The 57,671-nt window shown below is 42.3% G+C and carries 47 protein-coding genes and 1 tRNA gene (1 of these 48 running past the window's edge); 34 read left to right on the plus strand and 14 right to left on the minus strand.

Annotated elements, in window-relative coordinates; genetic code table 11:
- The 6 genes from DCK90_RS06030 to DCK90_RS06055 all read left to right on the plus strand — a co-directional run.
- Nucleotides 1-1,071 (plus strand): T9SS type B sorting domain-containing protein (locus DCK90_RS06030; RefSeq protein WP_159075775.1); only part of this gene is annotated, 1,071 nt, incomplete at its 5' end.
- Nucleotides 1,072-1,084: 13 nt separating this feature from the next.
- A complete protein-coding gene (locus tag DCK90_RS06035; RefSeq protein WP_108245293.1) occupies nucleotides 1,085-2,029 on the plus strand; it encodes a PorP/SprF family type IX secretion system membrane protein in 945 nt (314 codons plus the stop codon).
- 21 nt (nucleotides 2,030-2,050) lie between these two features.
- Nucleotides 2,051-3,049 (plus strand): dienelactone hydrolase family protein, encoded by a 999-nt coding sequence (locus DCK90_RS06040; protein WP_159075776.1) that lies wholly within the window; start codon nucleotides 2,051-2,053, stop codon nucleotides 3,047-3,049.
- Nucleotides 3,050-3,231: 182 nt separating this feature from the next.
- Nucleotides 3,232-3,606 carry a hypothetical protein gene (locus tag DCK90_RS06045; protein WP_108245295.1) on the plus strand — a complete coding sequence of 125 codons (375 nt, stop codon included), beginning with the start codon at nucleotides 3,232-3,234 and terminating at the stop codon, nucleotides 3,604-3,606.
- 207 nt (nucleotides 3,607-3,813) lie between these two features.
- Nucleotides 3,814-4,479: a hypothetical protein gene (locus DCK90_RS06050; RefSeq protein ID WP_108245296.1), complete on the plus strand. Its 666-nt coding sequence runs from the start codon at nucleotides 3,814-3,816 to the stop codon at nucleotides 4,477-4,479.
- An 800-nt stretch (nucleotides 4,480-5,279) separates the two neighbouring features.
- On the plus strand, nucleotides 5,280-6,032 hold the full coding sequence (locus tag DCK90_RS06055) for a LytR/AlgR family response regulator transcription factor (protein WP_108245297.1): 753 nt from the start codon (nucleotides 5,280-5,282) through the stop codon (nucleotides 6,030-6,032).
- A 5-nt stretch (nucleotides 6,033-6,037) separates the two neighbouring features.
- On the opposite strand, the gene DCK90_RS06060 is transcribed toward DCK90_RS06055, so the two are convergent.
- The 3 genes from DCK90_RS06060 to DCK90_RS06070 all read right to left on the minus strand — a co-directional run bounded on the left by DCK90_RS06060 (nucleotide 6,038) and on the right by DCK90_RS06070 (nucleotide 11,787).
- A complete protein-coding gene (locus DCK90_RS06060; protein ID WP_108245298.1) occupies nucleotides 6,038-6,619 on the minus strand; it encodes a precorrin-2 dehydrogenase/sirohydrochlorin ferrochelatase family protein in 582 nt (193 codons plus the stop codon).
- 77 nt (nucleotides 6,620-6,696) lie between these two features.
- On the minus strand, nucleotides 6,697-7,638 hold the full coding sequence (locus DCK90_RS06065) for a PorP/SprF family type IX secretion system membrane protein (protein WP_108245299.1): 942 nt from the start codon (nucleotides 7,636-7,638) through the stop codon (nucleotides 6,697-6,699).
- Nucleotides 7,639-7,641: 3 nt separating this feature from the next.
- Nucleotides 7,642-11,787 carry a T9SS type B sorting domain-containing protein gene (locus DCK90_RS06070; RefSeq protein WP_108245300.1) on the minus strand — a complete coding sequence of 1,382 codons (4,146 nt, stop codon included), beginning with the start codon at nucleotides 11,785-11,787 and terminating at the stop codon, nucleotides 7,642-7,644.
- A gap of 311 nt (nucleotides 11,788-12,098) precedes the next feature.
- Between DCK90_RS06070 and DCK90_RS06075 the strand changes: the two genes are divergently transcribed.
- From DCK90_RS06075 to DCK90_RS06090, 4 genes are all read left to right on the plus strand, one after another.
- On the plus strand, nucleotides 12,099-12,407 hold the full coding sequence (locus tag DCK90_RS06075; RefSeq protein ID WP_108245301.1) for a hypothetical protein: 309 nt from the start codon (nucleotides 12,099-12,101) through the stop codon (nucleotides 12,405-12,407).
- 218 nt (nucleotides 12,408-12,625) lie between these two features.
- Nucleotides 12,626-14,998, plus strand: coding sequence for a TonB-dependent receptor (locus DCK90_RS06080; protein ID WP_108245302.1), 2,373 nt, complete (start codon nucleotides 12,626-12,628; stop codon nucleotides 14,996-14,998).
- A gap of 34 nt (nucleotides 14,999-15,032) precedes the next feature.
- Entirely contained in the window at nucleotides 15,033-15,812 is a 780-nt protein-coding gene (locus DCK90_RS06085; RefSeq protein WP_108245303.1) for a DUF4625 domain-containing protein, read from the plus strand.
- Nucleotides 15,813-15,869: 57 nt separating this feature from the next.
- A complete protein-coding gene (locus tag DCK90_RS06090; protein WP_108245918.1) occupies nucleotides 15,870-16,346 on the plus strand; it encodes a DUF4625 domain-containing protein in 477 nt (158 codons plus the stop codon).
- Between the two features lie 78 nt (nucleotides 16,347-16,424).
- On the opposite strand, the gene DCK90_RS06095 is transcribed toward DCK90_RS06090, so the two are convergent.
- Together DCK90_RS06095 and DCK90_RS06100 are read right to left on the minus strand one after the other, a co-directional pair.
- A complete protein-coding gene (locus DCK90_RS06095; protein ID WP_108245304.1) occupies nucleotides 16,425-18,212 on the minus strand; it encodes a ribonucleoside-diphosphate reductase subunit alpha in 1,788 nt (595 codons plus the stop codon).
- 3 nt (nucleotides 18,213-18,215) lie between these two features.
- Entirely contained in the window at nucleotides 18,216-19,490 is a 1,275-nt protein-coding gene (locus DCK90_RS06100; RefSeq protein ID WP_108245305.1) for a ribonucleotide-diphosphate reductase subunit beta, read from the minus strand.
- Nucleotides 19,491-20,024: 534 nt separating this feature from the next.
- On the opposite strand from DCK90_RS06100, the gene DCK90_RS06105 reads away from it, so the two are divergent.
- A complete protein-coding gene (locus DCK90_RS06105; RefSeq protein WP_159075777.1) occupies nucleotides 20,025-21,770 on the plus strand; it encodes a hypothetical protein in 1,746 nt (581 codons plus the stop codon).
- Nucleotides 21,771-21,823: 53 nt separating this feature from the next.
- On the opposite strand, the gene DCK90_RS06110 is transcribed toward DCK90_RS06105, so the two are convergent.
- The 3 genes from DCK90_RS06110 to DCK90_RS06120 all read right to left on the minus strand — a co-directional run bounded on the left by DCK90_RS06110 (nucleotide 21,824) and on the right by DCK90_RS06120 (nucleotide 24,595).
- Nucleotides 21,824-24,001 (minus strand): TonB-dependent receptor, encoded by a 2,178-nt coding sequence (locus DCK90_RS06110; RefSeq protein ID WP_199912657.1) that lies wholly within the window; start codon nucleotides 23,999-24,001, stop codon nucleotides 21,824-21,826.
- Between the two features lie 67 nt (nucleotides 24,002-24,068).
- A complete protein-coding gene (locus DCK90_RS06115; RefSeq protein ID WP_108245307.1) occupies nucleotides 24,069-24,398 on the minus strand; it encodes a hypothetical protein in 330 nt (109 codons plus the stop codon).
- 115 nt (nucleotides 24,399-24,513) lie between these two features.
- Nucleotides 24,514-24,595, minus strand: a tRNA-Leu gene (locus tag DCK90_RS06120).
- 160 nt (nucleotides 24,596-24,755) lie between these two features.
- On the opposite strand from DCK90_RS06120, the gene DCK90_RS06125 reads away from it, so the two are divergent.
- The 3 genes from DCK90_RS06125 to pth all read left to right on the plus strand — a co-directional run bounded on the left by DCK90_RS06125 (nucleotide 24,756) and on the right by pth (nucleotide 27,078).
- Nucleotides 24,756-25,697 carry a ribose-phosphate pyrophosphokinase gene (locus DCK90_RS06125; RefSeq protein WP_108245308.1) on the plus strand — a complete coding sequence of 314 codons (942 nt, stop codon included), beginning with the start codon at nucleotides 24,756-24,758 and terminating at the stop codon, nucleotides 25,695-25,697.
- Between the two features lie 19 nt (nucleotides 25,698-25,716).
- Entirely contained in the window at nucleotides 25,717-26,358 is a 642-nt protein-coding gene (locus DCK90_RS06130) for a 50S ribosomal protein L25/general stress protein Ctc (protein WP_108245309.1), read from the plus strand.
- Nucleotides 26,359-26,448: 90 nt separating this feature from the next.
- Nucleotides 26,449-27,078: an aminoacyl-tRNA hydrolase gene (gene pth / locus DCK90_RS06135; protein WP_108245920.1), complete on the plus strand. Its 630-nt coding sequence runs from the start codon at nucleotides 26,449-26,451 to the stop codon at nucleotides 27,076-27,078.
- 2 nt (nucleotides 27,079-27,080) lie between these two features.
- On the opposite strand, the gene DCK90_RS06140 is transcribed toward pth, so the two are convergent.
- Both DCK90_RS06140 and DCK90_RS06145 read right to left on the minus strand, forming a co-directional pair.
- Nucleotides 27,081-27,767 carry a hypothetical protein gene (locus tag DCK90_RS06140; RefSeq protein WP_108245310.1) on the minus strand — a complete coding sequence of 229 codons (687 nt, stop codon included), beginning with the start codon at nucleotides 27,765-27,767 and terminating at the stop codon, nucleotides 27,081-27,083.
- Complete coding sequence (locus DCK90_RS06145; protein WP_108245311.1) at nucleotides 27,764-31,558, minus strand: reprolysin-like metallopeptidase; 3,795 nt, start codon at nucleotides 31,556-31,558, stop codon at nucleotides 27,764-27,766. The genes DCK90_RS06140 and DCK90_RS06145 overlap by 4 nt, the downstream gene beginning before the upstream one ends.
- Nucleotides 31,559-31,616: 58 nt before the next feature.
- On the opposite strand from DCK90_RS06145, the gene DCK90_RS06150 reads away from it, so the two are divergent.
- The 14 genes from DCK90_RS06150 (at nucleotide 31,617) to DCK90_RS06215 (ending at nucleotide 43,315) form a co-directional block, all read left to right on the plus strand.
- Complete coding sequence (locus DCK90_RS06150; protein ID WP_108245312.1) at nucleotides 31,617-32,546, plus strand: bifunctional riboflavin kinase/FAD synthetase; 930 nt, start codon at nucleotides 31,617-31,619, stop codon at nucleotides 32,544-32,546.
- Complete coding sequence (locus tag DCK90_RS06155) at nucleotides 32,547-33,863, plus strand: HTTM domain-containing protein (protein ID WP_108245313.1); 1,317 nt, start codon at nucleotides 32,547-32,549, stop codon at nucleotides 33,861-33,863.
- A gap of 50 nt (nucleotides 33,864-33,913) precedes the next feature.
- Nucleotides 33,914-35,185 (plus strand): serine--tRNA ligase, encoded by a 1,272-nt coding sequence (gene serS / locus DCK90_RS06160; protein WP_108245314.1) that lies wholly within the window; start codon nucleotides 33,914-33,916, stop codon nucleotides 35,183-35,185.
- 217 nt (nucleotides 35,186-35,402) lie between these two features.
- On the plus strand, nucleotides 35,403-37,199 hold the full coding sequence (locus tag DCK90_RS06165; protein ID WP_234414663.1) for a tetratricopeptide repeat protein: 1,797 nt from the start codon (nucleotides 35,403-35,405) through the stop codon (nucleotides 37,197-37,199).
- A gap of 35 nt (nucleotides 37,200-37,234) precedes the next feature.
- Entirely contained in the window at nucleotides 37,235-37,552 is a 318-nt protein-coding gene (locus DCK90_RS06170; RefSeq protein WP_108245315.1) for a DUF4286 family protein, read from the plus strand.
- A gap of 3 nt (nucleotides 37,553-37,555) precedes the next feature.
- Entirely contained in the window at nucleotides 37,556-37,864 is a 309-nt protein-coding gene (locus tag DCK90_RS06175; protein WP_108245316.1) for a gamma-glutamylcyclotransferase family protein, read from the plus strand.
- 18 nt (nucleotides 37,865-37,882) lie between these two features.
- Nucleotides 37,883-38,755: a 16S rRNA (adenine(1518)-N(6)/adenine(1519)-N(6))-dimethyltransferase RsmA gene (rsmA, locus tag DCK90_RS06180; protein ID WP_108245317.1), complete on the plus strand. Its 873-nt coding sequence runs from the start codon at nucleotides 37,883-37,885 to the stop codon at nucleotides 38,753-38,755.
- Nucleotides 38,742-40,094 (plus strand): magnesium transporter, encoded by a 1,353-nt coding sequence (gene mgtE, locus DCK90_RS06185; RefSeq protein WP_108245318.1) that lies wholly within the window; start codon nucleotides 38,742-38,744, stop codon nucleotides 40,092-40,094. The genes rsmA and mgtE overlap by 14 nt, the downstream gene beginning before the upstream one ends.
- A gap of 8 nt (nucleotides 40,095-40,102) precedes the next feature.
- Nucleotides 40,103-40,468 carry a cupin domain-containing protein gene (locus tag DCK90_RS06190; protein ID WP_108245922.1) on the plus strand — a complete coding sequence of 122 codons (366 nt, stop codon included), beginning with the start codon at nucleotides 40,103-40,105 and terminating at the stop codon, nucleotides 40,466-40,468.
- 19 nt (nucleotides 40,469-40,487) lie between these two features.
- Nucleotides 40,488-41,420 carry a 2-hydroxyacid dehydrogenase gene (locus DCK90_RS06195; RefSeq protein ID WP_108245319.1) on the plus strand — a complete coding sequence of 311 codons (933 nt, stop codon included), beginning with the start codon at nucleotides 40,488-40,490 and terminating at the stop codon, nucleotides 41,418-41,420.
- A gap of 56 nt (nucleotides 41,421-41,476) precedes the next feature.
- Nucleotides 41,477-41,935, plus strand: a complete 459-nt coding sequence (locus DCK90_RS06200; protein WP_108245320.1) for a DUF1801 domain-containing protein — start codon at nucleotides 41,477-41,479, stop codon at nucleotides 41,933-41,935.
- Complete coding sequence (locus DCK90_RS06205) at nucleotides 41,932-42,318, plus strand: VOC family protein (RefSeq protein ID WP_108245321.1); 387 nt, start codon at nucleotides 41,932-41,934, stop codon at nucleotides 42,316-42,318. The genes DCK90_RS06200 and DCK90_RS06205 overlap by 4 nt, the downstream gene beginning before the upstream one ends.
- 53 nt (nucleotides 42,319-42,371) lie before the next feature.
- Nucleotides 42,372-42,746: a TM2 domain-containing protein gene (locus DCK90_RS06210; RefSeq protein WP_108245322.1), complete on the plus strand. Its 375-nt coding sequence runs from the start codon at nucleotides 42,372-42,374 to the stop codon at nucleotides 42,744-42,746.
- 74 nt (nucleotides 42,747-42,820) lie between these two features.
- Nucleotides 42,821-43,315 (plus strand): GNAT family N-acetyltransferase, encoded by a 495-nt coding sequence (locus tag DCK90_RS06215; RefSeq protein WP_108245323.1) that lies wholly within the window; start codon nucleotides 42,821-42,823, stop codon nucleotides 43,313-43,315.
- On the opposite strand, the gene DCK90_RS06220 is transcribed toward DCK90_RS06215, so the two are convergent.
- From DCK90_RS06220 to DCK90_RS06230, 3 genes are all read right to left on the minus strand, one after another.
- A complete protein-coding gene (locus DCK90_RS06220; RefSeq protein ID WP_108245324.1) occupies nucleotides 43,312-45,132 on the minus strand; it encodes a GNAT family N-acyltransferase in 1,821 nt (606 codons plus the stop codon). The two genes, DCK90_RS06215 and DCK90_RS06220, sit on opposite strands and share 4 nt — an antisense overlap.
- Before the next feature lie 78 nt (nucleotides 45,133-45,210).
- A complete protein-coding gene (locus DCK90_RS06225; RefSeq protein WP_108245325.1) occupies nucleotides 45,211-46,461 on the minus strand; it encodes an aspartate kinase in 1,251 nt (416 codons plus the stop codon).
- A 28-nt stretch (nucleotides 46,462-46,489) separates the two neighbouring features.
- Nucleotides 46,490-46,972 carry a GNAT family N-acetyltransferase gene (locus DCK90_RS06230; protein ID WP_108245326.1) on the minus strand — a complete coding sequence of 161 codons (483 nt, stop codon included), beginning with the start codon at nucleotides 46,970-46,972 and terminating at the stop codon, nucleotides 46,490-46,492.
- Between the two features lie 113 nt (nucleotides 46,973-47,085).
- Between DCK90_RS06230 and fbp the strand changes: the two genes are divergently transcribed.
- Nucleotides 47,086-48,096 (plus strand): class 1 fructose-bisphosphatase, encoded by a 1,011-nt coding sequence (fbp, locus tag DCK90_RS06235; protein ID WP_108245327.1) that lies wholly within the window; start codon nucleotides 47,086-47,088, stop codon nucleotides 48,094-48,096.
- A 3-nt stretch (nucleotides 48,097-48,099) separates the two neighbouring features.
- On the opposite strand, the gene DCK90_RS06240 is transcribed toward fbp, so the two are convergent.
- On the minus strand, nucleotides 48,100-48,522 hold the full coding sequence (locus DCK90_RS06240; protein ID WP_108245328.1) for a tellurite resistance TerB family protein: 423 nt from the start codon (nucleotides 48,520-48,522) through the stop codon (nucleotides 48,100-48,102).
- 90 nt (nucleotides 48,523-48,612) lie between these two features.
- Between DCK90_RS06240 and DCK90_RS06245 the strand changes: the two genes are divergently transcribed.
- From DCK90_RS06245 to mfd, 5 genes are all read left to right on the plus strand, one after another.
- On the plus strand, nucleotides 48,613-49,641 hold the full coding sequence (locus DCK90_RS06245) for a ligase-associated DNA damage response exonuclease (protein ID WP_108245329.1): 1,029 nt from the start codon (nucleotides 48,613-48,615) through the stop codon (nucleotides 49,639-49,641).
- Nucleotides 49,638-51,251, plus strand: coding sequence for an ATP-dependent DNA ligase (locus DCK90_RS06250; RefSeq protein ID WP_108245330.1), 1,614 nt, complete (start codon nucleotides 49,638-49,640; stop codon nucleotides 51,249-51,251). Before DCK90_RS06245 ends, DCK90_RS06250 begins: the two co-directional genes overlap by 4 nt.
- 20 nt (nucleotides 51,252-51,271) lie before the next feature.
- A complete protein-coding gene (locus tag DCK90_RS06255; RefSeq protein ID WP_108245331.1) occupies nucleotides 51,272-53,734 on the plus strand; it encodes a ligase-associated DNA damage response DEXH box helicase in 2,463 nt (820 codons plus the stop codon).
- 208 nt (nucleotides 53,735-53,942) lie between these two features.
- Complete coding sequence (gene pdeM / locus DCK90_RS06260; protein WP_108245332.1) at nucleotides 53,943-54,575, plus strand: ligase-associated DNA damage response endonuclease PdeM; 633 nt, start codon at nucleotides 53,943-53,945, stop codon at nucleotides 54,573-54,575.
- Between the two features lie 56 nt (nucleotides 54,576-54,631).
- On the plus strand, nucleotides 54,632-57,671 hold the 5' portion of the coding sequence (gene mfd, locus DCK90_RS06265) for a transcription-repair coupling factor (protein WP_108245923.1). The gene runs 356 nt beyond the window's last position; only the first 3,040 of its 3,396 coding nucleotides appear in the window; it begins with the start codon at nucleotides 54,632-54,634; its stop codon lies beyond the right edge, outside the window.

The following is a 57,671-nucleotide window of genomic DNA, read 5'->3' on the forward strand; positions in this document are numbered from 1 at the left end:
AACATCTCAGGGGGGACCGACGGGGCAGACTATGTCATCACCGCGACCAACGCCGACGGATGCTCCGCCGATTCAGCGACATTCACATACGACGCGGGGTTAAGTTTTGGATTTGATATATCGACAAACGTAGAAAATGAAACCTGTTGGGAAAGTAATGACGGTTCTGTCTCTGTAGCGATTGGAGATGCTGTTTTTCCCATTACAGTACAGCTCAACAATTCTAACCCCATGGTCTTCAATTCTAACACATTCTCCATTGAGAATTTGTCTCCTGGAAATTACCAAATGACCGTAATTGACAACACAGGTTGTCAAACCAATACAAGTTTTGAAATCAAGCCGGGTGGGCCCAATCTTGGTGGTATTGTGGATGTGATGTATTTATGTGAGGACAACTTACCATCAAATACAATCCAGGTATCTCTTTCAGACCCATCAATCAGTAGTGATGTGCTTTATGCCTTGGACTCGACAGATCCAAATGATTTCATTTTAACTCCAGATTTTGGGAATATCAGTTCTGGCAGTCATAGCCTATTCATAATGCACAATAATGGATGTATTGGAGAGATTCCCTTTGAGGTTGAAAACTTTGAGAAAATGGAGCTGTCACTAACCAGTGAATATGTAAATCAAATCACCGCAAACGTTACGGGTGGAAATGCTCCTTACACCTATTATTTTGATGACCAAGGCGCTTCCAATTCCAATACCTATACCATAAAGAGAAGTGGCAATTTCACGGTGAGAGTCGTTGACAGCTACGGTTGTCAGGTGATACAGAGTATCACCATGAACTTGGTAGAAATCACTATACCCGATTTCTTCACTCCAAATGGTGATGGAGAAAATGACTTTTGGTCTCCAAAGAATTCCGAACTGTTCCCTGACATCAAAACCCACATTTTTGACAGGTATGGAAGAGAAATCCAAATCTTAGGCACATCGGATGCTTGGGATGGGGAATATGACTCTAGCCCTATGCCTTCTGGGGACTACTGGTACATCGTGAGGCTAAATGATGGGTCTGGGCGTGAATTTGTTGGTCACTTCACATTGTATAGATAAAATTAATTGATAAATGAAGAGAGTCGTAGTTTTCCTAATATTCATAAACCTGTTTCTTGTAAAAGGACAAGAGCTGACGATTCCGCAATTGTCCCAATACTTGTCCGACAATCCTTTTGTAATGTCCCCCTCCTATGCAGGAATTGGTGATTATGTAAAGGTGCGTATGAACGGGGTTACCCAATGGGTCGGCATTAAGGATGCGCCAGATACCCAATCGTTATCGGCAGATGTTCGATTGGGTAACCGTTCGGGTATTGGAATGGTCATCTATAACGATTCCAATGGTGAAACAAAACAACGTGGAGGAAAAGTTTCTTTTGCGCATCACCTGACTCTTAATAAATATGATGACCAGTATTTCTCCTTAGCGCTTTCCTTTAACCTAAATCAATTTAGGATAGATATTGAAAATTTTGACCCAAACACTGACCCTGCTGTGATTAATGATAGGTCATCCAGCAATCCAAATTTTGATGTGGGCATGTTGTACCGGCGCAGAGGGTTTTATGTTAGCGTGAACGCCGCCAATATTCTGAATAAAGAATTTGAAAAATTCAACCCGATTTTCGAACCTAACACCCTGCGCAATTATTATCTGTATTCGGGATACAAATTCAGGAAGAACTCGAGAACGGATTTTGAGATAGAACCTTCTGTTTTCTTTCAATATTTTGAGAGTGATGGAAGGTCAATTACTGATATAAACACAAAATTCAAATGGTATGATTTTCTGAACTACTACTATGCCGGCATAACCTATAGGTTCTTAAACGACCAGTTTGGCTCACCACTTTACATAGCTCCCGTTATTGGACTTAAAAAAGGTGATTTCTATTTTGGATATTCCTATCAGGTTATCATGAATGAGATACTTGGGTACTCGAAGGGTACCCATGTTCTGACCTTGGGCATCGATTTGTTCCAAGGGGTTTCTAATTGTTCCTGCACTTATTAATATGAAATTATGAAAAAAACAATGTCTAAATTATTTATCAAACTTAACCTACTTCTAGTGTTATCTGTCTGTTTTATATCATGCAGCGAGGATAACGATGGTTTACCCTCTGTGGCCGATGCTCCGGAAATTATAATGGCGCAATCTACCTTGGACACTATTATCTATGTCCAGATACAGCAAGATAAAATCCCTATTTACCTGTCAATCCCCGAGGGCTGCGGAAATGAAAATTATCCTGCAGTGGTGGTAATGCACGGTTCTGGTGGAATGTGGTCGAATGATGACCCGACTACCGGAAAAATGTCCAGTCAAAATCGGGATTGGAGGGAAATTTTTGATGACAACTGTATTGTTGGCGCATTTGTGGACAGCTATTCTGGAAGGAATGTAAAAGAGAGATCTGGAAAATGGACGGACGCTCCGGACAACTTTAGAATCAGTTCTCAATTTGTTCGTCCCAAAGATGCCAACATGGCCTTGGAAGTACTCAAAAACCTAAAACTTGATAACGGGAAGCCATTGGTAAGACCGAATGACATCGCCTTACTTGGTTTTTCCGACGGAGCCAGTGCATTGGCGGCAACACTTTATGATACCGACTCAACTCCCGCCGATTGGGAATGGACACAAAGTTTTGACGGAAACAAATATGATGCCTCATCGGGAGTTCAGCCACCTCAAACCAAACCGGAAAATGGTTTTGCCGGAGGGGTTTTCTACTATGGGGGATCCTCAGGATATGGTTATTGGGGGCCGGGGCCTTGTAATGAGAATGCATTTGTGAATAATATATACCGTCCTTATGCCCCAATCCTATATCAGATTCCTTCTAAGGGCTATCTAACAGAAAACACATTGTGTATGGTGGACTTATTGGAAGAAAAAGGGGTCCCTGTGAAACATCATATTTATGAGGGTGTGGGTCACGGATTTGATACCGAAGGTAAAGACCAAAGTGAAATGGCCAGGAAAAATGCGATTAATTGGTTAAAGACACTATTGCACATCACAGAATAAACCAAACATCGGATTTAGTAATACTCTCAAAAAAAATTAAGAATCAAAAGAATAATTAACGAATCAAGGTATTGGCCCAGCAGTATCAAAAAACAATTCAAAACCATTTCAACCTCATTAAAGATTTATAGAACCATTGGTCAATCGCTGATCAAAATCAGAACACCTAAAATTTAAATGACATGAAGGATAACTTTCTGGAAAAATGGATTTTGGACCTAATTAAGTCTGAATATGAGTTTGGGAACATACCCAAGCATGCGAACTACAAGTTAAGAGAACGAATGGACGATTTTATTGAAGTGACCATTGAGTGGATGGATAATGATAATAACAACTATAAAATTGTCTACCATGCAAGAGCTTATGGCAAAATGAAAGTGAACAGTAGTCTAGAAATTGCCAAAGATCCTGTCTTTGAACTGGAAAACTACTATACTCTGGAAATCCACACATACGTGAACCACATAAAACGAAATTATAGTACTAGAAAAATTGCAAATTATGATGTAATGGGCGTAATCGGCCAATTGGAAAAGACCAATAAGACATCATAGGGTAAGTAGTAAACCAAATTTGTGCTTCCAAATGTCCATTTAAGAAAAAAATGAGTGTATTTCATCTGTAAAAACACTCTTTTTATCGGTGGTTTCTCATACGTCAATTGAAAAGGCCCATCCGTATATTGATGGGGTTTAGCTACTATTTTTCTTTGTTATTTAGTAGCTGAAAAAGGTTCCCAAGTTTTAACAAAAAATAAAGTTATGTATCTATTGACTATCTTCTGGACATTGATTTGTGCCGCTGTAATAATAGGATACCCGATCTATCTTATTAAGAAATCCAGCACAGTACTACGGGATCACAAACAATCATGCGCGTCCAAAACGCAAAATACGGTGGAACTTTTGTCTTTTGATATTAGAGAACAATTACCCAATTGGTCGTTTTCCATAGACGTTCCACAAATCACAGAAGAAGTCCTGAACAAAAACTCCATTCTATTCTATTTGGAATCGGATAACTCTTGTCTAAAACTACCATTGAGCAACAGTAGTGTTGGCTATACCGCAAAAGTGTACAAAAATGTTGGCAAGGTGTACGTGACCTTTAAATCTTTAAAGGATGGTGTTACCAATTTCTATGTTCCGACCTGGCACTTAAAAAAGCTCAAGATTTTAATCATAAGATCTAAAGACATAAGAATAAACGGAAATTGGGAAACCAAATTGAACAAATCGGTTATGCAAAATAACTTGGCAAAAGCCGGAATCAATATAAATGACTACGAGGACATGCTTGGTTACTTCAGCAATATTGCATCAATAGATTTTAAAGGACACTTTGTGGCCAAAATGCCTCATAAGAAGAAATCCTTTTCTAGAGCTACAAAATACTTTAACCATCCAGAGCTATATCATTCTGCATGATCAGTTTAAAATTAAGAATCTTTTTAGTGTTCTCCTGTTGTAAAAAATGGGATTTCCTTTTAATCGAGGAGTCCCATTTTACATCAAAAAGGATTTAATTTAAAATTACGTGAACTCAAAAGGGCCATCCATAAACTCAAACCCCACATACGTCAAATGGCACCGGTTTTTTAATTATGATAAATGTAGATTTATCAACCAAAAATAAATATTGGGCTGCACATAAAACTATTGTTTTGCCTTTGGTTCTGGCGATAAAGGCAGTGCAGTCCAAAATATATAAGTTGTTGAATAAAAACTCACCATGAGTAAATTCTTAAGCTGAAAGCAAGTATGGGGTTATGCTGCGCAACAGTTATCTATAGGATTGAAAATGGTGAGTTATTTTTTACGTACTGGCACAAAAAGTTATCATTTTCATAGAAAATGATAACTAGGGTTTTTTGCCACTATTTATTCTTCCCCCCGTAAAAATGTTTAACTTAATACAGTGAAAAGCAATTTTCCCCTATAAAGGAAAACAAAAACGTTATAACCCTATTACACAGTCTAATAAACCAGCAAGACAGTAAGGTACTATCGAAAAACTATGTAATCTAATGAAAAGAAAAATCGGTTGATAGCCGTAATGCCAATCCAAAACAAAAACTATATAATACTGGCAATAAACCAAATATATGAATAATAATCAAATTCTGATATAATTTGAAAGAAAAATCCTTTTTCATTTTTAGAATCACATCAATTTCAAAACTTAGCCTGCAGCAATAAATAACCAAATAACCCCTAAAAATAGCCCTATGATTTTAAAAGCAGTAATAATTGAAGATGAGAAACACAGCAGAGAAACCTTAAAATCCATGCTGGAAGAATTTTGCAAAGAAGTGCAAGTAATTGCTATGGCCGGCTCAGTAGAAGAGGCAGTGAAAGTATTATCCATCTACAGTCCAGATATTGTTTTCTTGGACATAGAGCTACAATCTGGTGTAGGGTTCGATGTACTTAACCAAATAAAAGACCCCAACTTTGAAGTTGTTTTCACCACTGCGTTTGAAAAATATGCCATCAAGGCCATAAAGTTCAGCTCCTTGGATTATTTACTGAAGCCTATAGATTTGGACGAACTCCAGCAAGCAGTAGAAAAAGCAAGAAACCGAATGGACACCAATGTTTACAGAGAACAGTTAGATACATTAATGCAAAGCATTTCTCGCGGAAAAGTACGTCCCGAAAAAATTTGCCTTGCCACCACGGCCGGAATGGAGTTTATTGCCTTAGATGAGATAGTGGCCTGCAAAGCGGATGGCTCGTATACTTGTTTTATGTTGGAAGATGAAAGCATGCTCTTGGTGAGCAAACATTTAAAGGAATACGAAATGTTGCTTTCGGAACATTACTTTATGCGGGTTCACAATAGTTTTCTAATCAATTTAAAAAAAGTGAAAAAATATGTCAAATCTGATGGAGGCCACCTTATAATGAGCAACGATATGCAGGTGAATATTTCACCAAGAAAAAGAGATGACTTAATTGAAGCAATGAAGCGCTTGTAACCTGCTTAATCTTTTTGGTTGACCAAGCCTTTGGTAAACTCGTTCAACGCTTCGACCTTTTGCTCAAAATCGCCTTTTAAGGTTTTTCTATATTCGTTCAAGTTTTTTACCAAGTCATCAATATTTTCGGGAATAACATCCTCAAAGAATTGTCGTAATCTTTTTGCGGTTGTTGGTGATTGTCCGTTGGTAGAAATGGCAACTTTCACATTCCCCTTCGTCACAATACCACCCATATAAAAATCACAAAACGGTGGATTATCGGCTACGTTCACCAACTTGCTCAGCTTTCTACAATCGTGGTAAACTTGCTCGTTCACTTCGGGTTTATCCGTACAGGCCACAACCATGTGCTTGCCTTCCAAATATTTTTCTTGATACACATCTTCTGTAATCTCCACATGGTGCGCTGCCGCCAACTCCAAGGTATCCGATAAAAACTCGGGAGCGACCATCTGAACTTGGGCATTGGGACTCGACTTCAATAAGAAAGTAAGCTTTTCCAACCCAACATTCCCTCCACCAACAATGAGTACCTTTAAGTTATTTACTTTTAAAAAAACAGGGTAGAGCTCATTTCTTTCCATAGCATATCAATTTAATCATTGTTTTACCAATGTAAAGTTAAAGATACAGACTATTTACGCCCTAATCCCATTTGGGTCTAAAATGTAGGCGCCTCCTTCTGCTTTTGGGAAGTTTTAAACTCGTACCGGACAAACAATTCGTGTGACCCTCCCGTATAGCTCGCCAAATTGGAAGTAGTTAGGTCGTAAGCATAACCGGCACTAAAATTCGGGTTGATCTGCATTCCCAACAAGGTTGAAAACGAATCGTCCCAGCGGTAAGCCAATCCAACGGTGAACGTTTCCCTAAGCATGGCGTTCACGGATAAATCGGCTATAATTGGCGCTCCTGGAACCCATTTCACAAAAAAAGCTGGTTTAAGTTTCACATCCGGGGTCAAATCCACCACTTTTCCACCAATAAAGTAATAATGCAAACGCTCCGCAGCGATTTCCTGCTCCTCCCCATCATAATGTTTTTGTGAAAAGAAATTGGGTATGGCAAATCCTAAATAGCCTTTCTTCGTATCATAATAAAGACCTGCTCCAATGGTTGGGAAGAATTTGCTCTTGATATTATTTTGAAAAGCCACATCGGCATCTTCGGTAAGTCCTTTGGAGAAGTCCACATCAAAAATGCGACCTCCGAGCTTCATCCCAAAGGATAATTTGCTATTGGCACTATCCAACTGAATGGTGTACGAAACGTTTCCATCCACCGATATTTCGGAGGAAGGCCCCAATGCATCACGAGAAATGATGCCTCCCACCCCTAGTTTATTTTCCAAGGGCATATCCACGGCAAGCACCTGCGTATTGGGAGCTCCATTTACACCTACCCATTGCGAACGGTGCAACAACAATGCGGTTAAATGACCATTATTGCCAGCATATGCCGGATTAACGCTCATGGTGTTGTACATGTATTGCGTAAACTGCGGGTCTTGTTGAGCATATCCAAAAATAGAGCATAGGACAAGCATTAGCACAAGTACATGCTTACCTCCGATTATTTTATATTTTGATGAAACCAACTCCATTTTTTATCTGTTTAAATACAACCAATCTGTTCTTGGTTCCGAGCCATCGCCCAAATCCAGCACATAATAATAGGTTCCCACGGGCAACTGGTCTTCGGGCTGGACCATAGCACGACCGTTCGGTGTACCGTCCCAATCATTTTTATAGGATTTTGTCTGGTACACAATATTTCCCCATCGGTTGTATACTTGAAGTGTATTGTTTGGATAACGACCTAGGCAATCAATCTTAAAGTAATCGTTGACCCCATCTCCATTGGGAGAAAACTCGTTATAGACCACTAAGCAACTTGGATCCACAAACGCTTCGGCCGAATTATTACTTTCATCTACATCCCATTGATCCACATAGGCCAAACTTACCCTGTTCATATAATCATCCATATCCATCACCTTAACGGTAAGCAGTAAGGTTGCTGTTTCGGTAACCGCAAGGGATTCAATCTCCCAAAATGAAGATTCAGCATCATAAGTCCCTACTGTAGTTTCCGAACTGATAAATTGATATCCCATGGGCAATTCTTCCTGAATGCCCAAATGGGTAGCATCATCAACACCTTGATTGGTCACCGTTATTGCAAAAACAACCTCATCCCCTATATTGGGCATTGCATTGTCTACGTTTTTAGTGATTGAGATATCCGTGGTTTGAGGTATTACAAAGGCAGTTGCTTCGTCATCATCCGCAATACCGTCGTCAAAATCATCCTCCCCAATCCCTATTGATGGGTCGCTGTCCGGGTCAGGATATAAACTTGATGAAACAAAAGCTTCGTTCACGTACTCATTTTGCAGACCTGTTGGCGCATTTACCACGGCCAAAATCTCCAAACTTTCCGTATCTTGATTTAATATGGTTCGGTTCACGTTCCAAATTCCTGAAGCCGAATTGTACACCCCAGCAGTAGAGGTGTGCGATTGGTAAGTGTAACCGGATGGCAACATATCTGTCACTGCGACACCTCTCGCATCGGATGGGCCACTATTGGTAACACTCACCACAAAACGGACTACATCTCCCACGTTAGGGTTTTCATTATCTACAGTTGTTGAAAGTGACAAATCACTTAGTCCCTCTGGAGCAGGTATCACGGTGGATTGATCGTCCTCGGAACCCAAATTGTTATTAGGAGTAGAATCTGGATCATAGACATTTGAAGCAATAAGCTCGGCCGTATTCTTGTATTCACCGCTCGAAAGCACTATCGCCCTTACCTCCAAAGTTGCTGTAGCTGCATTTGCCAAATACGGTAAACTCCATGTGCCAGCAATTTCATCATAAATTCCAGCTGACGCTGTTGCCGAAACAAATTGATAACCGCTTTCCAATTCATCCTCTATAATCAATCCGGAAGCATCGTTGGGGCCATCATTACGTACCTCAATGGCAAAAACAATCTCATCCCCTACTTCGGGATTCATATTATTGACCGATTTTGAAACCGAAATATCGGCCACATGTCTTGGCACGACCGTCAGTTCATCCTGATCATCTTCTGACAGAATATGGTTCCCAGGAGTGGAATCGATATCGAAAAAAATGGAGTTTATCACCTCTGCACCTACCGTATAATCCCCTGAAGGATTTACTTCGGCAACAATTTGAAGCTCTATCTGTGATTCCAAAGCCAAATTGCCCACGTTCCAAATTCCGTTAGATGGATTAAATAAACCGCCTGAATCATCGGAAACATAGGTAAATCCATCTGGAAGCGTATTTTCAACAATAACTCCGATGGCATCGCTTGGCCCCTCATTGGTCAAGGTAATGGTGAACAAAACCTCCGTTCCCACATCCGGGGAGGCGTTGTCGACAGTAATATCCAAGTTTAAATCTGCGGACGGAACGGGAGTAGTTCCAGCATTATCTTGGTCATTTTCAAAAATATTGTTGTTATTGGGGATAGAATTGGGATCGTACTGATCGGAAGAAAAAACCTCCGTAACATTGAAGTAATCTCCTGAGTTGTTCACCGTGGCCACAATGGTAAGAGTTTCTGTACCGGTATCTTCCAGGGTACCATTAAGGTTCCACATTCCGGAACCCTGGTTATAGATTCCCGCCGTGGTTCCGTGAGAAACATAAGTGTATCCATCCGGCAACACATCCATCACGGCGACCCCGGTAGCATCACTTGGGCCCAAATTGGTAATATTGATGGTAAAAATCACATCTTGCCCTACGTATGGACTCAATACATTCACAGATTTCTGCAACAGCAAATCGGCCACTGGAATTACAATGGGTTCCACGGTATCCTGATCATCTTCCGATTCGTTGTTGTTGTTCGGGCTCGAGTCCACATCCATCTCCGAAACGTTCGTCAACTCGGCAGTATTCGTATAATTTCCTGTTGGCAATACTTCTACGGTAATTTCCAAAGTTTCAGAAGCTCCGTTGGCCAAATCTCCTACGACCCATGAACCATTTGTCCCATTATAAGTACCCACTGAGGGGTTAGAACTGATTAATTGATAACCAGAAGTCAAAACATCGGTTACAACCACATTAGTGGCGTCACTTGGACCATCATTTTGTACCGTGACCGTAAAAAGTATCTCCTCTCCCACTTCCGGGATGATTTGGTCTACCGTTTTGGCAACGGATATATCTACCAATGGTACCGGTATCACCGATACACCATCTTGATCGTCTTCACTAGGGACATTGTTGTTGGGAGTTGAATCCGTATCCGTTTGATCATGAGCTATAATTTCTGCCACATTATCATAATCTCCCGAAGCGTTTACGTTGCAAAGAATACTTAAACTGGTTGAATCACCGCTTGCAACCGAACCCACATTCCAAACACCGGTAACTTCATCGTAAGCACCTCCACCATCGTCAGAAACATAGGTGTATCCAGAGGGCAATAGATCCAATACCTCTACAGAAGTTGCTCCACTGGGACCGTCGTTGGCCACCGTTAGGGTAAACCTTACATTGTCGCTCACCAAAGGCGGTGATTTATCAATAGTTTTGGTCAATGAGAGGTCAATTACCGGCACAGGCGTAAGAATAATTTCATCTTGATCGTCCTCGGTCGGAATATTGTTGTTGGGTGTTGAATCAATATCAAAAGCATCCGAAGCGATTATTTGTGCCGTATTGGTATAATTTCCCGAAGCATTTATATCAACTACAATGGTAAGTGTCTCCGTAGTTGCATTGCCCACGGCCCCAACTTGCCAAATCCCGGTAAGCGGGTCGTAAGTTCCCGTTGTTGCCGAATAAGAATCAAAGGTAAACCCAGACAGCAACTGGTCTTCTACCTGTACATTCTCTGCATCGTGGGGACCATTATTGGAAACCGATATTTCAAAACTGATCTGTGAGCCTATGTTCGGGGACAAGTTACCACCGACCACGGATGTAACCAACGATAAATCGGCCTGAACAGGAGCGGCATCAATGCTATCCTCATCATCCTCGCTCTGGTCGCCATCATCATTGTTCGCAGTACTATCCTCATCAATTTGATCGGCATAGATTACTTCGGCCACATGAGTGTACTCTCCATTGGCTCCTGTTGGGGTAAGTACCGTGGCATTAAAGCTTAAAGCAACTGTGTTGCTCCCCACTGGCACATCAAATCCAAACCATGTTATTTTTTGTGAACCATCCACAGAACCTGAATTATTGATTGCGGTAATACCGTTATAGCCTGAAGGAACAAAATATTCCACCACAACATTGGTGGCATCCACATCTCCAAAATTGCTCATGTTTACAGTGAAAGTTACCACTTCGCCAATATCGGGTTCGGTATTGCTTGCCACAATTTCCATTTCCAAGTCAATGCCCTGTATGGTAATCCCGACCAAATCTGAAGCAGTATCGCAGCTGGGCCCCGAAACAGTCCATTCGAAAACGTAATCTCCTGGCACCAAATCCAATAATTGAGTCTGGGGGTCATTTACATCATCGATGGTTACAGAAGATGGGCCAGATAAACGGCTCCAAGTTCCCAAACCGTCAACAGGTGCGGCATTGGCATCCATAAAAACGGCATTGACCTGTGAAACGACCTGATTGGGTCCTGCGATAGCAACACAATCCTGTCCATATCCCACTTGAACCGAAGCTATACCAAGAAGGGTCAACACTAAAAAACACCTAAAAATTAGGGAGGATTGGGGTTTGTTCATAGTTTGGATGATGAGGTGTTCCTTACGTAGTAAGGCTTACCCAAACTTATCAAGAACAGGGTAGATTGGAGAAGTTATGTTGTATGGCAAGATGGTTTTGTTGTGAAATGGCACTTTAATGATGGAAAAAATATCCTACTTTAATTATAAATCCAAAAAGAAATACACCTCTTCAATTGCCAACTTTATTGAATATATATACTTTCACAATTGACAAAATTACCATCCACTATTAAGGAAATGCTAAAAAAATATGGACATTAAGGAAATTACCCTTGCATAACAATGTTTTTTAATAGATTTGTTCTTGAATGAAAAACAGTCGTTTTTTAAATAGTATCACCTTTGCGTTTCTTGCCCTGTTTTTGGCAACGAAGCTTGTTGGGCTCCATGTGCTTACCCACCACAACGACACGGAAGGGTATTTGGATCATTGTGCCATTTGTCACAATATCGCCTCCGATACTCATACGCCTGGTATTTTAACCGATTCTCATGAACCTATTTCCGAGCAAATTGAAATAGCTGTTCAACAGAACATTGATTCCAAGTACGATTTTCAGGTTTCTGGCACCTTGGCAACAAGCCAGCTCTTCTCGAGGCCTCCGCCAATAATCTAAAAACCCATTCATTTTTTTCAACAAAAAGTCTTGGTCCTTTTTAAGGACTAAAGAAATTTGACTGTATTCAATATGTACAAAAGCATGCCGCAATCGCATAGCTTTTTCAACTGTCCATTGATGGATTCATTCAAACTTTTCTGAAACAATGCAATGGGGAATAAGTCTAGAAGCTTCCTCTCTGGAGGCAATTTGAGAATCCCATAGTATTCCCTAAAATGATTAAATACTTGCTATTCGCATGGCTGCTCATCAGTCTGTGCGTTTCGGCATCCGCACAAGAATACCATACTATAAAGGGTATTGTAGTGGATGCAAATACTTCGGCACCTATCGCTGGGGTAAACATAATTGGAAAAGATTTATATGCAATTTCTGCAGACAATGGCGAGTTCGTCATCAAAAACGTTCCCGCTGGAAAATACCGCTTTGAAATTACCCATATCGGGTATGGACATGAACATTTTACCGTGGAAATCGGTCGAGATGATGTCCAAGGGCTGACCATACGATTAAAGGAATCCGTCACAAATTTGGATGGCGTGGAACTTCTTGGAAAAACGGAAAAACGAAAAGCCCAAGAACTCTCCACCATAACTATTGGGGTGGATGAAGAATTCCTGAACAAGAATCGGGAAAACAGCTTAATGCAGACCCTAAAAAAGATTCCCGGGGTGAGTACTATTACCATTGGTTCTGGACAATCAAAACCTGTTATTCGTGGTTTGGGTTTCAACCGGGTTAGTGTGGTCCAGAACGGCATTAAGCACGAAGCCCAGCAATGGGGCAATGATCACGGCCTTGAAATTGATCAATACGGAATAGAAAGTATTCAGATTGTCAAAGGTCCCGCATCCTTGGTCTATGGGTCTGATGCCATTGCAGGTGTCGTGGACATTCAACCGTCTAAAGTTCCATTGCCGAATTCGTTCAGCGGGGAGGTCAATCTATTGGGAGAGACCAACAACGACCTGATCGGCATATCTATCGGTATACAGGGCCGAAAACAGCATTGGTTCTACAGAGGTCGTTTAACCTATAGGGATTATGCCGATTATAAAGTTCCCACGGACAGGATCAACTATGAAAACTACATTTTTGAGCTTCACGACAACAACCTCAGAAATACTGCGGGCGAAGAGATCAATACCAGTTTTAGTATTGGCTACATCTCCGATCATATAAAATCTGAGACCTTTTTTAGCAATGTCAATGCCAAGAACGGTTTTTTTGCCAACGCCCATGGTCTTGAGGTTCGCTCCTCCAGTATTGATTATGACCGCTCCAATCGTGATGTAGACCTTCCTTACCATCGTGTGAACCATTTTAAGATAACCAACAACACTACCCTGTATTTGGACCAACATATTTTGGAGCTTGATTTCGGCTATCAAAACAACCAACGGGATGAAAATTCGGAACCCGTACCACATGGATACATGCCAACTCCCTCCAATAGCAGAGAACGGATATTCACTAAAAACACATACTCCCTAAACCTTAAAGATACCTTTAGCCCCAATGACAAGCACAATGTAGTTCTTGGAATAAACACGGAATTACAAAATAATAATATTGGAGGTTGGGGGTTTTTGATTCCCGAATACAATAGGTACTCCGCTGGAGTTTTTGTTTACGATCATTTTAAGATAAATGAGAATTTCCACCTTCAAGGGGGGCTACGTTATGATGCAGGCCTGATGGAAACCAAGGCCCATTTTGATTGGTTCCAAACACCAATTAACAATGCCGATGGCTCAACATCCTATATGTATTTGCAACGTTCGCAAGACAAGAGCCTTGAATTCGGCAACCTGAGTGGCTCCTTTGGATTGAGTTATATCCATCAAAACACCACATTTAAGGTAAACCTTGGCAAAAGTTTTAGAATGCCATTGGCCAACGAACTGGCCTCAGATGGGGTAAACTATCATATGTACCGATACGAGAGGGGAAATATCAACCTTGATCCTGAGCAATCCTATCAATTGGATATCGATATTGACCATTCCACTTCAAAATTCAACATTGGTATAAGTCCATTCGTGAATTTCTTTGAGAATTTTATTTACCTGAACCCAACTCCTAATTATTATGAAACCTTGCAAATTTACGAGTACACCCAAAGCAAGGTTTTCCGATTTGGCGGTGAAGCTCGTGCCGGAATCAATGTAACTCCGATGCTACGGTTGGATGCGTCTGCCGAGTATGTGTATTCCAGACAGACCAGCGGGCCCAAAAAAGATTTTACCATTCCGTTTTCGCCTCCGCTCTCGGGATTGTTCTCGGCCAGTTATCAATTCAAGGATATCGCATTTATGCAATCACCTCAGGTTACGGCTGATTTTAGGGTAACAGCCGCCCAAAATGATATTGTGCCACCAGAAGAGGTTACCGATGGGTACCAAGCGCTCAACCTTTCGGCCAACACAAAAATCCAACTCTTTGGCAAGGGAAAACCAGCACAATTGCGCATCAAACTAAACAACGTATTCAATACCGAATACTACGATCATACCAGTTTTTATAGGCTCATCGATGTTCCAGAACCTGGCAGGAACTTTTCGATTTCGATGACCGTACCATTTTAATTAAATCAAGTTTAACACCAAAAACAGAAACAACATGAAAACTAATTTTAAATCTTTGGCGATTATCGCATTGGGAGCTTTTGCTTTACATTCTTGTAGCAGTGACGATGATGGGGGCTCTTCTGTAGCTGCACCCGAAATTTCGAATTTTGAATATGGCGAAGGAAGTTCGCACTCAACAGAGCAAGTGGCCTACAAAGGTTCGGATATCCATCTAGAAGCTGAAATTAATGCTCCCGGAACGGTAAGCAGTATCGAATTGAGCATTCACGGACATGACCTTGAAGTAGGAGAAGGTGAAGTGGAATGGGATTTTGAGCAGACCTATACCGATGCCAGCTATTTGGTGATTAACCCAACATTTCACGAGCATGTGGACATTCCTTCGGATATTCCATCTGGTGAATACCATATTACTTTGACCGTTACAGATGAATTGGGGAACAGCACCGAGGTCGAAGGCCATGTAGACATTATGGACGCCATCTCATTAAGTGCATTTTCCATTGATGAGACCGTAGTTCGCGGTACAGATATCCATGCAGAATTTATGATCAATGCGGTTAACGGAATCCATGAAATTACGGTCGACATTCATGGACACGACTTGCCTATAGGTGAAGGAGAAGTGGAATGGGACTTTGAGCAAACATATTCCGAAGGATATCACGAATTGTCCGAAGCAGAGTTCCATGAGCACATCGATGTTCCTGCAACTGCCCCAGCAGGCGAATACCATATTCTTTTTACAATCGAAGATGAAGAAGGAAACACCGTTGAATACGAAACACATATTGATGTAACTGCATCATAAAACCAATTGCCGCATGGCATTCAAGTGCCATGCGGCTAATTTTTTAAAAAAATGAATATGAAATCGATTATCAAATACTTACGGATTCTTCCTTTGATAATGATGCTAACATCTTGTTCCAGTAGTGACGATAGTGGTGTTGACGAGGAAAAACCATCCATAACAATTAATTACGATGGTGGATTTCCTCAAGCTTGTGAAGTCCTGGAAAGGGGAAACACCTACACCTTTAAGGCTCGAGCGACAGATAATCTTGCGCTTGCTGCTTACAGTTTGAACATCCATCACAATTTTGACCATCACACACATGATGACCAAGGCGCCCAATGTGAACTGGAACCTACTAAGGATGCAGTGAACCCTATGATTTATATAGAGAATTTTGATGTTGAAGAGGGCGCCACTTCATATGAAATCAACGTTTCAATTGACATTCCAGAAGATATTGACCCAGGGGATTATCACTGCTCCTACTCTGTAACCGATGTTACCGGTTGGCAAAGCAGAACCTCTGTAGACATTAAGATACTATGATCTTTTCTAGTTAGTTTGAAGAAAAAAGGAGGTTTCGTTAATTCGAACCTCCTTTTTTTATTGGTTGTTATTTGCTTTTTATGCCTCGCAGCTCACACAATCTTTCTTTTGTTTGAATTTTTGTGCGGCATTCATACTATGCTGGTAATACAAGGATTTTAGACCTAGTTTCCATGCGGTAACGTGGATTTTGTTGACATCCTTTGTAGGCATATCAGGGTGTACAATGATATTCACTGACTGTCCTTGATCTATATGGTTTTGTCTGTTTGCAGCTTGATAGATGATATCCAACTGGTCTAATTCCGAGTAGGTTAAAAAGACTGCCTTTTCAGCTTCGGTCAAAAATTCCAAATGCTGTACGGACCCGTCCATATCGCGGATGCTCTTCCAAACTTCGTTGGTATTCTGTCCCTTTTCTTCCAATAGGTCCATTAAGAACGGATTCTTGATCGTGGTTTTGATCTTGGCAATATCCTTCACATAACAGTTGGACCAGATAGGCTCAATTCCTTGTGAAACCTGACCCAAAATAAATGCCGAAGAAGTAGTGGGGGCAATAGCGTTCAACGTAGCGTTACGTCGCCCATACCCTTTCAACACTTCTGGCTCACCAAAACGCTCTGCCAATTGCTCGGACGCCTTATAAGAACGCTCTTTGATTTCTTTGAATATCTCACTGTTCAAGTTATAGGCTTCTTGACTGTTGAATGCGTATCTCTTGGATTGCAATAGAGAGTGCCAACCTAGGGCTCCAAGACCTAATGCACGGTTTTGCTTTGCAAAGTTGTATGCTCTTTCCATAAATAGGAAAGTTTGTTGATCGTCCCTATCTGAAGAATCCCTGTAAGCTTCCAGTTTCTCAATGAATTCGGTTATTACCGCATCCAAGAAATGAACCATGGTCTCAACAGCATCTGTCTTCTTCCATTTATCATAATGCAACAAGTTGATACTTGAAAGTACGCAAACAAACGACCAGTCGTCATTGGATGGCAACATAATCTCTGTACAAAGATTACTCGCGTGGATACGGTGGTTTTTGTCCTTGTAAACATCCACGGCACCATCATTGGCATTGTCGGTGAAGAATACATAAGGATATCCCATTTCACCTCTACGCTGCAACACTTTTGCCCAAACCGTTCTTTTATCAACATCGCCCTCGACCATCTCCTGCATCCATTGATTGGTTACGGTAACACCATGGGTCAACTGCTGGATAGGGTTCCCTTCGGTACCGATTTCCAAAAATTCCAAAATATCCTTGTGGTCAATGGGCAAATATGGAGAAAAACGCCCTCGACGAACGGAACCTTGGCTCACTACATCAACCATGGATTCGAACAGCTGCATAATGTGAACAGCTCCCGAGGCCTGTCCGTTATTTTTAACAGGTGCGCCCCTGTGTCTTATTTTTCCAAAGTATCCAGAAGTTCCACCACCAAGCTTCGACATCATCCCCACCTCTGATTGGGTGTAAAGGATGTTCCCCATATCATCATCTATATGGGAACCAAAGCAACTAATGGGCAACCCGCGCTTTTTACCAAAGTTCGACCATACCGGAGAAGCCAAAGAAAAGAAACCTTCGGACATATAACCGTAAAACTTGTCCGAGTACCCCGGAATCTGCAAAATCTCCTCTGCCCTATCGCCGATTTCACGGATACGCCCTTCGGGGGTAACCCCTTCGGTAAGGTATCCTGATGCCAAAAACTTTCGGCTATACTCGTTCAACCATTCAAAACCTTTATCCTCCTCATTCTTAAGTTTGGACAAGGTATCCTTTCTTGCGTTTACAAGTTCCTGTGTTTTGTAATCTTGCTTTTGGTCAGTGGTCGGGGTTTGTGTTCTCTTCTCCATAATTTAAAAAAGGTCGTCGCTTGTTATACTTTGTGTTCTTTTGCTATAGTTGATGGATCTTTTTACAAAAAAGTCTCCATGTTTTGTTCCAATGATTTCGTCGTCGAACCACTCGGTTTGTTCCAATAGTTTTTGGTCGACGTCGAATATTTTGGAGATACCGATGCTCTCCAATGAGTTGTTGAATCTGTTTTTGATGAATTCGTTCACCAAATTTTTCGGCAAGAAATCCAATTCACCGTCTTCAAAGATCCAATCCACTATCTTGCTTTCCGCTTCAAATGCTTTCTCGCAGATATCCTGAATCATTTCTTTATAAGCATCATCGAACCACTCTGGATGTTCTTTTTTGATGATGTTGATGATGTCGATTCCGAAATCACCATGAATCTGCTCTTCTTTGGAGGTCGCCTCAACCACGTTCGATATCCCTTTTAGGACATTCTTGTGTTTATTGAATGCCATAATGATCAAAAACTGGGAGAATAGCGATACATGCTCTATAAAAAGTGAGAACAGCAATACCGACTCTGCATAGTCCTTATTGTTCTCGCTTTTCGCATTCTTCAGTGCAGTCTCCAAATACTGCACCCTTTTCATGATTACCGGCTTTTTCTTCAAGTTCTCGAACTCCTTGTTCAATCCCAAAATTTCCAAAAGGTGGGAATATGCATCGTGGTGGCGCACTTCACTTTCGGCAAAGGTGGCCCCAACAGAACCGATTTCCGGTTTTGGCATTCTGTGATAGATATCGCCCCAGAACGATTTCACCGCAACCTCGATTTGAGAAATGGCAAGCATCGTGTTTTTGATGGCGCTGCGCTCCACTTCGCTCAGTCCAGATTTAAAGTCCTGAATGTCACTGGTAAAGTTAAACTCGGTATGAATCCAATACGAATGACGGATTGCTGGAACATACTCATACAATTGCGGGTACTCATAAGGCTTTAAGTTGATACGCTTCTCAAAAATGTCCGACTCGCGCATTTGAGCCCTTTTATTCCTGTAAATAATGTATGCTTTTGCCGCATCATGGAACTCACTATCCATAAGTTCGTTCTCAACAACATCTTGTACTTCCTCTACGGTCGGCAAATAATGTTCGTCTTGACTTTTTCTCTCCAACAACACTTGGTTGACGTTGTTGGCAATGGTCTGCGCATCAGTGATCTGTCCATGCTCCACAGCTGTCATGGCCTTCAAGATTGCATTTGTAATCTTGTGTAAATCAAATTCTTGCGTACTAAAATCCCTCTTAGTTATCTGAGTAATCTGCATGAAGAAAACGGTTTGGAGTTGTAAAAAATAGCTTGACTGTAAAATTCATATTTTCTTTACTTGGATTCGCGGTTTTGGCAATTAGGTTCTTAACACTTTTATCAACATTCGAGATTTTCAAGAGTCAAAAACCTTGTGAACAAACGTATAGTAAGGTCTCCAAAAAATTCACACTTGTCACAAATCGTCCAAAATAGTTTTTCACAGTTTTTTAACAATTTTTGATGCCAAACTCCATCAAGATGTTTTCAGAACAAGCTTTTACCTAGCGCATCCGCAACAAGCGAACCACTTAATCGGCGAACTACACCATACTTTACAGCAGATTAACAACAAAAAATATACTGAAACCACAGATACATCTAATTTGCCTTTGATTTTCCAATCGATAATCGACCAACAAACCAAACCTATAATTGTATTTTGACATACATACGCTTTCTTATCGGTCTAATCGTGCTTGTTTTAGTTTTGTTCAATCCTGAACTTGACAAAATTGATGTTCTTGACAATTCATCAAACAAAAGCCCTCACATGAACCAACTCAGTTTAGATAGTGATGGTGATGGCATCTCTGACGATATTGACCAAGATGATGACAATGACGGTATTCCCGATATTTACGAAGATGGTTGTGAGACCAATGTTGGATTTGGCTCACCACCACCATCCAACAGCACTACAAATTATGTCACCTCAATCTATACGGACTACCGTGGCTTCTGGGTATCATCCGTAGGGAGCCTAAACCCAAAAGCCTACGATGACGTTTCCACCCTGTTGGGCTTTACAGTTGGAAGCAACACATATGCGACCGGAGTGGCATCTACACGAATGATAGATAGCGACAGTAACAGCTATTATGACCAAATCGATACGGACGGCAATGGAATAGGCGACCTAAATGTGGAAGAAACTTCTTGGAGAGCACTTAAACCGGTCACAAAGATTCTATCCGGAATACGTCTGGAAGGAAGATCTATTGACGGAAACAACGGACAAGCAGCAGGCCCTTTATTGACCACCGGAGGAATTCCCTTCAACCCTTATTTATACCAAGGAGAACGAGGACTGGACATGGCTTATGCCATTGCCAATATCGGCAATGCATGGTATTTTAGATTAGGGGGCACCAATACTCCAGCATATGGTGATGGCATCATGGATATTCTTTTGACCCAGGGCGCTCAACTATCTGGGGGATCTAATTATAATAGACTGCATTTGTTGGACAAAGATGGGAACTACCTTGGCAATGGCGTCGAAGTAAACTGGAACAACACACCTATTGTGGGCAATTCAATGATCGATCAATATAATGTGAACGACACCCCCAACAATAAAAACGTAAAAAAGAATATCAGGTTGGCCGCAGTTGAACTCTCAGAATTCGGATTGACATCTGCTGAGAGAACAGAAGCCGTCATCTTTAGATTAGAAATTTCTGCCAATGCAGATCCGGTTTTCTTTGCGGTTAACGATGACAGTTTTAGCACAGGTTGCTCCCCAACGGACAGTGATGGGGATGGCCTCGCCAATGGACTAGACCTTGACAGTGACAACGATGGAATTTTGGATGCCGTGGAAGCCGGTCACGGTGTCGCCACAGTAAATGGGCGTATCCCCGGTCCGGTCGGCACCGATGGTATTCCAGACGCGGTACAGGCTACCTCACAGTACAATAATGGAACCATCAATTACAACATAGCCGATTCTGACAACGATACATTTTTAAACTACACATCCATTGATAGTGACTCGGACGGATGTTACGACGTTGTGGAGGCTGGTTTTACGGATCCTGATGGTGATGGTCTTCTGGGCAACTCCCCAGTAACCATCAATTCTTCCGGAATGGTCTTGGGACAAGGTGGATATACCACTCCGGTAGATGGGGATGGCAACACCGTTTATGATTATACCGAAGCCGGAAACAGCCCCACAGTTTCAACAATTCCGACAAACGCCATTATTTTTGATGGACATCCGGGCAACCTCAACATCACAACGACCAATACCACACAATATCAATGGCAAGTAAGCACCGACGGTGGCGCAAACTTTGCCGACATTTCTGATTTTGGGATGTACTCAGGAACCGACACCGACACCCTGACCATCAATAATCCCAACATGAGCATGGATGGGTATCTGTATCGGGTGCAATTATATAACGAAGCTTATGTTTGCTCACCTTTATCAACCTCCAATATCATTACTTTGGACATAAGGGTGCAAACCATCATCACCAATAGAAAGATTACTTATAGGGTGAACTAAAACCATCATAATAGTTAAATGGGCATAACACAAAAAGACTGTCCTATCCGTATTTAAATTTTAATCTTGAATCCGCCATTGATTACAAAACCATCCACTGGAGCATAAATTTCCGAAAATTGAGGATCACTTATGTTTCCGGAATATATTGTATCGAAACGGGTTTGTCGGGTATCCAGAAAGTTTTCAAAATTCAGGAAGATGGAAAAACCCTCGCCAAGTTTCTTTTCGCTCATTAAGCCCACGATCCAGTAGGATTGGCCTGTTTCTCCCGAAGAAAGCTTCTGGGGACTATAATAATATCCCTCCAGACCGACCCAAAGGTCCCCTTCGCGCTCATACATCAATACATTGTTCAATCGATGTTCGGCCACTAAGGGAAAATCTGAAACCTCTCCATTTTGATGCTGCTTCACATTGGCATGGGTATAGCCCGTGAACAACTTAAAATCGCCATATTTGATCTTCAGGTTAACCTCGGCCCCGCGGGTATCCACAAATCCATCGGGTTGTTGAAAAGTGTAAAAGCCGTCTCCTTCGGACTGCAAGACCATAGGGTCATCTATTCTGGTATAAAATAATAGCGTATTGATGGACATGGTCATGCCCGGCATGGGCACCCATTTATAATTTATATCAAAATTACCGCCCAAAGAACGTTCCAAATCCGTTTGATCAATATCAATGGGGAGCACGTTCCTAAACTGTAGCCGTTCCGCATCCTCCGTAAAGACCGTAGGGGTTTTATAGCCCATTCCACCCCCCAGTCGAAATGTCAATTTTTGACTTGGTTCATACAATATGGATAATCTAGGCAATGCCAAAGCTCCATAATCGGAATGAAAATCGGTACGAAGACCTGTTTCCAAACTGAGCCCTTCATTGATTTGCCATACATTTTGAGCGAACAATCCAAAAATTTGATAGGATTGGTCTAGCGCTATGGATTGATCTTCTCTGGTATCGTTAAAATATTCTGTCCATAGATTGGTCCCGAACACCCACTCAAGACCGTTTTCCAAACTGGTTGAAAAGTTCAGCTCACTAAAGGAGGATCGTTGATAGCCTGAAAAGGTAAAGTCCGGAATCTGGATGGTACGATCGTAAAAACTGAAACTATTCTTTAATTCCAATCGATTTTCTTCATTAAAAACATGTTTGAATCCCAATTGAGTGGAAACACGTTCGGTTTGATTGGATTCGAAATATGGGTCGTCTACAGGTTCTCCCTTTACATAGTCCAAATTCCCACCAAGTCGGTCTTCCCAAATAGCATTGATTCCTAGCAATAGCTCCGTTTGCTCTCCTAGATACCAATACAGCTTTGGATTCAATGTAAATCGGTCGAATTCTGGAATAGCCGTTAGACCGATATCGGCAGGGTCATAGGGTGATCCCAAATTGTAGGAAGCAAACACAGTAGTTCCAATCTTCTTGAATTTCTGGGAATAAAAACCACTTAGGTCCAATCCAAGAGCAGAGGTGCCATTGGCCATAAAACTGAGTTGGGGCTCATCTTCAGGTGTTTTAGAAATTAAATTTACCAACCCAGCTATCGCCCCTCCTCCATAAAGGGTAGAACTGGAACCCTTGATGACCTCGACCTGCTTGAGGTCCAAAGGAGCTATTTGCATCAGGCTCAAACCGCTCGCAAATCCGGAATACAACGGGAATCCATCCCTGAGAAGTTGAGTATACTTACCATCGAGCCCCTGTATACGGATGCTGGAATTGTAACTAGTGGCGGAAGTCTGTTGGGTACGGATACCGGTACTTTCGTTGAGTAACATGCGTATGTCCCCAGGTTTCATATTGCCCTTTTCGGAGAGTTCCTCCCCCGCAATGACCTCTACCCGTGTCGGGATATCCTCAATGGTACGGGAACTTCTGGTGGACACCAAGGTGATTTCCTCCATTTCCTCAGTCTGTGGAACTAGATAAATTATCTGTTTTTGTTGTGTGGCATTCAAGGGAAAACTAAAGCTTCGTTCAAGTTTCGCATAGCCAACATAACTCAGTTGCAATTGAAACGTGCCATTGGGTATGTTTTCAATATGAATTATACCGGATTCATTGGATATCGCTCCAATATCCAAAGAGGTAAAAACGGCGGTCACACCAATCAACGGTTCTTTGTCAATGGAATCCTTGACCACAATGTCAAGAGTGTTCTGTGCCAGAACGGGTACCACCCCCAAAAGGAAGAGTACCAAAAATACTTTAAATTTCATTTTTTTTGTTTTTGAAGTATGATTTTCTTGGCCGGGTTCAAGGCCAAGGGTATTTTGTAAAGCTCAACTATACTTCAAAGTAACGGGGCGGTTTAAAGGCGTGGAAATAGAACTCTTTCGGGTTTAATTCTTGATAATACTCTGTATTGGATTTGACAAGTATTTCCCTTGAAACAATATCCAGCAACCCATCATAGGTCAAGGCAAAACCGGAACATCTGCCGCAGCTATAGAAAGGTGAACAGGGAGCCTCCTTTTCATGATTATCGTCACCTGACTCATTTTCACTGCAATCCCATGTTGCGAAGGTATCTGAACAATTATCCGATTCCTGACAACAAGGATAGGATGACAGGAAAATGGTAAGCAAAGACAAAATCACTGCGACTACTCTCATAGGTCAAAGGTAGAAAAATCCGATAATTATACTTCAGAAGTAAGCCAAATTGACGGTTTGCAATAACAAACATTCCGAAAATAAAAAACCTCTACAAATTTGTAGAGGTTTTAAGTACCTTGGGTGGGAATCGAACCCACACGTCCGAAGACACTGGATTTTGAATCCAGCGCGTCTACCAATTCCGCCACCAAGGCATTGGCACCACATTTTCAAATGCGAGTGCAAAGCTAAAAAATATTTTTTATTTATCACCAAAAAATACTTTGATTTATCCTTGAGCAACCCAATTTAATTTTTAAATTTGCACCTCTTTATTTTAAAGTACTTTAAATCGCTAGTTAACAAGAATTTGTAATGGCCTATCAAGTTCCCGAACCTAAAATTTTTGCTTGCACCCAAAGTGTTGAGCTGGGCAAGAAAATAGCCGCTTCCTACGGGGCAGAATTGGGAAAAATCCAGTTCTCCCGTTACAGCGATGGCGAATTCCAGCCCTCGTTCGAAGAATCTATTAGGGGAGCCAGAATATTTATCATAGGCTCCACCAATCCAAGTTCGGAAAATTTGATGGAAATGTTGTTGATGCTCGATGCTGCCAAAAGAGCATCTGCAAGACACATCACAGCGGTTATGCCCTATTTTGGTTGGGCCAGACAAGATAGAAAGGATAAACCCCGTGTTCCCATAGCCGCAAAATTGGTAGCAAAAATGTTGGAGACCGCAGGTGCCACTAGAATTATCACTATGGACTTGCACGCGGACCAAATCCAAGGCTTTTTCGAAAAACCGGTGGACCATTTGTTCGCATCAACCCTGTTCTTGCCTTATTTAAGAGGTTTAAATCTTGATAATTTATGCATTGCCTCGCCGGATATGGGAGGTTCCAAAAGAGCGTATGCCTATTCCAAGGCCTTGGAGTGTGAGGTAGTTATCTGTTATAAGCAACGTGAGAAGGCAAATGTTATCTCCCACATGGAGCTTATTGGTGATGTGCAGGGTAAAAATGTGGTTTTGGTTGATGACATGGTAGATACCGCAGGGACACTTACCAAAGCTGCCGATTTGATGATGGAGAGAGGGGCCGAGAGTGTAAGGGCGGTAACAACACACGGATTACTTTCGGGCAAAGCATACCAAAGAATTGAAGAATCAAAATTGTCGGAATTGATCGTAACCGATTCCATTCCTGTAGATCACGAGCAAAAGAAAATCAAAGTGTTGTCCTGTGCAGACCTGTTTGCAGATGTAATGCACAGAGTTCACCACAACACATCTATATCTTCAAAATTTTTAATGTAAATCAATTTAATATATAACAATGAAGTCAATTACAATCAATGGATCCCAAAGAGAAAGCGTGGGCAAGGTTGCTACCAAAGCCTTACGTAATGCTGGAAAGGTCCCTTGCGTGCTTTACGGAGGGGATAAACCAGTGCATTTTGAAGCTGATGAAATCGCATTCAAAGACTTGGTGTACACTCCAAATGCATACACCGCAGTAATTGAATTGGCGGATGGTCAAAAATTTGACGCCGTTTTGCAGGACATTCAATTTCACCCTGTAACGGATAGTATCCTACACGTGGATTTCTACCAGTTGTTCGAGGACAAGCCAATCACCATGAAGATTCCAGTACGTTTGGAAGGAAACTCTCCAGGTGTTAGAAACGGTGGACGTTTGCTTTTCAGAAAGAGAAAACTTTCCATTAGAGCATTGCCCGCATTGCTTCCCGATTTCATCACCGTGGATATTTCCAAGTTGAGAATCGGACAAACTATTGCAGTGGAAACCATCCTAAGCGATGATTACACTTTCCTTCACCCAGATAGCACTGCTATCGTTCAGGTTAAAGCTTCTAGAACATCTGTTGATGAAGAGCTAGAAGACGAAGATGAAGAAGGAGTAGAAGGAGAAGCTACCGAAGGTGGTGAAGCTCCAGAGGCAGAAGCTGCTGAATAGCCTTCTGAAGATTTTTACAAGAGCATCCCGTTTTTACCTAGGTAAAAATTTGGGATGCTTTTGTATTTTTGGGCAAACCATCAGCAGCCAATGCCCAACTTTATCGAAAAACTTTTTGGCAAACCAAAACAACTACTACTAGAAACCGACCCTATGAAAAAATTTTTGATCGTTGGACTTGGAAACATTGGTTCCGAATACGATGAGACACGCCACAACATTGGGTTCAAAATCCTTGATTTTTTGGCCGAACAGGAAGATTTCACTTTTGAAAGTGCCAAGCTCGGGGCCGTTGCAACGTTTAAACATAAAGGAAAAAGCGTGGTCTGCCTAAAACCATCCACCTATATGAACTTAAGCGGGAAGGCCGTAAAATATTGGATGGACAAAGAAAATATAGGCCTTGACAATATTTTGATCATCACTGATGACATCAACTTACCCTTTGGCACGATTCGACTGAAAGGAAAAGGAAGTGATGGTGGGCACAACGGCCTAAAAGATATTCAGAACGTTTTACAGACTACTTCCTACAATCGATTTAGGTTTGGTGTAGGTTCCGATTTTGGAAAAGGCCAACAAGTGGATTATGTTTTGGGCAAATGGGACACCGACCAACGAAAAGGGATGCCCGAACGTTTAAAAATATCAACTGACCTTATCCGCTCCTTTATTTTTGCAGGTGCAAAAAACACTATGAATCAATTTAACGGAAAATAAGTCTAAAGTACTTTAAAATCAAACACCGAAGATATTGATGTGTTACCTTCCAAATCGGTGGTAATCACCCTCCAATAATAGACTGTTCCGGACTCAACCCCAACCGGCAATTCCATAGTTGTAGCGTTGGCAACACCAACAGAAGCGATAGGTGGATTACTCTCGGAGAAGAAAACCTCATAAGAATCGATATCTCCGTCAACATCGGCACCGGACCACTCCAATAGTATTTCGTTCGCAATGTCCTTTTGTACCGTTGCGCCAGACATTGGGCGCATCAATTGTGCGGGAAAAGGCGCGTAGGTTGTCTGCGACCCAGCATTGTAGAACAACCACGTGGGACTCGATGCCACTTGGTCGGAACGAGAGTTTCGCGAAGTCACTGACCAAGCATACGGTGTTCCCTTGGAAATCGTCAAACTAGCGGAGGTTGATGCCGTGGAAATATTTTGGGGCACATTGGTGTTCAAATTGACCACGGTGAGCGTATAACTATCCGTATTGTTGGATACCGTCCACCTAAATGTAATCTGCGTAGCATTTTGATTGACATCCGTTCCGGTGGTACACTCAGAATTCTCTTCGGGAAATACCAACTGAGCTCCTTGTGGTGCTGGAGGAGGCCCATCGTCCCCGCCACAACCGACCAACAAAACCAAAATGGATAACCAAATTATATTTCGAATCATCTTTTTATCAGTTTGAACATTTCTTTTGCACCTGCCTTTTGTATACCTAGATAATAAATACCCTTGGTAAGACCGGATAGATCTAATTGTAAATCATCTCCCGCAACCTTTCGGTTCTCCGCTCGAACCAATCTACCATTTGATGTAAAAATCTGTACAGATACATCGCCCTCATAACCAGCCATGTAAACCGAGGTAATGGCATCTACGGGATTTGGCGAAATTATTGGTCTTGAAGAATAGAACAGGGTTTCCTCTATCACACCTTGACAAGGCAGATTAGAATATACTTTCAGGGTGTTAGTACCTTCTTTAAGTGCAAGCTGGACCCTTGATTCTTCTGTTTGGGTGACCAGACCATTCAGTTCCACATTATAAAGAGAGGCACCGCTCAATTCAACACTTAAAATACCGGAGTCCATCAGTGCATTAATATCCAGCACATCTGGCTGGGAAACCATAGCGTTGAAGCACACTTCCTCATACGTTATCAAACCATTGGTGCCGGTAATACAAATCGAATATTCACCGGAAACAAGGCTATCAAAGGTTAGGGTATCTGTAAAATCAAACGACTCTGTACCGCCAGGGCCATCCAAAACAGCTGTATAGTTAATGGAAGTATCAACAGGAACAATTGTTATGGAGCCATCATCATTGCTTCGGCAAGTTTCACTATCTATTTCTATTTCAAAATTATCCGTAGCAAACCTATACACTGCACATCCGTTGGTATCTACCTCAACACCCTTGGGAGTTCCAAGACATAAATCGTCTCCATCATCAAAAACACCATCATCGTCTTCATCTGGTCTATAGTTCCCTTCAATACATATATCCAACGAAAAATCTATTAAACTTCCTCCATCACTCGCTGCTGTATCTTGGATTTCTAAAACCCACTGGCCCAAAATGGACTCCCCTTTTAAGGACGATAAAAAACCGATTGGAGCTACGGTTCCAGAAATAGCCGGATTTCCTGAACATGCTATAGGGTCTCCATCGTCATCAAAAACTGCATTTATATTTCTTAAATCACCACAGGTGTTAGAAATCAAGGTTACCCTTGTGCCCATGGGAGAAATAAGGGTAACTATTAAATCCTCCAAATAGGTATGGTCCAACTGCAAGTTCACGTTTACATCGGATATCGGTAAATCTTCCACAAACAAAACAGATGTGGTAATTGTTGGGGTACCTGATGAAGATATGCTGATAGGCAAATCATTGGATTCCCTGTTCTTGCAATTTACTTGTGACGTTATAAAACTGAAAGGCGTGCCAAATGTTCCCGTCCCACAGCCATTGCTGGGTCTTACCCTCCAAAAATACTCGGTTTCGGCTTCCAAACTATTGGTTTTAAATATTGTGGAAGGAGTTGATGCAGATTGGACGATATCCGTAAACCCTGCATCAGTGGCTACTTCAACATCGTAGTTAGAGTACAGGGGGTTCTCCTGCCAACTGAGTTCAGCATCCAAAGAAACCCCTACCTCACCATTGGCCGGGGAGAGCAAGGCAATATCAGAAAAAGTACCATCTTGTACGGTAAGGGAAAGAACTACACTTTTGGTAACCGATGTTGATTCGGAAGAAACCGTAATATCGTATACACCCGGAGCAACATTGTCCGTGTTGGACAGCGTCAACTCAACGGCAGTTTCATCAACACTTGCGTCAATCGGGGAAAAGTTTGCCGTTAATCCCGCCGGCACATCCGCCGAAAATATAGAGTTCTCATTAAAACCTGCATAGGTCTCGTATGTAAAAGGAATTATGATGTCATCTGGTTGACATACTTCATACTCCAATGATTCAAAATTCAAGACTACCTCGGATTGCTCTATGACAAAGTTCGTGCTATTGACAGCAAAGAATATGTTTTCGCTTGCCTTTACCATAATCCTCGCTGTATTTGTGGTATTTCCAGGCAAAAGGATTTCCTCCGAACCATCGTTAAGGGTATTCTCCAAAAGTGTTATCGGAAAGGTAAGTCCACCATCCAAAGAGAGAAATATATCCACATTTTGGGCATTAATGGGAGCAACATCAGTATTAGCAACATCCCATGTAACTTCTTGAACAGAACCCGCTTGATACACTTGAGCCTCGGTTTGGGAAGTCACCGAAAAAGGCCCTGACGCTTTTATGACTCTCACATTGAGGATATCTGAGACCACTTGCCCTCCTCCTTCCGCATTATCGCGAACAGTAAATGCAAAACCAAGATTTCGTTCAATATCAGAAACGGTCTCCCAAGCCGCTCCTACATTTGGATTGGTCTGTGTTAAGTTACCCTGTGCCACTCGTGATAGTCGCGGAAAATATCGTATTGGAGAATTAGTTGGCCTGAGAGATCTAAAGTTGGCACCACTGGGATTGATGGAGCCAAACGACGACCTAGTGACCAGACCATCATCTATTTGCTCCCACGTATACGTAAGCACATCGCCTACATCTGGGTCGGTTGCACTACCTTCCAAAACAAAGGCAGTACCCTTAGGAATAATATAGTCGTCAACAGGTGTTACAACTGGTGGAGAATTTACCAATGCCACCGTTTCGGCACAAGAAGTCGTTTCCAAATAAGCTGAAATTTGCAGTATGCTATAAAAGTGAAAATAATCATCCCCATTGGCCGCCACATTATTTCCTGTAACGATACCCGCATACCCCATTATCGTGGAACCACTAGCAGGTTCCGCTTGCACCCCAGTGCCTTCTGACTCAAAAGACCAGGTGTGGTTGGCTCCAAATTGATGGCCCAACTCATGAGCCACAAAGTCCAAATCATATGTATCTCCCTGCGGATTATTGGCCGACGAAAAAGCACTACCCTTTCTGTTATCCACACAAACGGAAGCTATAAATCCGGCATTTCCATTATCTAAACCTTCTCCCACTTGATGAAAAAGATGGCCAACATCATAATTCGTTTCCCCAATCCTAGATGTAATAGTAAACTGTACTTCAGAATTTAAACTATTTCCATATGGGTCGGTATCGGGATTGGTGAAAATAATCTCATCATTGTTGGGCACAAGCTCCAATGTAACTCCTAAATCCGTTTCAAAAACTTCATTTACGCGTGTCAACGTTGCATTGATTCCCGCCAGGGCATCGGCCACGGTACCGCCAAGTTTTTGGGTATACTCCCCTGAGGCGGAGACTGCGATTCTATACTTTCGCAACACCTGATCATCTACCAAGGGAACAATTGTCTTGAGAGTACCTCCCGATGATTTGCTTCCGGAACCAAACAAATCCTTTGCAGTAGCACAGATAAAATCCATTTTGGAGGAAAGCCCATCCTCCTTATCATACACAACATAAGTGTTGGGCCTATTGGAAACCGGCTCCATAAAAGCCGTTTTGTTATTCTGTAAATCCACGACCATAGATTGCAAGCCTTTGTGGGAACTACTCAACTTTACCTTGTACCTACCATCCAAACTTGCACCGGTATAGGATTTTATGTTGGGATATTTTTTGGCCAAATCCGGATGCAACACCGATGTTTCCTTCAAATTGAAGGGAACAATAGCACCTTCGCCGTTGGGAAGATATACTATTTTACCTGCCGACTTTGCAGCGGAAAAAGATTTTATCTGGGTCGAAAAGGCCGTTTTATCCAATGACAAAACCTTGGTAGCCCCCGAAATATCGGTTAGGGAAGCACTTCGTAGGTTGGACTGTTTGGGCACTGTTTTCCAATAACCTTGCTGCCCAAAAATGCAAAAGCAGCTAAAAAATATGGTTATTGAAAAAACAAGATGTAATTTAGCTTTCATACACGGTTAGGGCATAGTATATTTTCAAATGTAAGCCTTTTTTATTTCTTTATTTGAGTTGGAAACAATCCACAACATTTCTGATTTTAAGGACATTCCGCACCACACTGTGGTGACCATCGGTACATTCGACGGTGTACATTTAGGACACCGCCAGATACTGAAACGTCTCACAAATAGTGCCAAAAATACAGGTCTAAAGTCAACGGTGCTCACTTTTTTCCCTCATCCCCGAATGGTATTGCAGAAGGATGTGGACATTAAATTGCTGAACACCCTTGAAGAAAAAAAGCAGATTCTTGAAACTTTGGGATTGGATTATTTGATCATACATCCGTTTACCAAACAATTTTCTAGGCTTTCTGCCGTCGATTTTGTTCGTGACATCTTGGTGAACAACATAAAGAGCAAGAGAATAATCATTGGTTACGACCACAGATTTGGCCGCAATCGAAATGCCAATATCCAAGATTTGACCACATTCGGCAACACCTTCGATTTTGAGGTAGAAGAGATTCCCGCCCAAGAAATCGATGATGTTTCCGTCAGCTCCACAAAAATCAGAAAAGCGCTTTTGGAAGGCGATGTGGAAACTGCAAACAACTACTTGAGCTACGCCTACATGCTTACCGGAACGGTTAAAAAGGGTAAAGGTCTGGGAAGGGATTTTGGATTTCCGACCGCCAACCTTCATATTGAAGAAGAATATAAGCTGATTCCAAAAAATGGGGCCTACGTGGTCAAAAGCCAACTCAACGGCAAAGAATTCTTTGGAATGATGAACATTGGTTTTAACCCTACCGTAGATGGCTCCCAAAAAAGTATAGAGGTCAATTTCTTTGATTTTGAGGGAAACCTGTACGATAAAAAAATCCAAGTGCAATTCATGCACCGTATCCGCGACGAACATAAGTTCAACTCCATAGAAGAACTTAAGGAACAATTGAAAAGGGACAAAAATTACTCGTTGGACCTAATCTCCAAGTAAATGTTGGACCAATTTCTATTTAAGAAGATTGACAACGCACAACTTGTGGTTTTCAGGGTATTTTATGGATTGCTGGTCAGCGCGGAATGTTATGGTGCCATAGCAACGGGTTGGGTCCGTCGCACCTTGGTGGAACCCCAGTTCACCTTTTCATTTATAGGGTTTGAATGGTTACAGCCCCTTCCCGGCAGCGGCATGTACATATACTTTGCCATAATGGGCACGTTGGGCCTTATGATCGCTTTCGGATTCAAATACCGATTAAGCGCATTGGCATTTGCCGTATTATGGTCGGGCGTGTATTTAATGCAAAAAACATCATACAACAATCATTATTACCTTTTGATGTTGCTCGCCTACATCATGGCATTCCTACCTGCTCACCGAGATGCTTCGTTGGACGCAAAATTGAACCCGAAGCTCCGTTCACAATCCATGCACAATTGGGTTCGATGGATCATTATCCTTCAACTCTTTATTGTTTATACCTACGCATCCATCGCCAAACTGTATGCAGATTGGCTGGATTTTAGTATGATAGATGTTCTGATGTATTCTAAAAAAGACTACTATATCATCGGTGAATTTCTTCAACTTAAGTGGGTGCATAAAATAATAGCAGTTTTCGGAATAGGTTTCGACCTGTTGATTGTCCCTGCCCTACTTTGGAAACCTACCCGGAAATTTGCGTTTGTATTGTCGATTTTCTTTCACCTGTTCAATAGCATTGTATTTCAGATAGGTATTTTCCCGTATCTGTCCTTAGCGTTTATCGTGTTCTTTTTTGAGCCGCAAACTATTAGGAACATCTTTTTAAGAACTAAGAATACAATTCCAGAGACCAAGGTCATCATACCAAAAACCAAAACCATCACTTTAACGGTTTTGGGTATTTATTTCCTATTTCAATTGGTCTTGCCGATTCGACACCATTTTTTTAAAGATGATGTGCTCTGGACCGAAGAGGGACACCGATTAAGCTGGCGAATGATGTTGCGTAGCCGTGATGGAAGAATCACCTACAAAGTAGTGAACGCTCAGACTAAGGACACGACCAAGGTTAACCTGAACGACTATCTCACAAAAAAACAAAAACAAAGAGTTAGCTGTTATCCCGATTTTATCTGGCAGTTTGCCCAACGGCTCAAAAAAGAATACACCGATAAAGGAGAGACCATACAGATTTTTGTGGACAACAAAGTAAGGATAAATCAAAATCCGTATCAGCAATTTGTAGACCCCAATGTAGATTTGGCCAGCGTTCCGTGGAAACATTTTGCGCACAACGACTGGATTCTTCCCTCTCCCAAAGAATAAAGTTGGGCACTTCTACAGATTAAATTAAATTTGCGGCTCAAAACAAGGCCATGCTTCAAATACAGAACATTAGGGAAAACAAGGAAAGTATCATTACCGCGCTAAAAAAGCGAAACATCGATGCAGAACCTATGCTATCAAAGGTTTTGGAACTCGACGAAAAAAGACGTTCCATCCAAACCGAACTGGATGCGACCTTGGCCGAATCCAATAAGCTTTCCAAAGAAATTGGCATGCTCTTCAAAACAGGAAAAGCACAGGAAGCCAATGCCCTAAAAGAAAAGACTGCTGGACTTAAAGAAACATCCAAAACCTTGGGTGATGACCTCAATACCACTGCCGATGAACTTCAGCAGCAATTGTATCTGATTCCAAACGTGCCCCACGAATCCGTTCCAGCGGGCAGCACGGAGGAAGACAACGAAGAAATTTTCAAGGAAGGCGATATCCCAACTTTGTCCGAAGGAGCACTTCCTCACTGGGAATTGGCAAAAAAGTACGACATCATCGATTTTGAGCTCGGCGTTAAAATAACCGGGGCAGGTTTCCCCGTATACAAAGGAAAAGGAGCACGTTTACAGCGTGCTCTCATTTCATATTTCTTGGACAAAAATGCCGAAGCAGGTTACACCGAGATGCAGGTGCCGCTTATGGTGAACGAAGATTCAGGCTACGGCACAGGTCAATTGCCCGATAAGGAAGGCCAAATGTACCATGTACAAGCGGATGACCTTTACCTTATTCCAACTGCCGAGGTACCCGTAACCAATTTGCACCGTGGCGACCTACTGGCGGAAAGTGATTTTCCTATAAAATACACAGGCTACACTCCTTGTTTCCGTCGCGAAGCAGGAAGTTATGGCGCCCACGTTCGTGGTTTGAACCGTTTGCACCAGTTCGACAAAGTCGAGATTGTGCGATTGGAACATCCCAATAATTCATACCAAGCTTTGGATGACATGGTGGAACATGTAAAAAATATACTTCGCGAACTAAAATTACCTTACCGTATTTTGCGTCTTTGCGGAGGAGATTTAGGTTTTACTTCTGCCCTAACCTTCGATTTTGAAGTATTCTCCACAGCACAGGACCGTTGGCTGGAAATTAGTTCCGTATCCAATTTTGAGACCTTCCAGGCCAATCGCTTGAAGCTTCGCTACAAGGATGAAAACGGAAAAAGTCAATTGGCCCATACCCTGAACGGAAGTTCTTTGGCATTGCCAAGGGTACTTGCCGGAATTTTGGAGAACTATCAAACCGATGCAGGTATAAAAATACCTGACGTACTGGTTCCCTATTGCGGTTTTGACATCATCGATTAAGGTTTTAAACCATTAATTTGGATTCGGTTAACAGAATCCCCCACATTTCTGCGTTATATTTGAAATAAAACACAATGGGTTAAAATCCATGGTTTTTATTTTGAGTACAATTGTCATTCCGGCAAAGCGAAGCGACGAGGAATCTCACAACCCTGAACTTGAAATGAGATTTCTCACTACGTTCGAAATGACATGACACTCTTATTAATTGTTGTTAATGAACATCCCTTTGAGACGTCTTTTATTTCTTATACTCCTGATATCCAGTTTTATTGGAACGGCCCAAGAAGATTTCTTGGCCAAACAATACTTTCAGGATGGTGATTACGAGAAAGCATTGGTGTTCTACGAAAAATTAGTGGAGACCAATCCAAGACGCACGGATTATGCCGAGGGCCTAGTGGCCTGCTATCAACAATTGGAACGTTACGATGATGTCGAAGCATTCCTTTTGGAAAAAATAGAGGATAGTTACGCCTTTCCCACTTTTTACATAGAGCTAGGCTACAATTTCACCCTAAAAAACGAAGGAGAAAAAGCCAACACCTATTACGATAGAGCCATCAATAAGATTGAGGATAACCCCAATTATGGATACAGTGTTGGGTACCGTTTCCAAAAATATGCTTTGCTGGATTATGCCATTCAGGCCTATACCAAGGCAATGGAACTAAAGCCAGACCTTAACTACGATTTTCAGTTGGCGCGCATTTATGGAGAACAGGGCGATATCGCAAAGATGTATCAATCCTATCTCAATCTAATTTGGGAAGGACGTACCTCACGTGCCAATGTGCTCCGAAATATAGATGATTTCATCTCCGAGGACCCATCTAACGAAAACAATGTGCTGTTGCGGAAGGTCCTGCTTCAAAATGCACAAAAGGCGCCCGACATTTTATGGAACGAACTGTTGAGCTGGCTTTTTGTTCAACAAAAACAATACAATAGTGCCTTTGGTCAAGAAAAGGCCATCTACAAACGTAGCGAAGGGCAATCTATGGACCGCTTGGAAAACTTGGGAAGCATAGCTTTGGATGACAAGGATTGGGAAACGGCCAACGAGGTTTACAATTATATCGTTGACAATACCGAAAACCCAAGAACTCGGCTCAATGCTGAACTCAACCTGATAGATATTGCACTGGAAAACCCAACGAAAAAGGTCCTGGAAGATGTACAAAAAAAGTTCGAGGACCTAGTGGAAGAGTATGGTAATCAAAGTACTACCCTACAGTTGCAGATTGCCTACGCCAACTTTCTAACTTTTAAAAAAGAAGAGCCCGAACCGGCCATTGCCATGCTCAAGGAAAGCTTGGAACTTCCCATGGGCCGGATGATCATGGCCTATGTAAAATTGGCGCTTGGGGATATCTTGGTATTCGACCAAAGGTTCAATGAGGCCCTTATCCTTTTTACACAGGTACAAAAAAGTGTCAAAAACGATGTACTTGGCCAAGATGCCCGCTTTAAGGTGGCCCAGACCAGTTTTTACAAAGGTGATTTTGACTGGGCCCTTACCCAATTAAAGGTGCTTCGCAGTTCCACCTCCCAGCTTATTGCCAACGATGCCATGCAACTAAGTTTGCTGATTTCAGATAATTCTCGGGAAGATTCCACGCAGACCGCCCTGAAAAAATATGCCAGGGCTGATTTACTGGCCTATCAAAATAAAAGTACCGAAGCCATCGAAGTGCTTGAAGATATTTTACAAAATCATAAAGGGGAAAAAATAGAGGACGAAGCTTTGTTGAAACAGGCCGAATTGCTAGCAGAACAGAAAAACTATGAAAGTGCCGAGTTCAACTATCAAAAAATAGTAGAGTTCTATTCTGATGGCATTTTGGCCGACGACGCCCACTTTGCCCTTGGAGAACTATATGAAAATGTCTTGAACGAGCCCGAAAAGGCAAAAAGTCATTACGAGAAAATCATCTATAATTATCAGGATAGTTATTACTTCCCCCAGGCCCGCAAGAATTTTAGAAGGCTCCGTGGAGATGCCATTAACTAATTCTTTCCTACTTTAGCCCAATAAAACAAAGGCACATGCTCATTTACAACGTTACCATCAACATAGATGAAAGTGTTCACGAACAATGGTTGGACTGGATGAAGGATAAGCACATACCCGACATGCTGGCAACAGGAAAATTTTCGCATGCCAAAATGGTAAAGGTGTTGGTAGAGGAAGATATGGGCGGAATAACCTATTCGATACAATACACCACGCAGGGCAGGGATACCTTGGAAGCCTATTACAAAGAAGACGCAGAACATTTACGTGCCCAGGCGCAGCGAATGTTCCCTAATAAATTCGTTGCCTTTAGAACAGAATTGGAAGTTATCAGCCAACAAATACCTTAGCTATTGGACTATTTATTTTCCTACGGAACCCTTCAGGACCATCAAGTACAGCAATACATATTTGGCCGATTGCTCCATGGAAAAGCTGATGTCGCGTTGGGTTTTAAAAAATTGGAAAATGCCGTTTATGGCCGTTATCCTTTGGTTATCAACACCAACAATCCGGAAGATAAAGTAGTCGGTGTGGCCTACGAAGTGAACGAGGTTGACCTAAAAAAGGCGGATATTTACGAAACCAATGCTTACAAACGCCAAAAATTTCCTCTGGAATCCGGGGACGAAGCTTGGATCTATATCGAAAATTCCAACTAACTTGCAAAAAAACCATACGTGTCCAAAAAGAAGAAAAAGAAGTACTCGAATGACGCCTCCCACAAAAATAAGTATGTGCAGCAGGATAGTGCCGTAAAGGCAAAAAAGCATTTGGGGCAGCATTTTCTTAAAGACGAAACCGTTGCACAGAAAATTGCGCAGACCCTGTCTTTGGAAGGGTACACAAACGTATTGGAAATAGGCCCCGGAATGGGGGTGCTCACCAAATATCTTTTGCAGCGCGATTTGGATTTGGTGGCAATGGACTTGGATGACGAATCCATCGTTTACCTCAATCACAGTTTTCCCTTGGAGCACGCCGCCATTTTAAAACAAAACAGTCGCTTGAATGTCATTGAGGCCGATTTCCTAAGGTTTGACCTTTCCAATTTGTACGGTGATGAACAATTTGCGATTACCGGTAACTTTCCCTACAACATTTCCAGCCAGATCGTATTTAAAATGTTGGAAATGCGAAAACAGGTACCCGAGTTCTCGGGCATGTTCCAAAAAGAAGTCGCCAAGCGTATCTGCGAAGAACCTGGAAGCAAAACCTACGGGATTCTTTCCGTACTGGTCCAGGCGTATTATAATGCCGAATACCTGTTCACGGTACCACCTGGGGTTTTTGACCCTCCACCAAAGGTGGATTCGGGAGTACTTCGCTTAACAAGAAAAAAAGAACTCAACCTCCCTTGCGACGAGCGACTTTTCTTTAAGGTGGTGAAAACAGCGTTCAACCAAAGACGAAAAACCATTCGTAACAGTCTTAAAATCTTTAACCTCTCCGATAATCTAAAAGAAGATGCTATCTTTGATCAACGCCCTGAACAGCTTAGTGTAGTTGATTTTGTAACGTTGACACAAAAGATAGCCGATGACCCCGTTTAAACTCACAGACGAACTTTTGGAAGAGATCAGGGAACTGATCGCCGAGAACAAGGACGCCGAACTTCAATTAATGATGAAGGAGTTCCACTATGCCGATATAGCGGAAATAGCGGACGAAATGGAGGTCGAGGAAGCTACCTACCTGATCAAGTTACTGGACAGTGAAAAAACTTCGGACATCCTTGCCGAAATGCATGAGGATATCCGGGAGGCCGTACTTAAAAACCTTACGGCCAAGGAAATTGCCGGTGAGCTTTCGGAACTGGATACGGATGATGCAGCAGATATCATCAACGAACTCCCAAAAGAACTCGTTCAAGAGGTTATCTCGGAAATAGAGGACCGCGAGCACGCCAAGGACATTGTAGACCTTTTGCGTTACGAGGAAGATTCCGCGGGTGGTCTTATGGCAAAGGAATTGGTAAAGGTGAACGAGAATTGGACCGTGACCAATTGTGTAAAGGAAATGCGGGCCCAAGCAGAAAACGTGACCCGGGTACACTCCATATATGTGGTAGATGACGAAGGCAAGCTAAAGGGACGTCTTTCCCTAAAAGATTTACTTACAGCCTCTACCAAAAGCCACATCAAGGACATCTATATTCCCAAGGTTGATTCGGTAAATGTAAACGAAAAAGGAGAAGAAGTGGCAAAGATCATGTCCAAGTACGATTTGGAGGCCATTCCGGTGATAGACGAAATAGGACGATTGGTAGGCCGAATTACCATTGATGATATTGTGGACGTAATCCGTGAGGAGGCCGACAAGGATTACCAAATGGCAGCAGGTATCTCGCAGGATGTTGAAGTAAACGATAGTATTTGGATACTCACGCGCGCCCGTTTGCCCTGGTTGATTCTGGGTCTTCTGGGCGGTCTAAGTGCAGCGGCCATTATGGGAACCTTTGAAGATATGATCTCCAAGCATGCTGTCCTGTTCTTTTTTACCCCGTTGATTGCCGCTATGGCGGGAAATGTCGGGGTGCAGTCGAGTGCTATTGTTGTGCAAGGTCTTGCCAACGATGACCTTAAAGGAAGTGTGAGCACCCATTTGCTAAAAGAAATGCTGTTAGCTCTTTTGAACGGTTTTATTCTTGCAATGCTGTTACTGCTTTTTACGTGGATATGGAAAGGCTCCTTTGCCACAGCATTGGCCATTTCGCTATCCTTGGTCGTTGTAATCGTAGTGGCAGGTTTAATAGGGACATTTATCCCTATGTTCCTTCATAAAAGAAACATTGACCCAGCGATTGCCACAGGGCCCTTCATCACAACCAGCAACGATATTTTTGGAATCCTGATTTACTTTTGGATAGCAAAGATGATTTTGGGCATATAATTAAAGCTATGAAATCCATCAACCTAAAAGAGAAACACGCCGAGTTTACCCAACAATGGCATCCGCATCAAATTGCCATTGTTGATGATATGCAGGTACTTTTGGCCAAACTACAAGGAGAATTTGTCTGGCATGCCCACGAGAATGAAGATGAATTATTCCAAGTGATTAAAGGGACGCTTTACATGCAATTCCGTGACCGGACCGAGGTCGTGAACGAAGGTGAAATCATCGTAGTACCAAAAGGTGTAGAGCATAATCCAATGACCCAAAACAATGAAGAAGTACATGTGCTACTTTTTGAAAGAATGACTACGGCCCACACAGGAAAGGTGCAACACGAAAAAACTCAAACCCACTATCCAAAAATCTAGGTGTTGTATATTTGCCCCCATGAAAGTTCTCCACTTAGATACCAATCACCCGTTGCTCATTGAACAATTTGCCGAGCTGGGGTTCGAAAATCACGAAGATTACACATCCACCAAAGAGGAAGTAGAAAAGAAAATCCACGAGTACGATGGCATCATCATCCGTAGCAGGTTTACTATAGACCAGCAGTTTCTGGAAAAAGCCACCAATCTTAAATTTATAGGAAGAGTGGGCGCTGGCTTGGAGAATATTGACACGGACTACGCCAAATACAAAAATATATTCATGGCATCTGCCCCCGAGGGCAACAGAAATGCTGTGGGAGAACACGCTTTGGGCATGTTACTTTCCCTAATGAACCATATGGGCAAGGCCGACCGCCAAGTAAGAAAGGGAAAATGGAAGCGCGAACCGAACAGGGGCGTTGAACTGGATGGTAAAACTGTCGGAATCATAGGCTACGGAAATATGGGCAAGGCTTTTGCCAAAAAACTACGTGGTTTTGACGTAGAGGTCATCTGTTACGATATTGTTGGTGGTGTAGGTGATGAAAATGCACGCCAGGTAGGAATTATGGAATTTCAACAGCGCTCCGATGTTATTAGCCTGCACGTTCCACAGACCGAGCAGACCATCGGCATGGTAAATTCTGAATTTATTGAAAAAATCCATAAGCCGTTTTGGTTATTGAACACTGCACGCGGAAAATGCGTGGTGACCAAAGACCTTGTAGAAGCCCTTAAATCTGGAAAAGTGCTCGGTGCCGGACTGGATGTTCTGGAATATGAGCAAAAGTCCTTCGAAAATATGTTCGCCCAAAAGCCTAAGGCATTTAAATATCTGCGTAAAGCCAAAAACGTTTTGCTTACGCCCCACGTTGCGGGTTGGACCGTGGAAAGCAAAGAAAAATTGGCCCAGACAATTGTTGACAAAGTCAAAGAAAGATTTTGTTAACTTTATAAACCATCCAATAGCTTTTGGCTCTGGTAGTTTTTTAAAATTTACCAGATATGACGATTGATGCCAAATCACCGGACGAATACATAGCTAAGCTTCCCGTTGAACGGCAGGAGGCAGTTTCCAAACTTCGGGACACCGTAAAACAGAATTTGCCCACCGGATTTGAGGAATGCATCAACTATGGGATGATTGGGTTTGTTGTTCCGCACTCCATGTATCCCGATGGATATCATGTTGACCCCACCTTGCCCCTTCCTTTCATAAATATTGCCTCACAGAAAAACTTTGTGGCCCTTTATCATTCAGGAATCTATGCCGACCCAAATGTGCACGATTGGTTTGTGAGCGAATATCCCAAACACGTAAAAACAAAATTGGATATGGGGAAAAGCTGTATCCGCTTTAAGAACATCAATACAATTCCTTATCAGCTTATAGCCGCTCTTTGTCAAAAAATAACTCCCCAAGAGTGGATTGCGTTGTATGAAAAAAACACTAAAAAACCATGAAAAACAGAGTTACAGGATTAGGAGGATTTTTCTTTAAGAGCAAGGACCCCAACCACATTAAAGAATGGTACAAAAACCATCTAGGGCTGAACACGGATCAATATGGCTGTACATTTTGGTGGAAGGACAAAGAGGGAAACGATTGTTCCACCCAGTGGAGTCCGATGGACGAGAAAACGGAGTATTTTAAACCCAGCGAAAAACAATTTATGATGAACTTTAGAGTGGAAAATTTGGTGGAACTGCTCGAAGTTCTAAAAAAAGAAGGGGTTACCGTAGTCGGAGAAATAGAAGAGTACGACTATGGTAAATTCGGTTGGATATTGGACCCCGAGGGAAACAAGTTGGAACTATGGGAACCTGTTGATAAAGCATTTCTGTAGCTATTGAATTATTTGCTACATTTAACCTTCATTAACCAACACATTAAATAAACATGTCAGAAGAAAAAAAGGACTTTGGTGAAAAGGCAGATGGATTCGCAGATGATGCCAAAAAAACCGCAAATGAATTTACCAACAGTGCCAAGGAAGCTTTCAATTCCGGTGACAACAAAAAATTGTTAGCCGGCATACTTGCTATTGTACTTGGACAATTAGGGGTGCATAAATTCATTCTTGGTTACCAAAAAGAAGGTTTCATCATGTTAGGAGCCACTATAATCGGTTACATTACCGCTTGCTTTTTTATCGGGAGCTTTATTGTACTAGGGGTAGCCATTGTCGGATTAATCGAAGGTATCATTTACCTTACCAAGTCTGACGAGGAGTTCTTTAACACATATCAGGTGGGTAAGAAACCTTGGTTCTAAAAATTTAAGCCAGATGAATCTGGCTTTTTTTAAACATACATTCATCGTAATATTACAATTAATAACACTTCAATATGATTGTCAGAACCATGAAACCTTCGGATTGGAAAAAGGTCTCCAACGTTTATTTGGAAGGAATAGCCACGGGCTTTGCCACCTTTGAAACCAAGGCACCTTCCTACGAACAATGGGACAATGCCCACACTACAGAGTGCCGGTTGGTTGCAGAGGATGATAATGGCAGCCTAATGGGCTGGGCAGCACTATCTCCCGTTTCCAGCCGCTGTGTATATGGCGGTGTGGCAGAGGTGAGCGTTTACATTTCGGAAAAGAGTCGCGGCAAAGGGGTTGGGAAATTACTAATGCAGCATTTAATCGACGAAAGTGAAAAAGCAGGTTATTGGACCATACAATCAGGTATATTCCCAGAGAACACGCCAAGTATTAAACTTCATGAAAAAGTAGGTTTCCGCTACATTGGAAAACGGGAACGTGTTGGAAAAATCCATGGGGTATGGAAGGATAATCTTCTGTTCGAAAGAAGGAGCAGCCGGGTCGGGATAGATTAATCTTCCTCTGCCGTACCATTTCCTTCGGCCATTTTGCGTTCCAGCTCAGCCTGAAACTCTTCCATAACCGGCTTAACCGTACTCTCGGGCAAATCTGCGATTCGTATGTACATTAATCCGTCCACGGAATTATTGAACAACGGATCTACATTAAATGCCACCACTTTGGCGTTTTGCTTGATGTACTTTTTGATCAAGACCGGCAAGCGCAGGCTACCTGGTTCAACCTCGCTTATCAATTTATCGAACTTATTAAGATCGGCCTGGGTTTCATCGAACACAAACTCCTTATCGGCATCCTTTAGCTTTACCCTAAATTCCTTTTTGGGCCTAATATATTGTGCCACATAAGGGTCCCAATAATTCGATTTCATGAACTCTATCATCAATGACTTTGAAAAGTTCGAAAACTGGTTACTTATACTAACCCCTCCAATCAAATATCTGTGCTCGGGGTGTCTCAAAGTCGTATGCACAATGCCTTTCCAAAGTAGAAACAACGGCATGGGTTTTTGCTGATACTCCTTCACAATATAAGCCCTACCCATCTCGATGGATTTCTCCATCATACCATAAAGTTCGGGCTCGAACCGAAAAAGGTCTTGGAGGTAAAAACCGTCGATCCCATATTTATTGAAAATTTCTGACCCCAATCCCATTCGGTAGGCTCCTACGATTGCTTTGGAATCATCGTCCCACAAAAATAAATGGTGGTAATAGGAATCAAATTTATCCAAATCAATGGCGTTATTGGTCCCCTCTCCAACTTCCCTAAAGGTAACCTCGCGCTGACGACCAATTTCGTTCAAGCAAAAAGGCATATCCTTAGCTTGGGCCAAAAACACCTCGTAGTTCTTGCTTTGCAGCATGCGACAATCCTTTTCCCTAAGTTTTTCTATCTCACCGTTCAACACCTCCTTACTAATGGCAGAAGCTATTTTTTTAGGTGGCTTCGGGATTTTAAGTGAGGTCGGGACTTTATCGATAAACCGTTCTTTTTCGAAAGCATTGGCCAGCAGATAGGTTTTTTTGCGAAGCAGTTCGGCGAAACCTTCCAAAGTTTCTTCCTCATTTTGGGTGTTTACCGGAATGGGCTGACCTATTCTCACCTTAATGGGCCGTCTGCTCTGTGAGGTAAGCTCGGAAGGCAATTTTGCCGTTCGGAAAACATCGTCAATTTTGGACAATCGATAAAACAACCTACTGTTCTTGGCATGAAAGTAAATAGGTACCACTGGCACTTCGGCCTTTCGTATCAATTTTATGGCTGCTTCTTCCCAAGGCCGGTCCACCACCAATCTTCCATCTCGATAGGTAGATACTTCTCCGGCGGGGAAAATACCCAATGGATGACCATCCCGAAGATGCTTTAGCGCATTCTTGAAACCTACAATACTGCTCTTGGCATCCTTGTGGTTTTCAAAAGGATTAACGGGCATTATATAGGGTTTCAATGGCTCTATCCTATGCAATAAAAAATTGGCGATTATTTTATAATCGGGTCGTTCGTTCAACAATAGTTTGAGCAACAACACGCCATCGATTCCACCCAGGGGATGATTACTAATAGTGATATACGGACCGGATTTGGGAAGCCTTTTTAAATCCTCCTCCGGAATCTCAAAATCAATTTCATAGTGATTGAGAATAGCGTCCAAAAATTCGGGACCGGACAGGTCTTTGTTCTTATCGTAAAATCTATTGATGGTGCTAATTCGAGTGGCTTTCATCAAAAGCCATCCCACAAACGTGCCCAAAAAGCCATATTTGTCCAAGTGGATGACCTTCGCCACCTCTTTAGCAGAAACCAAACCCATAGAAAAAGTTTTTAGGTACCTGTAAAGATAGAAAATAAACCTAAGAGCTCTTTTTACACAACCATTAAGACTAAGCTCCTATTTTACAACCAATTGAACAGTTTCCTTACCTCTTTGCTCTACTAAAACCGACTTCCCATTTTGAAGGGATTTGACGGATTCATCGTTAAAATGTCGAATGGTATATAAAGAAACATCCTCGTGGCACACTACTTTAAACTTTCTTTTGAGTTCTTCCAATAAAGGCGGTAATCCCCTGAACTTATTGTCCAAACAAACCGAGAAACTAATGGCCGAATTTTGAATCAAGTCAACCTTGAGTCGATGGTCAGAGAACAGTTTGAAGATTTCACTAATGTTATCCTCGACTATGAATGAAAAATCCAAAGAGGAAAGTTTTAGGAGTACTTGATTTTTCTTTACGATGAAGCAGGGAACCTTTGGTTCAATGCCATTTCCCTTACCAACTGTAGTTCCCTTGTCTTTTGGATTTACAAAAGATTTTACATGCAAGGGTATTTCCTTGCGCTGCAAAGGCTGCAGTGTTTTTGGGTGAATTACCGATGCTCCGTAAAACGCAAGCTCAATGGCCTCTCGGTATGATATCTTGTCCAGCAATTGGGCATTCTCAAAATTTCTAGGGTCGGCATTCAACACCCCTGGAACATCCTTCCAAATCGTCACGGATTCCGCATTGAGACAATAAGCCAAAATTGCAGCAGAATAGTCGGAACCTTCTCTTCCCAAGGTCGTGGTAAAGTTATTGTCGTCACTACCCAAAAAGCCTTGGGTAATGTTCAATTTGGACACATCCACACGGGAAACCACTTCTTCCTGTGTGCGCTCCCAATTTACTTGGGCATCCCTATTGCTATTATCTGTTTTGATCATTGTTCGCACATCCAACCATTCATTGGCGATACCAATTTCATTTAGGTAGGCACTCACGATGGTTGTGGACAACAATTCCCCATAACACACTACTTGGTCATACACAAATGCATACTTGGGAGATTTGTTCCAAGCCAAAAAACCCTTTACCTCTTCAAAAAGGACCTTAACCTCTGCGTACACGGGATGGCTAGGGTTTTGGAAAAGATTGGACAAGATGCCATTGTGGTAATCGATAACTTCTTGAATGGAGACATTGACCTCATCCCTATCATTAAAATATGATTCTACCACCTTTTCCATGGCATTGGTGGTTTTGCCCATCGCGGAAATCACTACCAAAGTATCTTGGTAACCTACCTCCTGTAAAACGTTCACTACATTTTTTACAGCATCTGCATCTTTTACCGATGCTCCTCCAAACTTAAATACTCTCATGTATTTTATATTCTTGTATTTGGTCGGCCTAGTTTAGGCTTTCCATATAATTTTTTATTCCTTTCTCATCCAATTGAACCACATCCCAATCTCTTAGGACGTTCGCTCCCTTTTTCTCATAAAACTCGATAGCAGGTTCGTTCCAATCCAAGACCTCCCAGCATATACGCTTTACGCCCAAACTGGCGCCATACTTCACAACTTCATTGAGCAAGGCCGTTCCCAAGCCACTGCCACGCATCCTTTCTGATACGATTAAATCTTCCAAATGAATGGCAGGGCCCTTCCATGTAGAATATCTAGGATAGACCAGGGCAATGCCTACAATCCCATCTTTTGTATCGGCTACAAAACAATGGAACAGCTTCTGATCACCAAAACCATGTTCCACTAGATCTTGTTCCGTGACTTCAACCGCATCAGTTTCCTTTTCAAAATCTGCCAATTCTTGAATCAAGCTCAAGACCTGTTTCATATCCGTTGGACGTGCCGCTCTGATTGTGTACTCCATAATTGTTACAAATAAAACTCAAAGTTATAAAATTACATAATTAAAGTCCTTCGAAAACGTTGTAGTTTCACAAAATGCCCGATATTTGTCCGTAAATAAAACAGTCCTTCCTAATGTTTGACAAACAACGACTAACCATGGGCGAGTTTATCATCGCCAATCAAGAATCATTTCAGTACACTTCCGGAGAACTTTCAAGATTGCTCAACGGTATTCGTTTAGCCGCAAAAGTGGTGAACCACGAGGTGAACAAAGCGGGACTGGTGGATATCATTGGAGCCGCAGGCGAAACCAACATTCAAGGTGAAAACCAGCAAAAATTGGATGTCCTTGCCAACGATAAATTCATCCAGACACTGAAAAATCGTGAAATTGTTTGTGGCATTGCTTCGGAAGAGGAAGACGATTTTATCACTATAAATAGTTTTGACAAACAGCACCAAAATAAATATGTGGTCCTGATAGACCCTTTGGACGGTTCGTCCAATATTGATGTGAACGTATCCGTAGGCACCATTTTCTCCATTTATAGGAGAGTTACGCCCGTGGGAACGCCTGTTACTTTGGAAGATTTTCTCCAACCTGGCCGAAATCAGATTGCTGCTGGATACATTATCTATGGCACTTCCACCATGTATGTCTACACCACAGGGCATGGGGTTAACGGGTTCACATTAAATCCGGCATTGGGCACATTTTACCTATCCCACCCAAATATGCAGTTTCCTGAAACAGGTCAAATCTACTCTGTAAATGAAGGAAACTACATCCATTTTCCGCAGGGGGTCAAGGATTACATCAAATATTGCCAAATGGAGGAAGGCGACCGACCATACACTTCAAGATACATCGGATCACTGGTTTCTGACTTCCACCGAAACATGATCAAGGGGGGAATCTACATGTATCCCAAAAGCAGCAAAGCACAGAATGGCAAGCTACGTTTATTATACGAGTGCAATCCCATGGCGTTTTTGGCCGAACAGGCGAATGGCAAGGCCAGTGATGGCTATCAACGAATTATGGACATTCAGCCAACCGAGCTCCACGAACGTGTTCCGTTTTTCTGCGGAAGCAAAAAAATGGTTGAAAAAGCAGAAGAATTTATGTCCAAGTCTAAATAAGACCTAGCGCTTCACCAATTCGTGATAATCCTCAAATGGGATTCTTCCGGTAAATATCTTAATGGATTTATCAATGATCTCCGCAGCGGATTTTGGAGAAAAGCCAAGCCCAATCGCATACTTTTCCACTATCTTACGCTCTTGGTCATCAATATCGTGGTCTGAAAAGATAATCTGAAAAAATTCGAAAAGCCTCATATATCTTTGCTCGCCACTGTGAGGTGTCTCAATAGGATATTTGTTCTCCTTTTTCATTACCTCTTTGAATTCTTCTTCGGTAATGTCGAGCTTAAAGGCAAACTTATCCAAAATGGCTTTTTCCTGTGGATTGATTTCCCCATCTACCGCAGCCAAACTCGCCAAAGTGGCAAAATGGGCCAAATTCTTTCTATGGTCTCCGTGCTCGTAAAGGTCTAAAATCGGCATATTTCAAATTTTGTGGCACAAATATAAATGTTTAATAGAGATAAAAATATTAAAAAGAGCACCAAAAGAAATTTGTAATTTACCACTGCTATGAAAAATCCTTTGTTACAATTCACATCCAAAGGCATCTATTGTGAAGAGGCAAACGTATACCTTGACCCTTGGAAACCAGTGGAAAATGCGATTATTTCCCACGGACATGCCGATCACAGCAGGTGGGGCAATAAAAAATACATAACCCATCACAAAAATATCCCCATTGTTCAACATCGGCTGGGAGATGTATCGATTACAGGAAAAGATTGGGGCGAAACCTTTATAAAAAACAATGTCAAGTTCAGCCTTCATCCGGCGGGGCATATTGTTGGGTCGTCTCAAATTCGGGTGGAGCACAAAGGTGAAGTTTGGGTATTTACCGGTGATTACAAAACCGAAGATGATGGACTTACCACACCTTTTGAACTGGTAAAGTGCGATACGTTCATTACCGAATGTACCTTCGGGCTTCCCGCTTTTCGTTGGCGACCCCAGCAAGAGGTTTTTAACGATATCAACCAGTGGTGGGCACAGAACCGATCAGAAGGAAAAACTTCCGTACTATTTGGGTATTCCCTGGGCAAGGCACAACGCCTACTAAAACATTTGGATACATCTGTAGGAAAAATATACACCCATGGCGCTGTTGAAAACATGACCGAAGTACTTCGGCCTATCGTGGATTTACCACCAACCCACTTGATTACCAAGGAAACCAAGAAAAGTGAACTTTTGGGCAACATGGTTATAGCTCCACCGAGTGCACACGGAAGCACCTGGATCCGTAAAATGGTTCCCTATGTAACCGGAACAGCCAGTGGTTGGATGGCCTTTAGGGGTGCCCGTAGGCGCAGGGCCATAGACAAAGGCTTTGTCCTGAGCGATCATTGTGATTGGCAGGCTTTACTGAACACCATACAGGCTACCGGAGCAGAAAAAATAATTTGCACACATGGCTATACCGACATTTTCTCTAAATATTTGATGGAACTTGGGTATGATGCCCGAACCGAAGCCACACAATACGAAGGCGAACTTTCCGAAGAAAATGCAAACGAACAAGAAAAATCGGAAGCGGAATGAAGCAGTTTGCCCAACTCATAAAAACTTTGGATGGCACCAACAAAACCAACATCAAGGTGCAAGCACTGGCCCAATATCTTGAGGAAGCCAATGAACCTGACAAGGTTTGGACCATCGCCATCCTGTCCCACAGAAGACCTCCACGCCCTGTAAACACAACCTTGTTACGTACTTGGGCCGCTGAACTATCCAAAATTCCAGCTTGGCTGTTCGAAGAAAGCTATCATATCGTTGGTGATTTGGCCGAGACCATTGCCCTAGTGGTTCCATCTTCAGAAAAAGGTTCCGATAAATCTTTGACCCGTTTTTTGCAGGAGATGATCGATTTGAAAAGCAAAACAGAAGACGAAAAAAAGAAATATCTTTTTCAACATTGGTCTGAACTCGATTATTACGAACGTTTTGTCTTCAATAAATTGATTACGGGCAGTTTCAGAATTGGGGTAAGTCAAAAATTAATGACACGGGCCCTTTCAAAAGCTACGGGTATTGAAGAAGATATTCTCGCCTATAAATTAATGGGTAATTGGGATCCGAATAGCATCAGCTTTCATGACCTTGTATTAGAGGAAAAGGAGAGCGATTACCTCTCCAAACCCTACCCTTTCTTTTTGGCGTATGCTGTTGAAGGTGATGTTTCTGATCTTGGGGATGTATCGGAATGGTCAGCGGAGCACAAATGGGACGGGATTCGCTCACAGGTCATCCTAAGAAATAACGAGATTTTTGTGTGGAGCCGTGGTGAAGAACTTGTTACGGACAAGTATCCAGAGTTCGAAGCATTTATAGGATTCATTCCCAACGGAACTGTATTGGATGGTGAGTTGCTACCCTACCCCAAAGGAGAAATCGGCACTTTTAAAGACCTCCAAACGAGAATAGGTAGAAAGAACATTTCAAAATCCCTTTTGGAAAAAATTCCTGTAAAATTGAAAGTCTACGATATTTTAGAGTGGAAAGGACATGACATCAGAAACAAGACCTATCTGGAGCGGAGACATATCCTGGAAGATTTTTATTCTAACATTATAAAATCAAACAAAGAAACCATACCCTTGCTTCTATCTGAACGGATGCAATTCAATTCCTGGAAAGAAGTTGCGAAAGAGCGTGAACTGTCCAGAGAAAAACACAGTGAGGGTTTAATGCTCAAGCAAAACGACTCCACCTACCAAGTGGGTCGAAAAAAAGGGGATTGGTGGAAATGGAAAGTGGACCCCTTGACAATTGATGCCGTGCTCACCTACGCTATGCGGGGCCATGGTCGGCGAAGTAACCTCTTTACTGATTATACCTTTGCCCTCTGGGATGAAAACGAAGAAGGGGAAAAAGAACTGGTCACTTTTGCCAAAGCGTATTCCGGGTTGACAGATAAAGAGTTTAGGCAAGTGGATGCCTGGATCAAGAAAAACACCTTGGACCGCTTTGGTCCAGTTCGTAGCGTTACCCCAGAGCATGTTTTTGAAATTGCTTTTGAAGGTATTGCTCCATCCAAACGTCATAAAAGTGGTGTAGCAACCCGATTTCCCAGAATTTTACGCTGGAGAAAGGACAAAAAAATAGATGATGCCAATTCGTTGGATGATTTAAAAGCACTAATTCCAAACTAAGCGAAGGAATCTCCTAATAAATGAACCAAAACGAACTCTATCATATTGCCGAAAACTGGTTCCAAGAACAAAATTGGAAACCCTTTCCTTTTCAAAAAGAGAGTTGGAACGCTTTCTTGGAGGGCAAACACGGTCTTTTGAATGCTCCTACGGGGAGCGGAAAAACCTATGCGTTGTGGTTCCCGATAGTGCTAAATTACATCAAAAACAATCCCGATTACAAGACCAAACACAAAAAAGGACTAAAAGCCATCTGGATTACTCCTTTGCGAGCACTCTCCCAAGAAATAAAACAATCTGCGGAGCGAATCACCCAGGATTTAGGTACACAAATGACCGTTGGGATTCGAACAGGGGATACTTCGGCAAAAGAGCGGGCAAAAATGCGCACCAATATGCCCGACTTATTGATTACTACTCCAGAAAGCCTACAGTTGTTGCTATCGTCCAAAGGCTACGAAAAAACTTTTAAGGACTGTTCCGCCATTGTTGTGGACGAATGGCACGAACTTTTGGGCACCAAGCGGGGCGTACAAATGGAATTGGGCTTATCTCGTTTAAAAACCATCTGCAAGGAGTTACGGATTTGGGGTATATCGGCCACCATCGGGAATCTGGAACAAGCTCGGGAAGTCTTGTTGGGTCCAACATCGCCAGAACTCGAAAATTCAGTTTTGGTCAAGGCCAACCTCAACAAAAAAATCACGGTAAAAAGTATTATTCCAAAGAAAATGGAAACCTTTCCATGGCGTGGGCATTTGGGGTTGCATCTTTTGGACCAGGTGGTACCCATCATCAATAACAGCAAAACCACTCTGCTCTTTACCAACACAAGAAGCCAATGTGAAATCTGGTTTCAGAAAATACTGGAAAAATATCCGGAGTTTGCCGGAGAAATGGCCATGCACCACGGAAGCATCAACAAGGAAACTCGCCTTTGGGTGGAACAGGCCATTCGCAACGAAAGCCTAAAAGCTGTGGTCTGTACATCCAGTTTAGATTTGGGTGTGGATTTTGCGCCGGTGGAAACGGTAATTCAAATCGGTGGTCCCAAAGGCGTAGCCCGTTTTTTACAAAGAGCTGGGCGCAGTGGACACAGACCGGGAAAGGAAAGTGTGATTCATTTTTTACCAACCCATGCCATTGAGTTGGTCGAAGCTTCGGCCATGCAAAAAGCGGTGTTGAACAACGCAGTCGAAGACCGCATCCCCTATTTAAACAGCTTTGATGTCCTTATTCAGTATTTGACCACTTTGGCCGTTTCCGATGGATTTTATCCGGATGACATCTATCCTGAAATCAAACAAACCTTTTGTTATCAGGGTATTTCAGATGAGCAATGGCAATGGTTACTCAATTTTTTAGTGATGGGTAGCCAAAGCCTTAAAAGCTATGATGAATACAAAAAAGTAGAAGTTGAAGAAGACGGCAAATTTAAAGTGAACAGCAGGGCGGTGGCCATGCGGCACCGTTTTCAAATCGGAACCATTGTCGGAGATTCCACAATTTCCGTTCGCTATCAAAAAGGTGGCTACATTGGCAGTATCGAGGAATATTTCATCTCCAAATTGAGTCCGGGCGATGTGTTCACCTTTGCTGGAAGAAATTTGGAATTTATAAGGATCAAGGGGATGGCGGCCCATGTCCGCAACTCCACAAAAAGGACAAACAAAGTGCCCAGTTGGATGGGAGGTCGATTGAGCTTTTCCGCAAAAATGTCGGAATTGTTGCGTCAAGAGCTGTACACCGCCGAGTTGGAGTTTTCGGAACAGTCGGAAGAAATCCAGGCATTGAATACCATGTTTTCCAAACAACGGGAGGAAAGCATAGTGCCGCAGCCCCATCAATTTTTAATTGAGACCTTTAAGACACGAGATGGCTATCATCACATGTTCTACCCCTTCGAAGGTAGGGCCATCCACGAAGGCATGAGCAGTTTGTTGGCCTATCGTATCAGTTTACTGGCACCAATAACTTGCTCACTTGCCTTTAACGACTATGGATTTGAACTGCTATCAGACCGAGAAATCAACATTCAAGAAGTTTTGGACAACAACCTTTTTACCCCGGAGTACATGTTATCCGACCTTCAAAAAAGTTTGAACTCCAACGAAATGGCGCGTAGAAAATTCCGTGATATTGCCGTCATCAGTGGCATGGTTTTTACGGGCTATCCGGAAAAAGGCATCAAAATGAAACACCTGCAAAGCAGTTCGGAATTGCTATTTGATGTTTTCCGTGATTTTGAAGATGATAATTTACTCTATCAGCAAGCCTACACCGAAACCTTTGAGCACCAATTGGAAGAAGGTCGTATGCGTTTGGCTTTGGAGCGAATCGCACAACAAGAAATTGTTTGGAAACAATGTTCCCAACCCACGCCCCTTTCCTTCCCCATTATCACCGATAGGTTGCGGGAAAAACTGTCCAACGAGAAATTGGCGGACCGTATTGAACGAATGATAACTAAATTGACCAAATAACCAACGATCCCAAGCCTCTTGTCATTCCGTGCCCCGACACGGAATCTCATCCGACAGGGGGATACTGAAACAAGTTCAGCATGACGTAAGGAGGTCATTTCGATATGAGGAGGGTAACGACGATTGAGAAATCTAGTTTCAGATTTCTCACACTTGCTTCGCTCGGTTCAAAATGACAATTGAATTAAATTTGTATCATCGATTACAAATGATCCAAAAAATTCAAATACATAAACAAGAATTCGTACTCCACCCTTTGGGTGGTCTGTTCTGGGAAGAAAAATCGCTCTTGCTCATTAGTGATGTGCATTTGGGCAAGGTATCCCACTTTAGAAAGTTTGGAGCGGCCGTGCCCCGAAAGGCCATCCACAAGAACTTTTTGTTGTTGGATAAAATCGTAGCTGATTTTCAGCCCTTTCAGATTTGTTTTTTGGGCGATCTATTTCATTCTTCACTGAACAAGGAATGGGAACTGTTCGAAAATTGGGTCGCCAAGACCCCAGCAGAAATGCTTTTAGTGGCGGGCAACCACGACATCATTGCTCCAGAAAAATTTGAGAAACTAAAGATTACCATTTTTCCAGAGTTGATCATTGATTCATTCCTATTGACCCATCATCCCGAGGAACGCGAAGGATATTTTACCTTTTGCGGACATATACATCCATCCATAAAACTGAGAGATTTTGGCCGGGAACGCATTAAGTTGCCCTGTTTTTTCAAATCAGATAATCAAATGATTCTTCCCGCATTTGGCCAATTTACAGGAACCTATTCCTTAGACCCCAAGGATTCGGATGAAGTGTATGCCATTGTAGAGGACAGTGTTATTAAAGTTTAAAATTGGTGTTGTCCGCAAAACTTCTGCGGTTTATCTTTGCCGCAAAGTTTTTTGGATTGACCAAAACCCCGATTTCACAGCTTTTTGAACAGTCTCCACAACTTGGGAAACTGAGGGATACCATTGCCCAAACTCAAAACAACTCTTCTGAATCATCACGGAAAATTAATTTAAAAGGACTTGTAGGCTCCTCACTTTCCTTTGTGGTTTCAGAGGCTTTCAAATCAGTTGAATCCCCATTTCTATTGATTCTGAACGACAAAGAGGAAGCAGCTTATCACTTGAATGATTTGGAGCAACTCTTGGGAGAAAAGGATGTACTTTTTTACCCCGGAAGTTATCGTAGGCCCTATCAAATTGAGGAAACGGACAATGCGAACGTACTACTTCGTGCCGAAGTGCTCAACCGCATCAATTCCAGAAAAAAGCCGGCCATCATCGTCACCTATCCCGATGCGCTTTTTGAAAAAGTGGTCACACGAAAGGAACTGGACAAGAACACCCAAAAGATAAAATTGGGCGACGAAATTTCATTGGACTTTTTAAACGAAGTGTTATTTGAATATCAGTTCAAGCGGGTGGATTTTGTAACAGAACCCGGCGAGTTTTCTGTTCGTGGAGGTATTGTGGATGTTTTCTCCTTCTCTCACGATGAGCCTTACCGAATCGAGTTTTTTGGGGATGAAGTGGACAGTATCCGAACTTTTGATGTGGAAACCCAACTCTCCACGGACAAGGTGAAGAAAATTACCATCATTCCAAACGTGGAAAATAAGTTCACGGAGGAAATACGGGAAAGCTTCTTAAAATATATTTCGGGCAACACTGTGGTCTTTGCCAAGAACCCCGCTCTAATCTACGACCGGATTGATTCATTCTTTGAAAAAGCAGAGGAAAGTTTTGCCAAACTGAGCAAGGACATCAAACACGCCCAACCTAAAGAGTTGTTTTTGGATTCGGCTTTGCTTAAAGAACAATTGAATGATTATTTGTGCATTCACATCGGAGTTTCGAGTGAGACCCTGAAACAAGTTCAGGGTGACGAAATCCAATTCAACACCAAACCACAACCTTCCTTCAATAAAAAATTTGACCTGCTCATCGAAAATCTCAATGATAATCGGGACGCAGGTTACAGTAACTATATTTTCTGTTCCACGGAGCAGCAGGCCAAGCGTTTCCACGACATTTTTGAGGAAGTGGATGGGACGGTGCACTATCAGACTATCATTTTTCCGTTGTTCCAAGGTTTTGTGGACCCGGATTTAAAAATTGCTTGCTACACCGACCATCAAATTTTTGAACGTTACCACAAGTTCCATTTAAAGAATGGCTATGCCAAAAAGCAGGCCATCACATTGAAGGAACTCAACAAACTGGAAATTGGGGATTATGTGACTCACATTGATCACGGTATCGGCAAGTTCGGCGGATTACAAAAAATTGATGTGGAGGGCAAAAAACAGGAAGCCATCAAACTGATTTATGGTGACCGCGACATCCTATACGTGAGCATCCACTCGCTGCACAAAATTTCCAAATACAATGGTAAGGATGGTGCACCCCCGAAAATCTTCAAGCTAGGTTCTGCTGCTTGGAAAAAACTGAAGCAAAAAACTAAGGCAAGGGTCAAAAAGATTGCTTTCGACCTTATCCAAGTCTACGCCAAACGTCGATTGGAAAAAGGATTCCAATACGCTCCCGACAGCTACCTACAACACGAGCTGGAGGCTTCATTTATCTACGAAGACACCCCTGACCAAGAAAAGAGCACCCAAGACGTTAAAAATGATATGGAGAGCGAACGTCCAATGGACCGCTTGATATGTGGTGATGTTGGTTTTGGAAAAACAGAGGTTGCAATTCGGGCCGCATTCAAGGCTGTGGACAACGGTAAACAAGTCGCTGTTTTGGTTCCGACCACCATTTTGGCCTTTCAACATAGCAGAACGTTTAGGGAACGTTTAAAGGAAATGCCGGTAACGGTGGATTACCTTAACCGCTTCCGTACCGCAAAGGAGAAAAAAGATGTATTGGAGCGCTTGGCCGCTGGTAAAATCGATATCATCATCGGGACCCATCAACTAGTGAACAAAAACGTTCAATTTAAGGATTTGGGATTGTTGATAGTGGACGAAGAACAAAAATTTGGGGTTTCCGTGAAAGAAAAACTACGCTCTATCAAAGAAAATGTGGATGTACTTACTTTGACGGCCACTCCCATTCCGAGGACCCTCCAATTCAGTTTGATGGCCGCTCGGGATTTGTCCGTCATCAACACACCGCCACCGAACCGCTACCCTATCGAGAGCCAAGTAATCCGATTGAACGAAGAAATCATTCGCGATGCCGTTTCCTATGAAATCCAAAGGGGCGGACAGGTGTTCTTTATCCATAACCGTATTGAGAACATCAAAGAAGTAGCCGGAATGATCCAACGTTTGGTGCCCGATGCCAAAATTGGCATTGGACATGGCCAAATGGAAGGCAAAAAACTGGAATCTTTGATGCTTGCATTTATGAACGGGGAGTTTGATGTTTTGGTTTCCACAACGATTATTGAAAGTGGGTTGGATGTGACCAACGCCAACACCATTTTTATTCATAACGCCAACAATTTCGGGTTGAGCGACCTTCACCAAATGCGTGGACGTGTGGGACGAAGCAACAAAAAAGCCTTCTGTTATTTTATTACTCCACCATACGAAGTGATGACCCCAGAAGCCCGGAAACGTATCGAGGCCTTGGAACAATTCACCGATTTGGGAAGTGGATTCAATATTGCAATGAAGGATTTGGAAATCCGTGGTGCGGGAGACCTTTTGGGAGGGGAGCAGAGTGGTTTCATCAATGAAATTGGATTCGAAACCTATCAAAAAATACTGTCCGAAGCGATTGATGAACTCAAGGAAAATGAGTTTAAGGAACTATACGAAGAAGTTGAAGGCGACAAGGAAAAAATATATGTGAAGGAGATGCAGCTCGATACGGATTTTGAACTGTTGTTCCCTGACGACTATATCAATAACATCACCGAACGCTTGAACCTCTACACGCAACTGAACGATGTAGAGGATGAAGAAGGCTTGCAAAGAT

Origin of the sequence: Muricauda brasiliensis (assembly GCF_003057865.1) — a bacterium.
GTDB classification, from domain to species: Bacteria; Bacteroidota; Bacteroidia; order Flavobacteriales; family Flavobacteriaceae; genus Flagellimonas; species Flagellimonas chongwuensis.

Bases quoted from the DNA above. Each gene is read 5' to 3' on its own strand.
- DCK90_RS06240 (WP_108245328.1), bottom strand. From the start codon at position 48,522: ATGCCGATTTTAGACCTTTACGAGCACGGAGACCATAGAAAGAATTTG.
- DCK90_RS06230 (WP_108245326.1), bottom strand. From the start codon at position 46,972: ATGGAGTACACAATCAGAGCGGCACGTCCAACGGATATGAAACAGGTC.
- DCK90_RS06060 (WP_108245298.1), bottom strand. From the start codon at position 6,619: ATGGAAAGAAATGAGCTCTACCCTGTTTTTTTAAAAGTAAATAACTTA.
- mgtE (WP_108245318.1), top strand. From the start codon at position 38,742: ATGACCCCGTTTAAACTCACAGACGAACTTTTGGAAGAGATCAGGGAA.
- DCK90_RS06085 (WP_108245303.1), top strand. From the start codon at position 15,033: ATGAAAACTAATTTTAAATCTTTGGCGATTATCGCATTGGGAGCTTTT.
- DCK90_RS06095 (WP_108245304.1), bottom strand. From the start codon at position 18,212: ATGGAGAAGAGAACACAAACCCCGACCACTGACCAAAAGCAAGATTAC.
- DCK90_RS06155 (WP_108245313.1), top strand. From the start codon at position 32,547: ATGTTGGACCAATTTCTATTTAAGAAGATTGACAACGCACAACTTGTG.
- DCK90_RS06255 (WP_108245331.1), top strand. From the start codon at position 51,272: ATGAACCAAAACGAACTCTATCATATTGCCGAAAACTGGTTCCAAGAA.
- DCK90_RS06250 (WP_108245330.1), top strand. From the start codon at position 49,638: ATGAAGCAGTTTGCCCAACTCATAAAAACTTTGGATGGCACCAACAAA.
- DCK90_RS06080 (WP_108245302.1), top strand. From the start codon at position 12,626: ATGATTAAATACTTGCTATTCGCATGGCTGCTCATCAGTCTGTGCGTT.
- serS (WP_108245314.1), top strand. From the start codon at position 33,914: ATGCTTCAAATACAGAACATTAGGGAAAACAAGGAAAGTATCATTACC.
- DCK90_RS06035 (WP_108245293.1), top strand. From the start codon at position 1,085: ATGAAGAGAGTCGTAGTTTTCCTAATATTCATAAACCTGTTTCTTGTA.
- fbp (WP_108245327.1), top strand. From the start codon at position 47,086: ATGTTTGACAAACAACGACTAACCATGGGCGAGTTTATCATCGCCAAT.
- DCK90_RS06055 (WP_108245297.1), top strand. From the start codon at position 5,280: ATGATTTTAAAAGCAGTAATAATTGAAGATGAGAAACACAGCAGAGAA.
- DCK90_RS06195 (WP_108245319.1), top strand. From the start codon at position 40,488: ATGAAAGTTCTCCACTTAGATACCAATCACCCGTTGCTCATTGAACAA.
- DCK90_RS06210 (WP_108245322.1), top strand. From the start codon at position 42,372: ATGTCAGAAGAAAAAAAGGACTTTGGTGAAAAGGCAGATGGATTCGCA.
- pdeM (WP_108245332.1), top strand. From the start codon at position 53,943: ATGATCCAAAAAATTCAAATACATAAACAAGAATTCGTACTCCACCCT.
- DCK90_RS06165 (WP_234414663.1), top strand. From the start codon at position 35,403: ATGAACATCCCTTTGAGACGTCTTTTATTTCTTATACTCCTGATATCC.
- DCK90_RS06115 (WP_108245307.1), bottom strand. From the start codon at position 24,398: ATGAGAGTAGTCGCAGTGATTTTGTCTTTGCTTACCATTTTCCTGTCA.
- DCK90_RS06040 (WP_159075776.1), top strand. From the start codon at position 2,051: ATGTCTAAATTATTTATCAAACTTAACCTACTTCTAGTGTTATCTGTC.
- DCK90_RS06110 (WP_199912657.1), bottom strand. From the start codon at position 24,001: ATGAAATTTAAAGTATTTTTGGTACTCTTCCTTTTGGGGGTGGTACCC.
- DCK90_RS06045 (WP_108245295.1), top strand. From the start codon at position 3,232: ATGAAGGATAACTTTCTGGAAAAATGGATTTTGGACCTAATTAAGTCT.
- DCK90_RS06065 (WP_108245299.1), bottom strand. From the start codon at position 7,638: ATGGAGTTGGTTTCATCAAAATATAAAATAATCGGAGGTAAGCATGTA.
- DCK90_RS06050 (WP_108245296.1), top strand. From the start codon at position 3,814: ATGTATCTATTGACTATCTTCTGGACATTGATTTGTGCCGCTGTAATA.
- DCK90_RS06130 (WP_108245309.1), top strand. From the start codon at position 25,717: ATGAAGTCAATTACAATCAATGGATCCCAAAGAGAAAGCGTGGGCAAG.
- DCK90_RS06145 (WP_108245311.1), bottom strand. From the start codon at position 31,558: ATGAAAGCTAAATTACATCTTGTTTTTTCAATAACCATATTTTTTAGC.
- DCK90_RS06100 (WP_108245305.1), bottom strand. From the start codon at position 19,490: ATGCAGATTACTCAGATAACTAAGAGGGATTTTAGTACGCAAGAATTT.
- DCK90_RS06075 (WP_108245301.1), top strand. From the start codon at position 12,099: ATGAAAAACAGTCGTTTTTTAAATAGTATCACCTTTGCGTTTCTTGCC.
- DCK90_RS06205 (WP_108245321.1), top strand. From the start codon at position 41,932: ATGAAAAACAGAGTTACAGGATTAGGAGGATTTTTCTTTAAGAGCAAG.
- DCK90_RS06140 (WP_108245310.1), bottom strand. From the start codon at position 27,767: ATGATTCGAAATATAATTTGGTTATCCATTTTGGTTTTGTTGGTCGGT.
- DCK90_RS06170 (WP_108245315.1), top strand. From the start codon at position 37,235: ATGCTCATTTACAACGTTACCATCAACATAGATGAAAGTGTTCACGAA.
- DCK90_RS06125 (WP_108245308.1), top strand. From the start codon at position 24,756: ATGGCCTATCAAGTTCCCGAACCTAAAATTTTTGCTTGCACCCAAAGT.
- DCK90_RS06225 (WP_108245325.1), bottom strand. From the start codon at position 46,461: ATGAGAGTATTTAAGTTTGGAGGAGCATCGGTAAAAGATGCAGATGCT.
- pth (WP_108245920.1), top strand. From the start codon at position 26,449: ATGCCCAACTTTATCGAAAAACTTTTTGGCAAACCAAAACAACTACTA.
- DCK90_RS06215 (WP_108245323.1), top strand. From the start codon at position 42,821: ATGATTGTCAGAACCATGAAACCTTCGGATTGGAAAAAGGTCTCCAAC.
- DCK90_RS06090 (WP_108245918.1), top strand. From the start codon at position 15,870: ATGAAATCGATTATCAAATACTTACGGATTCTTCCTTTGATAATGATG.
- DCK90_RS06105 (WP_159075777.1), top strand. From the start codon at position 20,025: ATGAACCAACTCAGTTTAGATAGTGATGGTGATGGCATCTCTGACGAT.
- DCK90_RS06190 (WP_108245922.1), top strand. From the start codon at position 40,103: ATGAAATCCATCAACCTAAAAGAGAAACACGCCGAGTTTACCCAACAA.
- DCK90_RS06070 (WP_108245300.1), bottom strand. From the start codon at position 11,787: ATGAACAAACCCCAATCCTCCCTAATTTTTAGGTGTTTTTTAGTGTTG.
- DCK90_RS06220 (WP_108245324.1), bottom strand. From the start codon at position 45,132: ATGGGTTTGGTTTCTGCTAAAGAGGTGGCGAAGGTCATCCACTTGGAC.
- DCK90_RS06245 (WP_108245329.1), top strand. From the start codon at position 48,613: ATGAAAAATCCTTTGTTACAATTCACATCCAAAGGCATCTATTGTGAA.
- DCK90_RS06200 (WP_108245320.1), top strand. From the start codon at position 41,477: ATGACGATTGATGCCAAATCACCGGACGAATACATAGCTAAGCTTCCC.